This is a genomic window from Cryomorpha ignava, from assembly GCF_010686655.1.
In the GTDB taxonomy this organism is placed as follows: Bacteria; Bacteroidota; Bacteroidia; order Flavobacteriales_D; family Cryomorphaceae; genus Cryomorpha; species Cryomorpha ignava.
The window spans coordinates 1-52,054 of record NZ_JAAGVY010000036.1; the positions used below are offsets into that span (position 1 = coordinate 1).

The window sequence follows — 52,054 nt, forward strand, 5'->3', positions numbered from 1 at the left end:
TCAATGGCTAGACTCAAATATTGTAGCTCTTGGGGGAATTAAGCCTAAAACATTATTGGATAGTTCCTTCGGAATCTCAATTCTAAATCAGGAATTAATAAGAATCGAACACGGCGTATTAGCATGATTGTTTATCGCCTTAGCAAGAAGAAACACAAGAATGAACTTTCCGGTAAAGGTGCTGAAATGAGTGGCGGCAGATGGAATTCCGTAGGAAATGCCGTTATTTATACCGCCGAAAGCAGAGCGCTTTGTACTACTGAAATTGCTGTCCATACGCCACTTGGAATTGTTCCGAAAGATTATTTTTTAATTTCTATTGAAATCCCTGAAAACATAAAAATTAAACAATGTGAACTTAATAGTCTGCCAAAAAATTGGAGAACTTTCCCACATATTCAAAGCACAAAAAAAGTCGGAGATGAATTTCTGAAGCAAAATGACTTTTTAGTTCTTAAAGTGCCATCAGCGATCATTCAAGATGAATTTAATTACCTCATTAATCCGGGTCATAAAGATTTTATGAAAATTAAGATCAAAAGTGTAGAACCTTTCACATTTGAAAAGCGATTGTTTGGCAGATAGAAACACAAGGTGGTGCTAAAGTTTCACAAGATCGCTGCCGTTAAGTTGCAGGCTTGATTCGTCCACTCTTTGCTTAGCAGCAAAGCTTCCGGACATGCCGTTGGTTTCAATTTGGTTAGGTTAATTCTCCTGCAAAAGAGCCAAGATAATTTTCATGAATGCATCTCTTAATCCAAACCATCAATCGATGACCTAACCGCAGACTTATTCCTCTTAAACTCTGTTGGTGTCATACCTGTTTCCTTCTTGAATTGCGTCGAAAGATGCGCCACACTGCTATATTCCATTTCATATGCAATTTCAGATAAGTTATGCTCGTCATAAAAAAGCAATTCCTTTACCCGCTCAATTTTTTGGCGCATCGCAAATTTCTCAATCGTAATGCCTTCTACGGATGAAAACAATCGGCTAAGACTGGAATAGTCTTGGTGTAAATTATCGGCTAAAAATGTCGAAAGATTTACCTTTAGCTTTTCTTTTTTGTGATGAATTTGGTTGATTATTAACCCTTTAATTTGGGAAATTGTTTTTGACCGGTCTGATTCAAGCAATTCAAATCCAAGAATATTGAGTTTGTCGGCTAGCATTTTTCGTTTTGCATCAGGCAAGTCGGTTTTTAATTCAACTTCGCCGAGTTTTATGGAGTTGTAAGGAATATCAATTTCTTGCAACACAGATTCAACCGCCGCTATACACCGCGGACAAACCATGTTTTTAATGTGAATGCTTTTATCGGATTCCAAGGATTTACTTTTGTTTTCGAATTTAAGCAAAGATAAGACAAAGGATAATGGAGCATTCTCTTGTTCTTACCATATTCCCAATCCGGCTAATACCTATTAAACCAAAGCCTTAGCCTTACAAACAAAAAGGTTTTTAAGGATGAGTTTTCTCCAAAATGCATTCTTGTTTTCCTAAATTTGATTGAAATCAACAGCCAATCATCCACCAAAATACAACCTATGACCTATTCAAAAAAACTTCAAACCGCAAGCTTTAGGCTATTCACATCACCCATGATGTTCCTTATTTTAATAAGCCTTCCGGGCTTCGTTCAGGCACAGTGGAACTATCTGAACTCTCCTGTAACTTATGATTCTTATATGGAAGTGGTAAACCGTGATACTGTTGTATACTCATACGGCAACACGGGTAAGATTTATCGCACTGTAAATGGCGGCGAAACCTGGTCAGATTTCCAAATGGGATTGGAATATTCCTGGATTTTCGATTTCGATTTTCCCACAAATCAAGTTGGTTATGGATGTGGAGGAACATATTTCGGGAATTTTACCGACGTGATAATTAAGACAGAAAATGCTGGCGAAACTTGGGATACGCTCTCTACAAATAGTTTTGGGGTTTATACCTTTGACTATATTGACTTTTTAAATGTTGATACCGGTTTTGTGGCCTCCACATATATACTTTTAAGAACCGAAGATGGGGGTGCGAATTTTACAACATTGGTAATAAATGGTCAAAGCGTAATTCAAATTAGAGATATTTATTTAACATCTTCAGGAGTGCTTTTTGCATCTTGTACTGAGCAGATTTCTCCAAATAATCACCATATTTCAATTTACCGTTCAAGCGACTTTGGTGAAACCTGGCAAGAAGTCTATGCAGACGATATGGAAGATGCCGATAATTTCAACAACCGCTTTGTAGCGACTATGCACTTTCCAAGTCCGCAAACAGGCTATGCTACAGGTGGTAATGGCTTGCTCTTAAAAACTACGGATGCCGGACTTACCTGGTCGCAAAGTTTTATTAGTCCGTTTACTAATTTATCTACACTTTATTTCACTTCCGTGGATATAGGATACACCAACAATGCCGGTGGAATACACAAAACTACAGATGGCGGCAACACCTGGGTAGCCCAGAATATGAATGTACCTGCAATTGTGAAGGATATCCAATTTGCAACTGAAAATACTGGGTACGCTTTAACAGACCAAAAGATTTATAAAACAAGCAATGGGGGAGACGTATTGACTGTTGAAAATCCGAAACCCTCTGATGGTATATCTGTTTTCCCTAATCCGGCCCGCGATTTGGTTTCTGTTAAAAACGAAAATGGAGATTTAATAAGTGTAAAAATAATTGATGTAGCAGGCAGAATCGTGAAAACAATCAATCAAAATTTTGAGAATATAAATATTTCAGAAATCGCTTTAGGCAATTATTTCCTTCGAATAGAATCTAATGAAGGCGTAGTTTCGAGAAAACTGGTCGTTAAATAAAACCATTTCTCAAAACCGCAACTTTTCCGGTTGGAACTAAATCTATTTCAAAAACGGATTGTGTTTTTTCTCGTAGCCAATTGTCGTTTGATCCATATGTCCCGGATAGACCACGGTATTTTCGGGCAGCTCAAAAAGCTGTGTTCTGATAGAATTCAATAAAGTATCCATATCTCCACCCGGCAAATCGGTGCGGCCTATGCTCTGGCGAAAGAGCACATCACCCACAATCAGCTGACCCGCCTCGGCGTGATAAAGCGCAATGTGGCCGGGGCTGTGACCTGGCACAAAAAGTATTTTGAAAACTTCCTTGCCCAATTTAATTTCTTCGTCTTTCAGTATTGTTGGTTTTGGAGAGGGCGTATAATCCAGCCCATACATTTCTGCCACGCGGCTCACAGCTTCGAGCATTGGCTCTTCAGCAGAATGAATAACAGGAGTGAGACTGTATTTTTCTGAAACATATTTATTTCCAAAAACATGATCGATATGGCAATGTGTATTGACCAATAGCACAGGCTTTAAATTCTTTTTGGTGATAAAATCACTCAACTTGTCTTCTTCCACTTTGTCGTAGCATCCCGGATCAATAATCATGCACTCGCCGCTATCGGTATAAACGATATACGTGTTTTCCTGAAAAGGATTAAATGTAAAAGATTGAATATGAATCATAAAATCTGTTTTTTACGGATAGGGTAAATGCTTCCGCAAATGTTATATTGATGTATATATTTAATTTGGGCGCAAGATAAAATAAACACCGCCCATTTTGGTTATATTTACATCTTCTTCTGATGCAAAAATTTACGCACTACATCTGTCTTTTCATTTTGCTGCTCGTCGGAAGCACTACTTTGCACGCTCAGTTTTATCAGGGTTCGCAAAATGAATTTGGCAAAAACAGGGTGCAATACCGCGAATTTTTGTGGCAACAATACCGCTTTAAAGAATACGATACTTATTTTTATGAAGGCGGGCAGCAATTGGCGGCTTTTGCCAGTAAGGTGGCCAAAAAGAATATTCTGGAGCTCGAAGATGTGTTTGATTATACAATCAGCGATAAAATTCAGTTTGTCGTTTACAATACACACGCCGATTTTAAGCAGAGCAACATCGGTATTACCGGCGATGAGCAGTACAATATAGGTGGTGCTACCCGGATAGTTGGCTCAAAGGTATTCGTCTATTTTGAAGGCGATTATGTAAAATTTGAACAGCAAATTAAAGACGGTATAGCGCGGGTTTTAGTAGGAACTATTCTCTATGGCGGCAATTGGCGCGATGTAATAAAAAGTTCCACATTGCTCAATCTTCCTGATTGGTATATCGAAGGGCTTATAATATACGCTTCCGGAAATCTTGATCGCGATGCCGAGAGCCTAATTCGCGACGGTGTAATGGGCGGCAGGTATGAAAAATTTAATCGTCTTCAGGGGCGCGAATCACATATAGCCGGCTACGCATTGTGGAAGTATGTGGCAGATACCTATGGTGAAAATATTATCCCAAACATTCTCTACATGTCTCGGGTGAGCCGAAATGTAGAAAGCGGGTTTTTATTTGTTCTAGGAAAATCGCTCGATACCATTACAAAAGAATTTATAGCCTATTACAAAGGGGAGTACACTGTAGCAGAGCTCTCAAAGCAGCAAATAAAACTTACAGAATTACCCATTAAAACCAAGAAAAAGCGGGTTTATACCCAATTTGAAATTAGTCCGGATGGGCGATATGCCGCCTACGTAAGCAATGTCTTAGGCCAATACCGTATTTATCTTTACGATATTACAAAAGGCAAACGCAAGAAAATTCTCAAAGCAGAGCATAAGCTTGAAAGAATTGTAGATTACAGCTTTCCCGTTATCGCCTGGCATCCCTCTGGTGGCGCGTTTGCGTACATCACCGAAAAGCGAGGCAAACTTGTTCTCAATTCTTATAATATTGACGATAAGAAAACTACCAAAAGAGAGATTTTTCAGCTTGATAAAGTCCTCTCAATGGAGTACAGTCCGAATGGACAGCAAATTGTTTTTTCGGGAGTGGACAATGGCCAAACCGATATTTACCTCTACTACAATATTGGAAATAGACAGGAGCGATTAACCAATGATTTTTATGGAGATTTTGATCCCAGTTTTTCTCTTGATGGAAATAGAATCATTTTCACTTCAAATCGTCCCGACGATACCCTGCGAACTGGAATGGTTCCAAACGTAATACGAGAGAATCGCGATGTATTTGCATTCGATCTCAAATCGCGGTCGCCTTATTTGGAAAGAATTACTGATACGCCCAATATTATTGAACAGGAACCGTATCAGTACGATAGTATCCGCTACACTTTCAGAGGCGATTTTGAAGGGGTAATGAACCGATATGTAGCTACTTACGATAGTACGATAAGCCGTATTGACACCACAATTCACTATAGGTTTTTTACTTCGGCAGCGCCATTGAGCAATTATCAGCACAATCTGCTCAATTATTCCGTCCATCCCAAAAATGGCCGCTATGCTTCTATGGCTTATAAAAATGGGAAGTATCATTTTTATACCGGATTGTTTAAAAATGATGTCCTTGATGGAGTAGCACGAATAGAAGATACAGATGAGAATGTTGAAATCGGGCAACGAGAAACCGGTAAAGATATTGATGATGGAATTGAAACTGTAATTCCGATAAAGATTTACGAAGACGACCCGGATTCAGCGGACGTGGACAATCCGGAAGTAATAGATATTTACAATTACCAATTTGAAGGTGAGCAAAACTTTGATTTTGAGCGCGAAACGATTACAATAACCGAGGTAGAACCTGACAACCCGAAATACCTGCCCAAAAAAGAAGGGGTGTCGCGACTCGATTCACTCATACTACCCGGCGCACGTAATTACAATATTAATTTCACGACCGATTACGTCCTTACTCAGCTCGACAATACGTTTATGACCGATTTTTATCAAAACCTTTCGGGAGCAGAGAATCTCAATCCCGGATTAAGCGGATTGATGAAGTTTGGCACGAGCGACCTCTTTGAAGATTATAAAATTGTAGGTGGATTTAGAATAGCCGGAAGTTTTGATAACAATACATTCATGCTCTCGGGCGAAGATCTCAGTAAGCGTCTTGATAAGCGTGTCCAGGCCTTCCGCCAGTCACAACGCTATTTCGGATCTTTTACCGTAAATCAGGTTGTAACTTATTCGGGTGCTTTTCGAGCTAGCTGGCCAATAAATGAAGTATTCAGTCTTCGCGGTTCTGCTATTTTTAGAAATGACCGCATTATTCCACAGGCTACAGACCAGGTTTCAGCTGGGCGAGAAATCACATCTCAAAATTATGCCGGGTTTAAAGCCGAAGTAGTATTTGACAATGCCCTGAATCTAGGCCTTAATCTACGTCAGGGAATCCGCGCAAAGGCATGGGGCGAATATTATAAAGACCCACTTGATTTTGAAAGAGACTTCATGACTTTCGGGGTCGATTTACGCCACTATACAAAGATTCACCGCAACTTGATTTGGGCCAACAGGCTCGGAGCAAGTTCATCTATTGGAAAAGAACGGCTTGTGTTTTTTCTCGGTGGGGTAGATAATTGGCTGATTCCAAAACAGGATAATAGCCTTCCTTTAGATCCAGACCAGAATTACAGATTCCAGACTCAGGGTAGCCCAATGCGTGGATTCTTTACCAACTCCAGAAATGGAAATACTTTTGCCGTACTCAATTCAGAGCTTCGCTGGCCGGTGTTTAGTTACTTTTTTAGCAAGCCGCTCAAAAGCGATTTCCTTGAGAATTTCCAGGTTATTGGTTTCGGAGATGTTGGCTCGGCATGGACAGGTCTGACTCCATACTCTGATGAAAACAGCTTTAATACCACTACCATTGAATCAGGTAACCTGACTATTGAAGTTCAAAATAACAGAGACCCTATCGTTTATGGTTACGGTTTTGGGCTTAGAAGCAGGGTGCTGGGGTATTTCGTAAGAGTAGATTGGGCATGGGGTGTAGACGATGGCGTTATTCTCGATTCTGTGTTTTATCTATCTTTAGCCTTAGATTTTTAAAATGGAGATTGATTTTTCCATACCATTTAGTTTTATTTCAATAGAGCTTTTCACCGGTTCTAATAAATTCTTTTAATCGTTTTGATTCGTCCCATTGATATTCTCTCAAAAGCCGCTTCGGCACGCGAAGCGCTGGTTAAAGACCGGCGACACTTGCATGCAAATCCCGAATTGTCGTTTCACGAAGTAGAAACTGCTAAATACATTGCCGGAAGGCTGCGCGAAATGGGTATCCCTTTTCAGGAAAATGTAGGCGGATACGGCATTGTGGCGCACGTGGGAAACGATGGCGGAAAGCTCGTTGCCTTGCGGGGAGACATGGATGCTCTGCCTATTACAGAAGAGAATGAAATAGATTATGCTTCTAAAAATCAAGGTGTAATGCACGCTTGTGGGCACGATGTACACACAACATGTTTGCTGGGCGCCGCTGAAATATTAAAATCGATGGAGGCTGATTTGAATGGAAAGGTCCGCCTGCTTTTTCAGCCTGCCGAAGAGCGATTGCCCGGTGGTGCTTCTCTGATGATTGCCGATGGCGCTTTAAAAAATCCAAATGTGGAATTGATTTTTGGCCAGCACGTTTTTCCAGATATGGAAGTCGGTCAGGTGGGCTTCCGCCAGGGAATGTACATGGCTTCTGCCGATGAGATTTATATTACCGTAAAGGGAAAAGGTGGCCATGCTGCGCTTCCTCACACCTGCATTGATCCTGTTTTGGTAACAGCTCAATTGCTCACCGCTTTACAGCAAATGGTGAGCCGCCGCGCCCAACCTGATATGCCTACGGTACTCTCTTTTGGAAAAGTTATTGCCAATGGCGCCACCAACGTTATTCCCGATAAGGTAATGATAGAAGGTACCATGCGCACGCTGAATGAAGATTGGCGACAGAAACTGCACGGACTCATCACCGAATTGGTTCACGGCCTGTGCAAATCTATGGGTGCCGAGGTAGATCTGGAAATCAGAAAGGGGTATCCCTGCCTGGTAAACGATCCCGACCTAACGGCGTGGTCGAAGCAAAAAGCTATTGACCTTCTGGGTGAGGAAAATGTGCACGACTTGCCATTGCGCATGACAGCCGAAGATTTTGCTTACTTCGCACAAGAAGTGCCGGCTTGTTTTTATCGGCTTGGTACAAGCAATACTGCAAAAAAGATAGGAGCACCGCTTCATACTAGCCGGTTTAATATTGACGAAGACGCTCTTGAAATTGGAGCTTCGCTTATGGCAACGCTGGCGGCTAAGGCTTTAGAGGAGTATTAATTGTATTTATTTCGCATAGATCTAGTCCGTTTTACGATCGTTTGGTAAACCAAATATTTTATTGATGGCTTCTGTTCGCGACTGTACATGAAGTTTTTCGTATAAATTGTGAACATGAGTTCGCACAGTTTCCTCGCTTATAAAAAGCTGTGCAGCAATTTCTTTGTATCGAAAACCCCGGCTAAGAAGTTGTAATATTTCTTTTTCGCGGCTGGTGAGTGTTGACAGAGTGGCAGAAGCTACGTCTGCCTTATTTTGTGCTGATCGAAAGTTGATAACCAGCTTGCGCGCTATGGCAGGTGAAATGGGTGAGCCACCCCGAAAAACATCTTTTACAGATTCTGCAATTTCATCGGTCGCTTTGTTTTTCAGAATATACCCTACTGCCCCCGCTTTAAGGCTATCGAATAAGCGATCGTCATCTTCAAAAACTGTACACATGTTAAATATTAATTCCGGATATTTCAGTTTCATTTCCCGCACACACTCAATACCCGATGTGCCGGGGAGATGAATATCCATTACCACTACCGCACAAGGCGCGCTCTCATACGCAATCATAAACTCTTCGGCTGAACTATATACTCCCACCAGTTCTAATTCAGGATCAGACCTAAGGCTTGAAGCCAAAAGCTGCTGGAAATCGGGATCGTCTTCAACCAGGCTGACTTTAATCATTATAAATAGTTGTATTAGCTAAAAGTAAAGCTAATTAGCATTTCTTTATCTCCCACTTTCGTGGTATTTTTGGTGCAGTTGGCCACTTATCGTTATGTGAGTTCCATGTGTATGTGTTGAAATAATGGTGTACTGCATACCCGATGTTTCTGCACGCTTTCGCATATTCTGCATTCCGTTTCCGCAACATTCTTTTTTCGTGTTAAATCCTACGCCGTTATCAATCCATTCTACTGATAGCAGCCCACCTGGCGAACAATCAAAGCGAATAATTATTTGTGATGCAGCAGCGTGTTTTACAACATTATTGAGTCCTTCTTTATAAATCATTAGCAAGTTCCGGCGCATATCTGGGTCTATCATATACTCTGGCAGCTGTTCAGGACATTCAAAACGAACCCTGATATCTTCCGATTCGAAAAAATCGTAGGCAAAAGTGCGGAACCAGGCTGCCATTTGCGGCAAGCGATCGTAATCAGAATTAACTGTCCAAACCACTTCCGACAAGCCAGATAATGCTTTTTCAGATAATTTCTGTAGCTTTAAAAGATGAGTAGGAACTTTGTGTCCCACCAGCTTTTCTTGTTGCAGCAACATGCGCATCTTTGATAAGTCTGAGCCTACGTCGTCGTGAATATCACGCGAGATACGCTTGCGCAGATTGTTCATTTCGTTTTGCTGCTCCAGAATAGCCAGCTTTTTCTGGTACCGGCTAGCTGCTCTTTGGTAAATCCACGTTCCGAATAATAATGCAAAACCCAAGATGATGGCGGTAATAAACCACCAGGTACGATAAAAAGGTGGGGCAATGTTAAAGCTTATAAAATATTGCTTACTACCTCGTGAGTCATTTTGATTTGAGGTGTACGTATAAAGTTCAAAATCGCCAGGTGGCAGGGCTGTATAACGAATTCTATTTTGGGTATCTAAGGCTATCCACCCCGTATCCTGGCCGGTAAGTTTACAAGCTAACCTGATTTTTTCGGGATGTGTCCACTCCAAAACATCCCACTCAAAAACAAAGTTTTGTTGCGTACTCATCAACGGGACATTGAGTTCGTTCAGGTCGATTTCTTTATCGTTTATCCACGTTTTCTTAAGTATAACATTGGCCTTCGGCAGATCGTTAGAAATGCTTTCAGGAGTGAAGATATGAAGCCCATTTACTCCGCCAAATACCATCCGGCTGCCAGATAGGTGAGTAAAGCAGCCGCTATTAAATTCATTGGTTCGAAGTCCATCAGATTGTGTGTAGGTTGAAATATTATCTGTAAGTATATCTAGAGAAAACAACCCTCGGTTTGTGCTCCCCCAAAGTCGGTCTCCATCGCTAAGCACACCATAAACAGTATTATTCGGTAAGCCCTGATTAATCGTATATTGCTTGAGAATATTGAAGCTTTTTGAATCAATATTCAATAGCCCATTACTGGTGCTCACCCATACTCCCTTCTCTTCCGAGATGTACAAACTCCTAATTTCGTATTCGGCAATTTGGTTTCCGCCTTCGGCTATTTCAATCATACTGTTGTCAAACACGGTAATGCCACTTGTAGTGGCCGTCCAAAGCTCGTTTTGAGTCGGAAAAGCATGTATGAAATTTCCGGGTTTAATCAATCGGGCACCACTATCAGAATCGGGACAAAATGCGTATAATCCCTGCGATGTGGATACTATAAGGTTGTTTGCAATTCTCGAAAGTTGGCGAGCGTTGTGATTGAGTATTCTTTTGGTATTTGAGGGGTGAAAAAGCTCTGAGCCTGTCAGCATCCATACACCTGTTTCGCTGCTCAAAAAGAGGGTATCTTCTTTCCATAAAAGAAGAGCGGTAATATCATTTCCCAATGCATCGGGATATTTTATTGGTGTGATTTTCTCTTTATTTAAATCGATATTAAACAAACCACTAAGATATGTGCCAAGCAATATTTCATTTGAATTCAACGCGGCGACACTTCTAATGAATGAATTTGAAAGTCCCGGTAAATACGGATCTTCTTTTGTTATCCATTGAAATTTGCATTCGGGAAAAATACTTACCGCACCCGTTCCTTCTACACCGAGCCATACCAAGCCGTCATCGGTTTGCGAAATAGTAGAAATGGTTCTGAGATCAATGGCGTCTCTTCCATTTATGCTTATTTCGCGCACAAATGGTTCGAGAAGTGCCCCTGATCGATTGAGCCGGCAGAGTCCTTTGCCCAAGAGGCTTACCCATATTTGATCTTTATTTACAAATCCAAATGTCGATATTCTACCATCGAAGGAAAAGATTTTTCGCCATTTCCCATTTTCAGTATTGAGACTGTACAGCGAAGAATCTGAGGCTATGTAAATTTCATTTAGAAGTGAGGGGCCAATTTGGGAAAAATTTTTAAATTCTTCGAAGTCGGGTAGGGGAATGAAACTAGCATCTCCGTTTTCGAGATTTAGTTTCAATAAACGACCATCCAGAGTGGCTGTCCACAGAAAATTTTGAACAATAAGGAAAAAATGACTGTCGGCATGGAAAAGCTCTTTAAATAGATATTGACGGGAAATTTTTCCTGTAGCAGGATCAAGCAAGAATAAACCTAGATTCTGTTTCATTGCCACAATCTGTCCGTTGTAGAATCCTGCTGGGACAATATTACCTTTGGGCAATTCGCTCCCCTTGTATTTCCGCGTAACCTTCCTTTCATCAAAGGAATAAACATTGAGGCCTCTGTCAGTGCCAATCCAAATATTTCCATTTGGATCTTCAATCATGCCGCGAATAGCATTGTCATAAAGTCCAGTTTCGTTATTAAAATCTCGCTTAAAAACCTGAACGGATCTTGGTGTTAACTGATTGAGACCATCTCCGGTTCCAACCCATATGTATTCGTTTTTGTCTTTGAGGATGTGGTAAACTGATGATTGAGATAGCCCATCGTTAGTTGAGTATACCCTAATTGGGTACCTCTGTAGCCCTTGAGAAAAGGAAAAAGTGACCAGAGAGCTAAACAGGACAATGATTGCCCAGGTAATCGTCTTTCTTGAAGCCACCGGATTGCTGCAGTTTTTTTTGCGCTATACAAATAAAGTGAATTTTTTAATGTTTGTCAACAATATATATTACTTCATCGTATTCCACCGGCTTGGCTTATTGATTTTGCTATTGAAGGTGATTCATTGTACTTGAGGGCATGGTATGAGAGCCATGGGTAGAGATGGAGTGGCGATCAAGAAAGTAGCGGCGTAAATCACTACATCGCTTGAAGGATCTCAAATAAAAATTCCCGGAGCGACTCTTCGAATTGCTCCGGGAATATGGGTTCCAACAATATCAATAATAAATCCGAATATCAATAATCTGTTGTTGTGCGTCGAACATTTCCTTTTAAATAACGGTAAATAAGAAGCTTTCTAATAGTCATAAGAGAACTTCTTATTTATCCGAAATCTGTCTAATAATGTTAAAGTTTAGCCTGTCCTACCCAGAGGTTTTTGTATTTCAAATCTCGACCAATATAGGTTATACACCGCTTTTCCTTATTGTAGATGCCTGTAAATTTTTGATTCAGAAAATACTTACCGCCGCCTAGTTGATGTAGTGAGGTCATCTCGGCATCTTTCAAATTGATGGCTACTATGCGTGGAAAATATTGAGGATAAAAGGTAGGTACTCCGTTATATGCATCTGCAAAAGAGTCGTATCCCTTTATGCCTTTTGCATCAAGCACTTCCCAATATATGGTTCCATTTTCGCCCGGATAGAAGTTTTGCGGAACCTTGAATATTTCACTTTTCTTATCTTCCGATGAACGGCCGAGTCCATATTGTGCTCTTAGGTTGCCTTGCTTATCAAGATGAAAACAAATGAGATCATAATATACCTTTCCAATGGCCTCCATACCGACCAGCTGTCCGGCTACAAAATATTCTTCATCGGGTGTAACATGAAATTTGGTAACATTAAACTTTTTTCCTTTGTAAACAGATGCTCCCTTATCTCCTTTTACGGTTTTGAATTTCTCTTTGAAAGCCTTGGTCGGCGTGGTGGAAGCCATTGCCAATTCATTGCCTGTAAACTTCAGCAAGTGTAGGTTTTCCATTGTGGCCTCTGAAGACTTTTGCCATTTGAGGTCGACTTTATTCGCCCCGGCTCCGGTATTACCTGGATTAAAGATTGGCGCATATTCACTGAAAACATCTTCATAAGCCTTATTACTTTTGCTGGAACTACCGATGAAATAGACGTTTCCGGCATTTTCGGCCATATCGGTAACAATCATAGCAGAAGCGGGGCTTTTAAAAGATGACCGATATACTTCGTTGCCTGTCAGGTCGTACTGTAAATAAATATATTCGGCTATGTCTCCGGTACCTTCCCGGGGGGCGAAAATCATTATTACATTATCATTTTCATCATTTAATTGACCGGAATAAACCAACGAGTAATCTCCACCCAATCTTAATGGCAATGACTTTAGTTCTAACTTATCGTTAAACAGTAATATATAAAACGCTTGACTCTCAGCTTTGTCTTTTGTATCAGCTTTGGCCAATACTAAAAGGTCAGTATTTTTTGGATCTCTTGAATTGTAGGAGGCATAACCCATATATACTTTTCCGTCATCATTTTTGGGTTTAATGTCTTCTTTTGAGATGGTTTTTTTTACTTCATAGTATTGGTGGGCACGATCCCAAGTCATAAGTTGTACAATTTTGAAAATCTTGAGTTTCATACTCAATACATCAAAAGAGGTAGTACCGCCTACATAGGCGATGTACGAAGTTCTTTCATAATCCTCATAAGTACTTTTTGGCTCCTGAGCCTGCTGACTTCCGGTAAATTTCAAATCTTTATCAAAGCTGTAATCTTCGTAAGAAATGTCATCACTTTTCTTCTTCACCTTCATTTTATAGGTAACGCGAAGTGTGCCGGTCGGATCGATATCGATAGTATTGAGGAAACCTTTAGTCGCATCTGCGGAAAGAGGCTGAACGACTTCTTTTAATTCCTGACCCCGTAGTGTGCTGAATGCACTAATTAGGAACAGAATAGTCACGGAAATGATAAATTTTGTTTTCATGGTAGAATAGATTTATTAGTGTAGTTAAATTATAATCAAAAATGGAAAGTCCAGCTGGTTTTCGGCTATGCTTCATTCATTTTATCTAAAAATTTACAGTATTTCTTGTCTGTATTTGTAATTAGTACTTCATAAACTTTTGCGAAGCATAGCTTTTTTCAGACCAGGCTTTCAAAATATAAACACCTGATTTCAATATGGAAATATCTATCAGTGCCTGGGTTGTTGTAAGCTGAAGCTGTCCTAATGAATTATAGATTTCGATTTTAGAAAGCTGTTCTTTATTTATAATATGTAATTCATCCGCGGCCGGATTTGGATATATCTCAATTAATTGGTTGCTGTGAGATACAGGGATACTCATAGAAGTTGATGTGAGTTCCCACAGAACAAAACCATTACTGCTTCCCTGAAAAAGGGGCACGAGGGGATCCGATTTCCACCAGTTGATAGATGTATTGCCATTGTCATCTGTATTCATACGAATTACTTCAGTAGTAGTAGATGCGTTGGCAGTGAATGTGCCATATCCATCGTACATATTTATAATAGTTTTTATCTCTTGGTTTTCTTTTTGGTAGGTATCAGTATTAGATGAATTAAAAGAAAAAGGGAATGATAAAGAAGTTCTGTAATTTAAAAATGACACCGAGTTGGCAGTCCCTACATTATTAGCGACTTCTTCAAAAACGGATTCAGTAAGGTTAAAAAGACTGTAACTAACTGATGCATCAGATTGTGAAGTAAACTTCATGGCAAAATTGGCTTCGGGATAGGCTGCCGCATAGGGTGTTTCAGACATCTCGAGAAAATTTACCGATCCAATCAAAGTGGCTGTGGCGCCACTAATATCCCAAGTTATATCAGCTCCTGCTGTTGCCAGATTTGCTATATTTACATTGCTCATTGCGTATAAATTAAATGCTGAGCCTGTTTCTAAGTTATTGCTATTCACGACTGGCTGCGCAGCAAGGGAAGTTGCTATAATTAACGTTAAAAGAAAAAAGTAGATTTTTTTCATGGCATGAAAGGTTTAGGTTAAATGAATTTGTTTGAATAATTTGGATTGATTCTGAGTTATTGTTTAATGGATTTAAATCCAAAAATAGAATACTATTCAATGCCATAAAATCACCAATTAGTTGTAATTTTCTGAAAGCTGCCGTTGCAAATGACTAGGTTCAGCCATGCTTTAGTTTCTTAATCAGTGGCAATTATGGCGCAAGAAGTCAGCGGATATTCCGAATGAAGGAGTTCAAAACTATTTTTTACCACTATCTAATATGCCGTATAGATTTGGGTAAAGCACTCCGAAAAATGAGTGCTATTTATTTTCATTTCAAAGCGGCATTGCTTTGTTAGCTATTACCAAATGAATATTCTGTTTCGAATGAATGGTTAATGCCAAATCGCATTATCAAACAAAAAACCCGAAAACAAAAGTCTTCGGGTTTAAAATATTTAAGAATGTCGATAGGCTCAATTCGCCACTTCGCTCATAAACTTAACGCGCATCAGCCGCAGCTGGTCTTCTGTATAGTCACCATCAAACTCATCGTAAGCCTCTTGCAATTCTTCGCTCTCTGCTTCCATAAAGTAGGCGTAAATATCTTCCTGATCTTCCTCATCGAGAATATGATTGATGTAGTAGTCAATATTTACTCTGGTACCAGAACCTACAATGGCTTCAATTTCGCCGATTATTTCTTCAAGTTCCTTTCCTTTAGCCCGTGCGATATCATCAAGTGGAACTTTGCGGTCGATATTTTGAATAATATGAACTTTGAGGCCTGATTTATTTACAACAGATTTCACAACAAAATCTTGAGGGCGTTCTATTTCGTTTTCATCAACGTATTTTGAGATTAGTTCAAGAAAGGGTTTACCAAATTTGCTCGCCTTACCTGCGCCTACACCTACTATATGTGTAAGCTCTTCTTTGGTAATAGGATAATTTGTAGCCATTTCCTGAATAGACGGATCCTGAAAAATAACATAAGGCGGAAGACCTTTTTTCGCGCTTATATCTTTGCGAAGACTTATAAGCATTTTATAAAGCGCCTCATCTGATGATGCTCTTCCACCGTCTCGTCCACCTTCAAAAGCATCGTCCACATCGCTGTAGTCATTTTCTTTAATCAGCATAAATGAAACAGGGTTCTTTAGGAACTCATGCCCTTTTTCAGTAATGTGAAGGGTGCCGTAAGTTTCAATTTCTTTGTGCAGCAATCCACGTAAATTGGCTTGGCGAATAGCAGCATGCCAATACTTTTCATCTTCATCTTTTCCGGCACCAAATATTTCTAGCTCATCGTCACGATATGTTTTTACTTCGGCAGTTTCACTACCCGTTAGTACGTTTAAAATGTGGCGAGCCTTGTGCTTCTCCTTGGTTTCCTTAATGGTTTCCAATATGAGATGTATGGCATCCTTTCCTTCAAACTCTTCTTTGGGATATCTGCAATTGTCGCACATTCCGCCACAATCATCACTGTCAAACTCTTCACCAAAATAATGGAGAATGAATTTTCTGCGGCACATGCTGCTCTCTGCGTAAGAAACTATTTCCTGCAAAAGCTGCCTTCCGATTTCCATTTCAGAAATATGCTTTCCGTGAAGGAATTTCTCGAGTTTTTCAATGTCTTTATAGCTGTAGAAGGCCAGGCAATCGCCTTCTCCGCCATCGCGGCCACCGCGACCGGTTTCCTGATAATAACTCTCTATACTTTTTGGTATATCGTGATGAATTACAAATCGTACATCGGGCTTGTCTATTCCCATCCCAAAAGCAATGGTTGCAACAATTACATCTACATCTTCATTTAGAAATGCATCCTGATGATTGCTGCGCTGATTGGCGTCCATACCGGCGTGGTAGGGAAGCGCTTTAATGCCATTTACTTTAAGCGCTTCGGCAATTTCCTCAACTTTCTTTCTGCTAAGGCAGTACACAATTCCCGATTTTCCGGGTTTTGTTTTCACGAATTTAATGATTTCACGCGCCACATCTTTCTTTGGGCGTACTTCGTAATACAAATTGGGTCGGTTAAAAGATGCCTTAAACACCTTTTCATCGGTCATTCCCAAATTCTTACGAATGTCCTGCTGCACCTTTTCGGTAGCAGTTGCTGTAAGGGCGATTATCGGTGCGTATTTAATTTCTTCAATAATAGCGCGCAGTCTTCTGTACTCCGGTCTGAAATCGTGACCCCATTCAGAAATACAATGCGCCTCATCAACTGCAAAAAACGAAACATCGGCTTCTCTCAAAAAGTCAATATAGTCTTGCTTCGTAAGGCTTTCGGGTGCCATATAGAGCAGCTTGGTAATTCCGCTGTTTACATCGTCTTTTACCCGTTGAATTTCCGATTTATTGAGCGATGAATTTAAGAAATGCGCAACACCTTCGTGCTCGCTTACGCCGCGTATGGCATCTACCTGGTTCTTCATTAGTGCTATAAGTGGCGATACCACTATAGCTGTGCCAGATCTCATTAGAGCAGGCAGCTGATAGCAAAGAGACTTTCCGCCTCCGGTAGGCATAATTACGAAAGTGTGATGCCCCGCAAGAATACTCTCTATAATTAGCTCTTGCTCGCCTTTAAATTGGGTAAAACCGAAATACTTAACTAGTGCTTCTTTCGGTGAAATTGTATCAGTAATCATTGATTAAAAAATATGGTACTTAAGAAATATATATCAACAACTTAACTCTTGGTTAGCTTCTTTTTACACGATTAAGTTACTACAATAAAATGAAAATGCAACTCAATTAATTCTCTTTTCTTAGGGGGGAATTTTAAAAGACGATAAAAATACGAAATTTTCTTAATAAGGTTTACATCTTAACGCAACTCAAAGTACTGAATTGTTTTACTTTTGCAGCCATTAACAAATTAGGTCATATTTAAGAATGAGCAGTACCGATCAAATGTCTTTTTTGCAGCACCTCGAAGAGTTGCGATGGCGTGTAATTCGCTCTGCTATTGCTATTTTAGTTTTTGCATCAGCGGCATTTGTTTTCAAGGGAATCATATTCGATCAGATTATTCTGGCGCCAAAAAAAGCAGATTTTATTACCTATCGCGCAATGTGTGCTGTTTCGCAAAAAGTGGGTATGGCTGATGGTCTTTGCGTAACCGCCGATTTTGAACTGCAAAACATCAGTATGAGCGGACAATTTACCAGCCATATTGTGGTGTCCATTATTGCAGGAATTATCCTAGCGTTTCCTTATGTATTCTTCCAATTATGGTCATTTGTAAGACCCGGACTAAAAGATAAAGAGCAAAATACGGCGCGTGGTGTGGTGTTTTTTACTTCGCTTCTCTTCTTAAGTGGCGTTGCATTTGGATATTTTCTTATTGCACCTCTTTCAATACAGTTTTTAGGAGGGTATAAGGTAAGCGATCAGGTAGATAATATTATTACGCTAAACTCGTTTATTACAACCATTACATCAACCACGCTCGCCAGCGGAATAGTGTTTCAGTTGCCCATGGTTATTTACTTTCTGGCCAAGATTGGTTTGGTTACCCCACAGTCGCTTAAAGCATACAGAAAGCACGCCTTGGTAGGGGTTTTAATTCTGGCTGCAATTATTACTCCGCCCGACATTACCAGTCAGATTTTGGTAACTTTGCCCCTTGTTGTTTTGTATGAAATAAGCATACACATTGCCAGAATCGTTGTGAAAAAAGCTAAACGCAATGAGTTGAAATCTTATAATTCTTAATTTTCGTTCAATTTTCACAACCTCAAAGTGGTAGCTCAAATAAAATATTGCCTTTATGCCCAGATGCGGATGTTGCTACTGCTACTTTGCGTTTTGCCTGCTATGCTTGCCTACGGTCAAAAAACCAATGTGTCCGGAAAAATTTACGATGCAAAAACCAGAGAATCACTTCCCTTTGTAAACATAGCCTTTAAGGGAAGTAAAATAGGAACCACTTCTAATATTGAGGGTGAATACAGCATTGAAACCTATTATGCAGAAGACTCTCTCATGGCCAGCTTTGTGGGGTATAAACCACTGGCAAAAGCGGTTAAAAGAGACCAGAGTCAGGTAATTGATTTTTTTCTCGAGCCCGGATCATTTAGTCTGGAGGAAGTGGTGATTAGCGCCAAAGATTTTGAGAATCCCGCTCATATCATTCTTAAAAAAATCATTAAGAATAAACCGATAAATAATCGCGAAAAACTCGATTCATACCAGTATGAAGTTTACAATAAGATTGAGTTTGATCTGAATAATCTTTCAAAGAAATTTACGGAAAGAAAGGTGTTCAAAGACTTTGACTTTGTTTTTGATCGAATAGATTCCACTCTGGGAAAAGTAGCCCTTCCTTTTTTTATGACCGAAACGCTTTCGCATTATTATTATCAGCGGCAGCCAAAAGGGCGAAAAGAAATAATTCATGCCACGAAAATATCGGGTATTGAGAATGAGAGTATAACCCAGTTTCTCGGTCAAATGTATTTGGATGTCAATATCTATGATAATTCGCTGGGCATTTTTGGTAAGAATTTTATCAGTCCTATTTCAAATTATGGACTGGCTTTCTATCAGTATTATCTGGTAGATAGCATGTATATTGATAATAAATGGTGTTACAGGCTTGATTTTACCCCTAAAAATGAGAGTGAACTCGCCTTTAATGGTCACTTTTGGGTAAATGATACCACCTATGCCATTAAAGAAATAGATGCGCGGATTCTAAAAAGTGCCAACATCAATTTTATCACAGATCTACGCGTGCGCCATCAATACCAGGAAGTAGAGAAAGAAGTGTGGTTGCTCACTAAAGAAAATATACTGGCCGATTTTACAATTGTTGAAGGCGAAATGGGCTTCTACGGGAAAAAGCTTACCACCTACCGCGACTTTGTGATAAATGAGCCCAAAGACAATGCATTTTACGGAGGAGCTGAACACGTAATTTCTGAATCGCAGATTAATGAGAAGTCGGATGAATACTGGCGTGAGGCACGTCACGAAACCATTACCACTGACCAGCAGGCGATCTACGATATGGTGGATAGCTTAAAGACCAATCCGCGATTTATGACCTATATTGATGTCGTAAACTTTCTTATTCTTGGCTATAAAGTAGAAGGGCCGCTAGAAATAGGACCCGTATTTACTTTTTTAAGTTACAATGAGGTAGAAGGCTTTCGGCCAAAATTTGGTTTGCGTACCAGCAATGATTTTAGCACAAACTTGCTGCTGGAGGGATATGTAGCTTATGGAACGCGCGATAAGCGGTTTAAATACATGCTGGGAGGGCAGTATTTCCTTAGCAAGAAGCCCAGGCAAGTCGTGGGAGCCTATTATTCTGAAGATCTGGAGTTGATAGGGCAGGTGCCAAATTTATTTCCGCGCGACCACTGGATACAGTTCTTAACGTCAAGAAATCCACAAAACCGGCTGATTCTCAATAAGCAGGCACGCATTTTTACCGAAAGGGAGTGGTTTACTGGCTTCTCTACAAAGTTGGAGTTTAAGCGCAGAGATCTCGCAGCACGTGGCGACTGGAAATTTCAGAAAAATGAAGATATAAATGGCGAAGTGCAACCGGTAGATATTTCCTCAATTGTGACTTCAGAAGTGTCTGTAGGAGTGCGGTTTGCTTATCGCGAAAATTTCGTTGAAGGCGAGTTCGAGCGGGTGAGCCTTGGAAGTAACTGGCCTATTTTGTCTGTGAATGTCGATTTTGGTATTCCGGGTGTATTTGAAAGTGAATACAAGTATCAGAAACTTACCGCATCGGTTTACGATAAAATTCCACTTGGCCCTTTCGGTACTTTGCGCTATACACTTGAAGGTGGTAGAACCTGGCAGGCATTGCCATACCCATTGCAGTTTGTGCATGCCGGTAGCGAAAGTATTTTTCAGAATTCGAATGCTTTTAATACCATGAATTATTTTGAGTTTGTCAGTGATCAATACGTGGCTCTGCGCGCCGAACATCATTTCGATGGTCTCTTTTTCAATAAAATACCGCTTTTTCAAAAATTGAAGTGGCGCGAGCTTATTGGGGTAAACGCCATTTACGGAAGTTTTAGCGATAAAAACCTCGATCAAATGCTGCTGCCGCAATATACGTATGCATTTGATACGCGCCCATTCGCGGAAGCGTACGTGGGAATAGAAAATATTTTTAAATTCGTACGAATCGATGCCATTTGGCGATTGACATATTTAGATCACCCGCGAACACAGAACTTTGGCGTGCTTATTGGATTTGACATACAGTTCTAAAAAGGAATTATGATTTTAAAAACCGGTAGTCTAATTAAGAAGTACAAAAAGAGAACCGTTGTAAAAGGCGTTTCGGTGGAGGTAGCACACTTTTATATGATTGTGGGGCTGGTGCGACCCAATTCGGGAAGAATTTTTCTGGATAACGAAGATATTACGGATCGCGCAATGTACGAGCGTGCAAAGCTAGGCATCGGCTATCTGCCGCAAGAGGCGAGCGTATTTAGAAAGCTTAGTGTAGAAGATAATATCAAGGCCGTACTGGAAATGACAAAGCTCACTAAACAGGAGCAGCATATAAAGCTCGAATCGTTAATTGACGACCTTGGCCTAGACCATGTTCGCACAAATCGCGGCGATTTTCTATCTGGTGGTGAGCGCCGCCGAACTGAAATAGCACGCGCATTGGCTACAGACCCAAAATTTATTTTGCTCGATGAGCCCTTTGCCGGGGTAGATCCCATTGCTGTAGAAGATATCCAATCTATTGTTGCAGCTCTGAAAAACAAGAACATCGGGATTCTTATTACCGATCACAATGTACAGGAAACCCTTTCTATTACAGATCGTGCCTACTTGCTCTTTGAAGGAAATATACTTAAGTCAGGAACGGCCGAAGAGCTGGCCGCCGATGAGCAGGTGCGAAAAGTGTATCTCGGTAAAAACTTTGAATTGAGACGGAAGGTTTTTGATTGAAATTAGGCAACCAATTCCTTCAGACTAAAACTGTACTTCTCCATAATTTGATTGGCAAGCAATTTCTTGCACGCTTCATCAACTTTGGCTTCTGCTTCGCTTTTGTCCTTGGCTTTAACTTTTAGCGTAATGTGCTTTCCTATACGCACATTCGTAATTTCACTCAAACCCAGGTTTTTCATGCTTCCCGATACTGCTTTTCCTTGTGGATCGAGCAGGGCATCTAATGGCATAATGTCAATTTCGGCAGTAAATTCCATTCTATTTCTTTATAAAGTAATCGATTATTGAAAGAATAAAGTACAAAAGTAATATAATTGGCAATGCTTGCACTCCAAAAGCGATTAGTAATGCAAGGCTTCCAAGAATAAGGATAAAACGCAGCTCGTTTCCGGTCCATTTCAGCGACTTAAATTTCAGCGAGAAAAACCGGATTTCAGAAATCATTAGTATGGAAATAACTAAAGCAGCAATGTTTATAGAAATCTGCGATTCAGCGAAAGCCAAATACACGCTACCAAGACCAGAGCTTGTGTTGCTGTAGGCAAGAATAAGCGGAATGGAAAGCCAGAACAAGGCATTGCTCGGCGAGGCAAGACCTATAAAATCAGTAGTTTGCCTTTCGTCGATATTAAACTTGGCCAGCCGGTAAGCAGCGAAAGGCGCAATAATTATGGGAGTAAAGGCCCAAATTGAAAATGCAACGTCATTTGCAAAAGCACCGGCCAGATGCATGGCTATAAAAGCCGGTGCAAGACCAAAACTAATGAGATCGGCGAGTGAGTCAAGCTGTTTCCCCATTTCGCCCGACACGCCTAAGAGTCTGGCTGCCAAGCCATCAAAGAAGTCTAAAAAAGCACCCGCCAAAATTAGAATGGCTGCAAGGGGAAGGTTACCTTGCGTGACGAAATAAACCGATATAGCGCCGCAAAGCAAATTGCTAAGCGTGATGATATTAGGAATCTGATATTTTACTTTCATTTGCGCGAAATTAATGAATCCAAAAGCAATTTTTTTACGTTCAATTAGTTTTAGATCAGAATCGATCGCTAACTTCGAATTATGTTGAAGATTAAATCCCCTCCCGGTTTCGGGTTGATGCTTATATTTCTCATGGGGCTCACCACCCTTTCTCAAGCGCAAACGCGGAAATACAGCAATGAGTTTTTAAGCATTGGCGTAGGAGCCAGAGCTTTGGGCATGTCGGGTGCCAATGTGGCCAGTGTTACTGATGTTACTGCGGGTTTCTGGAATCCGGCAAACCTTGTAGATATTAAAGCCGATTTGGAAATAGCCGGAATGCACGCCGAATATTTTGCAGGCATAGCCCAATACGATTATGGCGCTATTGCAAAACCTATTGATTCTACCAGTGTGCTCGCACTTTCAGTTATTCGTTTTGGCGTTGACGGAATTCCAAATACCACCCAGCTGATTGATGCAGATGGAAATCTAAATTACGATAGAATATCAACCTTTTCGGCAGTTGACTACGGCTTTGTACTTAGCTATGCGAAAAAGCTTAAAGTGCCGGGCTTATCAGTGGGTGGTAATGTAAAAGTGGTGCACCGCTTTATTGGCGATTTTGCGAAAAGCTGGGGTTTTGGAATAGATCTGGCAGCAACTTATCGCCTTAAAAATTGGCGATTTTCGGCAATGGGGCGCGACCTCACTACTACTTATAATGCATGGACTTACTCGCTCGACGACGCTACAAAAGATGTATTTGTAGCAACAGGAAACGAGCTTCCTGAAAATGGACTCGAAATTACTCTTCCCAAAATAGTGCTTGGAGCAGCCTACAAGAAGGAGCTCAACAAATTTGCTCTTCTGGGCGAGGTTAATGCAGTGATTTCTACAGACGGCCAGCGCAACGTTTTGCTAAGCGCCGACCCCATAAGTGTGGAGCCGCTGATTGGTTTAGAAGCGAGTTACATAAATTTGATTTACCTTAGAGCTGGACTTGGAAATATGCAGCGGATAAAAACATTTAGAGGTACTGAAGAAATTTCCATCCAGCCCAATCTTGGCGTCGGGTTAAGGTTAGGAAATTTCCACCTCGATTATGCAATTACCAATATTGGAAATGTGTCGAATACTTTGTACTCGAATATTTTCTCGCTAAAATTCCAGGTGTTTAAAGCTCCCGGTTCGTGAAAAAAATAGGATTAATCCTTTGGTTCGCTCTTCTTACTGCAGTTTCCTTTGGTCAACCATTTGGAAATGAGTGGATTCAGTATGGCCAAAAACATTACCGCATTCCTATTTTCGAAGATGGAGTTTACCGCATTACCTACCAGAATTTTGTAGCTGCCGGTATTCCCGTTTCGCTGATTGACCCTCAAAATATACAAATGTTTGCCTTTGCGCAAGAAGTTCCCATTTTTGTGAGCGATGGGCAAGATGGCGTTTTTAATTCTGGCGACTATGTTGAATTTATCGGCGAGAAGAACGACGGGAGGAGAGAGGCGGGACTATACAATGCTCCGCAAGACCAGGGAAATCCCGATTACAGCCTCTTCAACGACACTGTGCGGTATTATCTCACCGTAACTCCCGGCGGCAATCACCTTAGGTTCTCAAATGCAAACGACCAGAATTTTGATGCATATGCGCCCGTACCTTATGTATGGAAACAGTCGAAACTTGTTTTCTCAAACCGGTATTTCGATCAGCCGCAGCTCCTCGATCAGCCGCCTTCAAATCAGCCAAATTTCAGACTTTCACTCAGTGAGTTTATTGCCGGCGAGGGCTGGTTGAGCAATCCCATTACACTCAGTAGCACTGCCTTTACGGCAAATGTTCCGACTGCTAATGCATACACCGGATCTGACGTTCCACCTGCCGAGGCCACAACCGTTGTGGTAGGAGTGAGCGATATGAGCGATACCGGAAACGACCATTTTATTCAGGTAAAGTATGGAGCCGAACAAGCCTTGGTGGTAAATTATCAGTACAATGGCTACCGCATAAATACATTTGATTTCAATATCCCAAATGCGTCCCTGGGCGCCACTCAAACCCCTATTTTGCACCAAGTGGTAAATGCACTAGGCATAACGCGCGACGACCAGGCCATTGCCAAAACCGAAATTACCTATCCACATAGCACCAATTTGGCGGAAGCCGATTTTTTCCGGTTTCAATACCGCTTAAATACCGCACAGAGTAAAACCCGGTTTGATTTCTCAAATATTTTGGGAGCTAATCCCCGTATTTATACGCTCGGCACCAACGCACAGCGGGTTGCCCTTTCGGCAAATGGAGCGAGCTATAGAGGCTTGATAGCCAATAATTTTGACTTGGAAAAATTTGATTGTCTTCTGGTGACGGATGCAACCGTGAAATCTATTTCGGGAATAGAAACTACCGGAAACAACGGGTTTTTTACCAATTTTGGTCAAACACAGATAGATTCGGCCTTCGTAATTATTACCCATAGTTCGCTGATGGTTCCTGCCCAGCAATACGCCAATTACAGGCAGCAAAAGTTTAACACCATTCTCGTAAATGTCGATGAACTTTACGACCAGTTTGGTTTCGGAGTTGAAAAAAGCGGAATGTCTATTCGCAATTTTGCTAATTATATTCTTCAAACCTGGTCTTCCACACCGCAGCACTTACTTCTTTTGGGGAAAGATATTCGTACAGCTTCTATCGGAAGTTTAGCAGGCACACGCCGAAGTCCGGTGCACTTTGCAAATAGCCTTGTTCCATCTCTCGGTTTTCCGCCTAGCGACAATTATTTAACCCAGGGTCTTGCCAATACCTTTCTGGAGCCCGCAATGCGCACGGGTCGTGTAAGTGCCAAGTCGCCCGAAGAGGTGGAATGGTATCTCGATAAACTGCAAACCTTTGAGTCGCAACCACCGGCTATATGGATGAAAAATGTAATGCATTTAGGGGGTGGTGGAAATATAGCAGAGCAAAACCGGTTTGCAAATCATCTTGCTTCTTATGAAACGGCAATCGAAGATTCGAGTTTTGGGGGAGTTGTGACAACATTTTTAAAGTCAGGTTCAGATCCTATTCAAATAAATGTAAGCGAAGAAGTGTCAAATCTTATTGAAAATGAAGGCGTTTCGCTTATGACGTTTTTCGCTCATGCCGGATCTGAAGGTTTTGACCAGTCTATAGACAATCCGCAGAATTTTGACTGGAATGGAAAGTATCCGTTTCTTTTAGGAAATGGCTGTTACAGCGGAGATTACCATAGTCCTGGAGCCGGAAGTACCAGTGAAAAGTATACCATTCTAAACCAACAGGGAGTCATTGGATTTCTGGCTTCTGTAGAGTTGGGGATTGAAGGCGATTTGCACGCATTCAGTTCAGCTTTTTACAAACATGTTTCAAAATTGAGCTACGCACAAACCATTGGAAGCCAGATTAGAAATTCACTTTCGGATGTAGCAGCACCTACAGTTTTGCGCCGCTACCTATGCTATGATATGGGCTTGCAAGGCGATCCTGGCGTGGTGCTCAATTCTTTTCCGTGGCCCGATTTTGAGATAACGGCACAAGATGTCTTTTTTACTCCACAAGAAATTACGGCCGATATTGACAGCTTTACAGTAAAAGTAGCTGTGAAAAACATTGGGCGAGCTACCAATCAACCATTCGCGGTAACGCTAGAACACCATACACCTGAAGGGATAGGCGACTCAGTGTATGTGTATCAAATGAATGGACTGTACAACCGCGATACAGCCAGTTTCAGGCTTCCGGTAGATTTGCAGTACGGCGTTGGCCTTCATCAATTTAATGTGTTTGTTGATTTACCCGAAAATGTCATTCGCGAACTAGATGGCTTTGAGCAAGTTAATAATCAAGTCATTGGCAAGGAGCTTTTTATATCCAATGGCGGTCTTATTCCGATTTACCCGTATCCCTTTGCAGTAATTCCGCAGAAAGATCCCGTTTTGCGTGCATCTACAGGAAATCCTCTGGCCGAAGAACGCACCTATCGCATTGAGATTGACACCACAGATTTGTTCAATAGCCCGCTTTTGCAAACTACCGAAATAGTAGAGACCGGAGGTGTAATAGAATGGCAACCCACGCTCAATTATCCCGATAGCATTGTCTATTTCTGGCGCTGCGCCGAGCTTACCGACACTGAAACACTTTGGCGTGAAAGCTCCTTTCAATACATTCCTGAAAAATTGGGCTGGGGACAAGCGCAGATATTCCAGTTTAAAAACAACAACTTTTTTCTCACGGAATTTAACCGAACCGAACGCAGGGTAGATTTTTACAGTGGAACTGTAAATCTGCGCAATCGGGTAATTGGAAACTCTTTTGCGCTTTCTAATAATATTGTACTCAATAATACCGAAGTTGAATATGGAGCCTGTGGAACCTCGCCGTCGGTGCATTTGGCAGTTTTCGACCCCATTACTTTCGAAGCCTGGGGCACAAATTACGATGGTGCAAACCCCGATCATAATTTTGGGAATGCCAACAATGGAGGCGCCTGCCGGGCAAGAGTTGAATATTACTTCATTTATCGACAAAGTTCTGCTACGCAAATGCAGGCTCTGGCTGATTTGTTGCTATCGGAAACCATTCCAGATGGCCATTATGTGGTTCTCTACACCATCAGGAATGTAAATTACGAGCTCTGGGACAATACACCCGATATTTATACCGCATTTCAATCGCTTGGAGCAACAATGATAGGTGCCGAATCTGCGCAAGACAGTGTGCCATTCTCGCTTATTCTCCGAAAGGGCGACCCGAGCTTTGTATATGAGCAATACGGCGACACGATTAATGAAGTGCTCTTAAACAGCGTGAATATTCCATCAAGCGGAAGCGAAGGCACGATGACGACTCAAAAAATTGGGCCGTCGAAAAATTGGAAAACAGCCAGCTGGAACACCTTTTCGCTAGACGCAAATGAAGGAGATAATTCACAGATTAAAATTATCGGTATCGATGCAAATGGCTTAGAAACAGATATTCCCGGTGGTGAATTCTCTGCCGATGATGATGAAATAGATCTCTCAAATCTGGTTTCTGCAGATCAATATCCTTATTTACGACTTTCGGCTCATCATGAAGATCCGCAGAATTTAACACCCCTGCAGATTAATCGCTGGCACGTACTTTACGATCAAGTGCCAGAAGCGGCCGTTGATCCGAATCATTTTTATGTTTTTCAAAATAAAGAATTACAGCAAGGTCAGGCAGGTTATATTGCTGTTGCTATTGCCAATGTAAGCGATCACGATATGGATTCACTTCTAGTTAATTACTGGATTGAAGACGGTGATAGAAACCAGGTTGAAATTCCGTATCCGCGGCAAGATTCGCTTCGGAAAGGAGAGGTTTTAATCGACACCGTTTACTTCGACACCCGAAATCTTACTGGTAATAATACGCTTTGGGTTGAGGTTAATCCGCGAGGCGATAGCGGTTTATACGATCAGCCGGAGCAATCGCATTTTAATAATTTGCTTCAGATTCCATTTTCGGTAAGCCGCGACAATCAGAATCCGCTGCTGGATGTCACTTTCGATGGAATTCATATTATTAATGGTGAGATTGTATCGCCAAGTCCTGAGGTTTTGATTGTACTAAAAGACGAAAATCCATTTCTTATCATGGACGAACCATCTGATACAGCTCTGTTTAAAGTGTTTATTTCTTCGCCTGGCGGGCAGTTGGTTCAGCAGTATTTTAATTCGTCGACAGACAATATTCTGGAGTTTATTCCTGCGATAAATTCAAAAAATCGCGCTAAAATATTCTACCGACCCAAACTTAAAGACGATGGCAAGTACAGTCTTTTGATTCAGGCAACAGATAAATCGGGAAATCAATCGGCAAATATTGACTACCAGATAGAATTTGAGGTCGTAAATGAATCTACAATTTCTGAAGTGCTCAATTATCCAAATCCTTTTTCGACCAGTACCCAGTTTGTTTTTACCCTTACGGGAACGGAGGTTCCAGATGAATTCAAGATTCAAATCATGACTATAAGTGGTAAGATTGTGCGAGAGATTATGCAACAAGAATTTGGCCCAATCAGAATAGGTAGAAATTTTTCAGAATACCGCTGGGATGGCCGCGATGAATATGGCGACCGGCTCGCCAACGGAGTTTATTTGTACCGGGTTATTGCGCGACTCAATGGCGAGAATATTGATAAAAGAGAAAACGCCGCTTCACAGTATTTTACAAAATCGTGGGGCAAGATGGTCCTTTTTAAGTAGTCAGTAGTGATTCATTTCATTTCGCACTGGTTTTTATCTTTTTCAATAAAACTTTTCCGTTTAATAGCCGTAACCTTTTAGAATTAAAATCACTTTTTAAAATTATTATCATTTTCTTCTGTGATTAAAATTTTCAATATTGCAGATTAAATTATCTTAGTCCAAAATTTCCCTTTTGCATCAAGGAATAGTCATCATACCTACCTACAAAGAGAAAGGTAATATTAAGCAGATTATCGAAGCGGTACTCGCGCAACCTGTTGACCTGCATATACTTGTTGTGGACGACAACTCGCCCGATGGTACAGCAGATATCGTGCGCGAGCTTCAAAAAACATATTCTGAATCGCTTCATTTACTCAATCGCAAAAAGAAGGAAGGGCTTGGAACGGCTTATATCGCCGGATTTAAATGGTGTTTAGAACGCGAATACACTTATATTTTTGAAATGGATGCCGATTTTTCTCACAATCCCACTGATTTGCCCCGACTCCTGCAAGCTTGTTTAGACGGAGCGGATATGAGTATTGGTTCGCGCTATGTAAAAGGTGGTGAGGTTTCCAATTGGGATTATACCCGCATTTTAATTTCTTATTTCGCTTCGCTCTATGTGCGGTCTATTTTGTGGATTGGAATTAAAGATGCTACAGCGGGTTTTGTGTGTTATCACAGAAAAGTACTGGAAGCCATTAATCTCGATAAAATCGAATTTATAGGATATGCTTTCCAAATTGAAATGAAGTACAACGCCATTCTCGAAGGCTTTAAACTTGTAGAAGTGCCTATTACCTTTATCGACCGCCAGGTGGGCCAAAGCAAAATGAGCATGAAAATCTTTACCGAAGCCTTTTTTGGCGTTGTGAAGATGCGGTTTTGATTACCTATTTAAATTCTAGCTCAAAATCTTGAATGAGAATTCCACTAATTAAATTTATCAAGGTTTTCTTTATTAGCGTTGGCTTTTATTTAAGTTATCTTTATTAAGAAATGGCGTTAATTAAAATTTTGACTGTTTTCTTTATTAAGGGTTTACACTAATTAAAGATTTATGCCAAAATTTAAATAAGAGTTTATAAATCTTAATTAGATTTTTAATTCAGGTTTGTTGGTGGTTTAATCGCCTTTCAATAAGGATGATTTTTTTTTTTCAAAACGGGTGATACCAACACGGTCTTTAATTTACTGAATGGGTTTATCTTTTAAATAGATATTTTTTGCTAAAAAATTACTATATTTCAGGATCCAAAATAATCCATTCATGAATCTAACCAGAAGCCTAGCCTCACTATCCGTTTTTAGCGTAGTCATTTTTGTGGCAGTATCCTGTTCAAAAACAGAAGATTTGCCGGAACCGGCGCGCTACTCACTCGAAAATATTGAGCAACTTGAATTGGGAAGAGTATTATTTTACGAAAAAGCACTTTCAATTAATAATGCCGTTTCTTGCGGTTCGTGCCATAAACAGGTTAATGCTTTTGCAGATAATACTGCCTTTAGTACTGGCTTTGAAAGTGGAAAAACGACAAGAAATACACCTCCAATCCAAAATCTGAATTCCGGTTTTTTTGAAGGAGATGAATTTTCGGGACAAGCACTCTTTTGGGATGGTCGTACTCGAAATCTAAACGAACTAGTAATTGCGCCTACTCAAAACCACATAGAAATGGGTATGCGCTCTGCCGATGATCTGGTTTCGAGGTTACGAGGCAAACCATATTATGCCACTCTGTTTCAAAATCGTTTTGGATCGGAAGAAATTACCATCGAAAAGGTTTCAATTGCACTTACGTCTTTTATTAGACAGTTCGAGTCTATCAATTCTAAATTTGATATGAGTTTCTTTTTTAATTCATTAGATGACCTAAGTGTTTTGGAAAGTCAAGGTTTTCAGCTTTTTACAGGGAAATATAATTGTATGAGTTGCCATGACGTATTATCTAATAGTGGTTATAGCGAGCCGACCGGCGAAGAGTTTGTAAATATTGGACTAAATGTAGATTATGCTGATAAAGGCCGCGCAGCTGTTACAGGCAATGAAGCGGATAACGGTAAATTTCGAATTCCAAATTTGAGAAATATAGCGCTCACCGCACCATATATGCATGATGGTCGTTTTAGCACTCTTGAAGAAGTAATAGGTCATTACAGCGAAGATCTCCAGCCAAATATCAATCTCGATTCACGGTTGCGCGAATCGACAGGTGAACCATTGAAAATGAATATTTCTGAATCAGAAACCGTGGCTCTCGTTGCATTTCTCAATACGCTTACTGATCAAAACTTACCTCATGACAAACGCTTATCAGATCCGTTTATTAAATAAAATTGATAGTGAATAAGAAATTTATAATCCTATTTGTTGCAGTTGTTTTTAGCTCGGTTTACAATACAGATGTATTTGGTCAGGATCTGGAAGATTCCAAAGAAAAGAGATTCGATCATTTCGTTGGCTTACAAGGAAATTTACTCATCCGCGAGTTCTTCAACTTTGGTGAAGAAAATAACGAAATAGACAATCCATATTTACTTACTTATACCATGCGTTCAACAAAATCGGGGTATGCGCTTAATGCGGGTTTCGGTTACAATTCTACTAACCGGGAAAATGATGACGGAGTGAGGATAAGTCAACAAATAGTTGATATTCGCTTTGGCCCTGGCTATCAGTTCAAGACTGGCAAATTTGAGTTTGGTGTGGGTGTAGATGTTATTTACCGAGGCCGATCTATTGATACCTTTTCACGACAGGTAGTGGAGTTTAGCAATGCAGTAGATTCAACAGTGGCTACCACACGATCAGCAATTCAGGGTTTTGGAGGTGGAATTCAAGCCACTGGCAGGTTTTATTTGTCAGACAGATTTCTAATTGGTACTGAAGCAAGTTTCAACTATATTTCGGGAAACGAAAAATTCAACTCGGAAAATATTAATTATGTTGTTTTTCAGGGTGTTACTACTACCACTTATCAAGTTGAAAATGAAAAGGCTGATGTTGAGTCATGGCAGTTTAAATTGCCTGTGGTCATTTATTTAATAGTTAAATTTTAGAAATGAATACCACTCGTATATTGATAGTTTTATTCACCTTAGTAATTATCTCTGCTTGCGAGCGCGAAGGTTGTACTGATAAAGATGCCTTAAATTTTGATATTAGCGCTGATAACGATGACGGCTCTTGTATACATTGCCCGGCTGGAAGTGGTGCTTCAATTCTTCTCGATTACGGTATTGTTAAGGAGATGCGTCCTAATTCAGATTATTTGGATATGGATATTTTAGATATTGAAATTGAGCAGGTTGGTGTGAATATTTCAGATATTGCAAATTGCAATTCCATTGAGCAGTCGTGTATGTTACAAATTACTTTTAAGAATGTTAGCGGTGTTACCTTACAAAATTTTCAGGTTTACATATCGGCTTCCAACTCTCAAATTGCTATCGAGAATAATTTTTATCTCAATACTCTGAATCCAAATACTCAGGCACAACAAAACATTTTTGTTGGTGGTGGAGGAGGAATGCAAGAATGTATTCCTATTACAGAATATGGGAATTTAAATTTTTATATTTCAGGCGGTTATTATCAGTAGGGTTTCACTTCCGTTAAAGCGCTTCGGGCAAATCTAAGCGTACTCAATCCAATTGTCCTCATGCTTATTGATTCTTACTTCAATTTATTTGGAGCTGTCAAAGTTGTATCAATATTATTTTCAAGAATCATTTAGCTAACTTTGTCTACCAGAAATCACACCAATGGCAAAATATCTCATAAAAGGAGCGAAAATTGTAAACGAAGGCACCCAAAAAATTGCCGATGTATTAATTACTGATGGATTAATTCAAAAAATCGCCTCTGAAATCGAAGCGCCCGCGCATTGTGAAATAATTCATGCCGAAGGACTTCATCTTTTGCCTGGCTTAATTGACGATCAGGTACACTTCAGAGAACCGGGTTTCACGCACAAAGGTGATATTGAAACCGAGAGCAGAGCTGCCGTGGCCGGCGGAGTGACCAGCTTTATGGAAATGCCAAATACGGTTCCCAATACGCTTACCCAGGAACTGCTCGAAGAGAAATACCAGCGCGCCGCGGAAGTGAGTCGGGCCAATTATTCTTTTTTTATGGGAGCTTCCAATGATAATCTCGATGAGGTTGTGAAAACTGATCCCAAGCGAGTTTGCGGAGTTAAAGTTTTTATGGGTTCTTCTACAGGTAATATGTTGGTTGATAATCAAACAGCTCTTGAAAACTTATTTAAGGAGAGTCCGACAATAGTGGCTTCCCATTGTGAAGATGAGCAAACCATAAGAGAAAATATTGCGCATTACAAAAGTCGCTACGGCGAGGACGTTCCTATGTGGGCGCATCCGCTTATCCGTTCGGCAGAAGCTTGCTACCGCAGCTCTTCGCGCGCCATAGAGCTTGCCACAAAATTTAATGCCCGCCTGCATATCCTTCATATTTCTACCGAAAGGGAAACCATGCTTTGTTCAAATGATATTCCACTCGAAGAAAAGCGGATTACAGCCGAAGCCTGCACCCATCACCTTTGGTTTACCGATGCGGATTATGAAACAAAGGGCAGCCTGATAAAATGGAATCCGGCGGTAAAAACCTACGAAGATCGAAATGCCATTCGCGCAGCAGTAAATTCAAATAGAATTGATGTCATAGCGACAGATCACGCTCCGCATACTCTTGAAGAGAAGCAAAATTCCTATTTTAAAGCTCCTTCAGGCGGACCGCTAGTACAACACACCTTGCCGGCATTGTTAGATTTATACCACACCGGAGTTTTTACACTCGAGAAGATCGTTGAGAAAACCAGCCACAGCGTGGCCCGTCTTTTCGAAATTGAAAACCGTGGTTTTATTCGCGAAGGTTTTGCTGCCGATCTCGTTTTGGTCGACCTCGATTCTCGCAACGAAGTATTGAAGTCAAATCTTTTATACAAATGCGGCTGGAGTCCTTTTGAAGGCCATACGTTTAAATCGGCAGTTAAGTACACTTTCGTGAATGGTGAAGTAGCATTTAAAAACGGCGCAGTAATTGATTCCATCCGCGGTAAGCGATTAAGTTTCAAACGATGATAAAAAACATTTTTTTTCTTTTTTTTGCGGTTCTCCTCGTGAGCTGCGGTGGCGATAAGGAAGTTGAAATACCCGAAGGTTTGATTGATTCAAACACATTTACAGCTATTATGATAGATGTGCAGCTTACAGAAGGTATGAACACCCAAAAAAATTATGTGCGCAATAATTCATCTAACGATCAGGCAGGCGCCGATCCTTATACTCCAATATTTAAAAAACATGGTGTAAACGCCGAAGAATTTAGACGCACCTATGATTTTTATAGCCGTAATCCACGGAAGATGGAGATGATTTACGAGCAGGTTTTAGATAGTTTAAATAAGCTGGATGTAGAAATTAAGCAGAAATACACCCAGGATGAGCGCGCTAAAAACGATAGTACAAGAGCGGCTAATCAAAAAAGGAGCGATAGTATAAGAGGGATTCCCCGACCGGGACGAAATTAATTTTTAGGGTTTCTGATATTTTTGAATTGCTAAAGGTGTTTTCTCTTGATGCGCTTCTTGCAGTTTCGCGGGTTACTTTTGGCTTGCCGCCTGTAATTGCTGCCCAGCCTTTAGCGCCTATCCACGCCAGTGAAAGCATCCAAGGGCTTAATTTAATTTTTGGTTTTGAGTTTCCGAATATTCCAGCTGCTGTATCGAGCAGGGTTTTAAAGTTTAGATTTTCAGCATTTAAGAGATATCGCTTGTTTTGTATCTCACTATCCATAAGCGATATACATGCTTGACTTACATCGCGAACATCAACATATCCGGCAATTCCCTCAGGGTAAAATGCGACGCCTTTTCGCAATAGCGACATAAGCATACCGCTGCTTTGATGCGATTTGGCGGGGCCTAAAATAATGCTGGGATTCACAATTACTGCAGGCAAACCTTCTGCTGTCCCACGCCAGACTTCGCGCTCAGCCATAAATTTGCTCAGGCCGTAAATCGAGTTGTTGTCATCGCGATTCCAGTAATCATTCTCGTCGGTAAGGCTACCCGCTTTCGCTCTTCCCAAAGCAGAAACAGAGCTTATATGGCAAATCTTTAAAACTCCCGCTTCAATTGCAAGGTTCACCACATTTTCGGTTCCTTCGGCATTTACTTCCAGCAATTTTTCACGGTAGCTCGAATCGTACGAAACTAGCGCTGCTGAATGGTAGCAATATTTGATATCTTTAAATGCTGCCTCTAAAGATTCGATGTCGGTTATGTCGCCATCACACCATTCAATTTTATTGTAATAGGTTTCACCATTTTTTGAATCGTAAAATTGAAAAACCCGTTTTACAAATTCTGTATCGCTGTCTTTCCGCTTTAGCGCACGCACTTGCTTCCCCAATTTTATAAGGTCGAATAATAATCGTGTACCTACAATTCCTGTGCTGCCTGTTACCAGAATCATGGTGCAAAAGTAAGGTATAATTATGTACGTATTCGCTCGAAATTAGCGTTCTTGACTCATCTTTTTGCTAAATTAGCAGATTCTAAGTGTGAAAATGACAATATGAAAACGAGCCGTTTTTATCAATCGCCAATTTTCATGCTTTTATAGATTAAAACCAATGTTTAAGACATCATGCTTCCAGCTTAATCAAATCTGCTTATGACCTCCGAAACCGTAATCTCCCACAGTATTTTTTCTGATTTTGATATTTCCCTTTTCAAATCAGGCAAGCATTTTAAGCTCTATGAAAAAATGGGCAATACCCAATTGGAAATAGATGGACAAGCGGGAACCTATTTTGCAGTTTGGGCTCCAAACGCACTGGAATTGTCTGTAATGGGGTCTTTTAACCAATGGAACCGGCAGAGTCACAAGTTGAGCGCGCGCTGGGATGGTTCGGGAATCTGGGAAGGTTTTATTCCTGGAGTTCAGGTAGGAGCAGTGTACAAGTACGCTATAAAAATGCGAAAAGGTGGATATATCGAAAAAGGCGATCCGTATGCAGAGCAATGGCAGATTCCACCAGAAACAGCATCGGTAGTATCAGAGTTTGACTACAAGTGGAGCGATAAAAAATGGATGAGTAGCCGAAAGGAAAAAAATGCGCTCGACGCACCTATTTCGGTTTACGAAGTACATACAGGCTCATGGAAACGCAAAGGCGAAGATGGAAACAGATCGCTCTCGTACCGCGAGCTTGCTGCCGACCTTGTGCCTTATGTAAAAGAAATGGGCTTTACCCATGTAGAGCTTATGCCTGTAATGGAACATCCGTTTTTTGGATCGTGGGGATATCAGATTACCGGCTATTTTGCACCGAGCAGTCGCTATGGAAGTCAGGAAGATTTTGCCTTTTTGGTGAATGAATTTCACAAAAATGGAATTGGCGTTTTTCTTGATTGGGTGCCAAGTCATTTTCCCGGTGATGTACACGGGCTCTTCCATTTTGATGGCACCTCCCTCTATGAACACAGCGATTACAGGCTTGGATACCACCCTGATTGGAATAGCTATATTTTTAACTACGGACGAAATGAAGTGCGCGCTTTTTTAATTAGCAATGCCTTGTACTGGCTTGAGCGTTATCATATTGACGGAATACGCGTTGATGCCGTGGCTTCAATGCTTTACCTCGATTATAGCCGCAAAGAAGGCCAATGGATTCCCAATAAATACGGCGGTCGTGAAAATCTGGATGCCATATCGCTCTTGCGAGAAATGAATCAGGCGATTTATAAAGAATTTCCCGATGTACAATGCATTGCCGAAGAAAGTACCTCGTGGCCCATGGTTTCAAAACCGGTTAGTGTCGGTGGACTCGGCTTTGGAATGAAGTGGATGATGGGCTGGATGAATGATATGCTTGCATTTTTTAAACGCGAGCCCATTTACCGCCGCTTTCATCAAAACGAAATTACATTTAGCCTGGTATATGCTTTTAGCGAAAACTTTATGCTTCCGCTTTCGCACGATGAGGTGGTACACGGAAAAGGCTCTATTTTGAGCCGGATGCCGGGTGATAACTGGCAGAAATTTGCCAACGTGCGCACACTATATTCATGGATGTTTTTTCACCCGGGAGCGAAACTGCTCTTTATGGGAAATGAGTTTGCCCAAAAATCTGAATGGATGCACGACCACAGTCTTTCGTGGAACGAGCTCAACAACGAATCGCATAAAGGGATTTCTGAATTGGTGAAAAGCCTGAATAAACTCTACAAAAATGAACCTGCACTGTATGAACTTAGTTTCGATTATAAAGGGTTTGAATGGATAGATTACGGAGATTCAAAAAACTCGATAATAGCCTTTTACCGAAAGGGAAAAGATGATAATTCACTGCTTGTAATTGGCAATTTTGGGGTGAAAGCACACGATGTTTATGAACTTGGCGTTGATGAAGAAGGCAAGTTTAAAGAGGTATTTAATAGCGATGAAAAGCAGTTTGGAGGAAGCGGGTTTGTGAACGGAGCGCTGCTTGAAACGGTAAACTTCGCAAAACACAGCAGAGACAATACCCTTTCGCTGCGTATCCCGCCGATGGGTTTTGCCGTATTAAAGCATCAGAAAACAATATAGTAAAAAGACGACGGAGAAAGTAGTATGAAGAAATATATTTGTGTCCATGGGCACTTCTATCAGCCACCCAGAGAGAATGCGTGGCTGGAAAAGATTGAATATCAGGAGTCAGCTACGCCATATCACGATTGGAATGAGCGAATTACTCAAGAGTGCTACGGCCCGAATGCGGTATCTCGAATATTAAATGATGAGCGACGAATAGTAGATATCGTAAATAACTATGCGCGGATGAGTTACAACTTCGGTTCTACGCTACTAAGCTGGCTTGAAGTACATCGTCCTAAAACGTATCAGCGAATTATCGACTCGGATAAAGAGAGTATGACCCATTTTGGAGGTCATGGATCTGCAATGGCGCAGGTATACAACCACATTATTATGCCTTTGGCAAATCGCCGCGATAAAGAAACCCAGGTTATTTGGGGCTTGCGCGATTTTGAAAAACGATTTGACAGAAAAGCTGAAGGAATGTGGCTGGCTGAAACTGCCGTAGATACCGAAACCCTTGAAGTACTGGCAGAGCAGGGGTTAAAATTTACCGTTTTAGCACCGCGACAGGCTAAACAATACCGCCTTATCGGCGAAAGCGAGTGGACAGAAGGAATAGATTCGAAGATGCCTTATTTGTGCAAGTTGCCATCTGGAAAACAGATTAATCTATTCTTTTATGATGGTGATAGATCGCAGGCGGTGGCCTTTAAAGGATTGCTGAAAGACGGAAAAGAATTTGCTGCTTATCTCTACGCAGCTTTTGATAGCCGAACAGAAAATCAATTGGTGCATATCGCGACAGATGGCGAGAGCTATGGCCACCACCACCGAAACGGCGACATGGCTCTGGCCTATTGCATGCGCTTTATTGAGTCAAATGATCTGGCTACAATTACCAATTACTCTCAGTATTTAGAGCTGGAACCACCTAAATACGAAGTAGTGATTCACGAAAATTCATCGTGGAGCTGTGTGCACGGTGTCGAGCGCTGGCGTGCCGATTGCGGCTGTAGCTCTGGGGGGAAGCCAGGCTGGAATCAGCAATGGCGTGTTCCCTTACGCGAAAGTCTGGACTGGCTGCGCGATGAACTCGCAAAGCTCTATGAAGAAAGCATGGGAGCATATCACAAAGACCCGTGGAAATTGCGCAATGAATACATTGAAATTATACTTGATCGCAAGAAAGAAAGAGTTGATAATTTCCTGAAAAATAATTTTGCAGAACTCGTTCCGCGCGAGCGAACCCACGTGATGAGGCTGCTCGAAATGCAGCGTCACGAGTTGCTAATGTACACCTCGTGCGGATGGTTTTTTGACGAAATATCGGGAATTGAAACGATTCAGATTCTTCAATATGCTTCGCGTGCCATACAGCTTGGCGAAGGTGAAAGCGATTATGAGCTGGAAGGTAAATTTGAGGAAATGCTCAGCGTGGCAAAATCAAATATTCCAGAGCTTGGATCGGGTAAGGACGTGTATATTAAAAAAGTGAAACCTTCAAAACTTTCGCTTACGCAAATAGGAATGCACTATGCAGTTTCATCGCTTTTTGCAGAAGATCCCGATGAAATTTCGGTTTTTAATTATTCGTGTAAGTCAACAGATTTTAGAAGAATTGTACAGGGCACACAGCGGCTTGCCGTTGGCCGAACCCACGTAAACTCACGAGTTACCCTTAGCAATAAAGATTTTAGCTTTGTGGTGCTTTATATGGGCCAGCATCACTTGGTGGGAATAGCTTTTGAGCAAATTCCTGTTGATGAATTTAAGGAGTTTACCGATAATGTAATCATTGCATTTCAGGAGTCTAATCTCTCTGAAGTATTTGATTTGTTTAAGAGATATCCGGAAAACCGCAGCTTTTCATTTTTTGATATGTTTAAAGATGAGCAAATAAAAATGCTCAACCATATTCTTGATAGCAGCCTTGACTTAGCCTCTTCATCTTATAAAAAAATCAATGATCGCAATTACAATTTACTGAATGTAATGAAGTCAACACACCTTCACCTTCCGCCTATGCTTGTGCGAAATTTGGAGTTGGTGGTCAATAACGAATTGCGAAGCCTGTTTACAGATTGTATCGATAAGGTTGATATTTCTGGGTTGAAAAGGGTTGTCGGCGAGATAAAAAAATGGGATTTTAAAATGGATCATGCCGAGCTGAATTTTCTCTGTGCCCAAACGCTTGACGATATGCTTTCGCGATTAGGCACTCTAACAAATGGAAATGCCGACAAAGCGCGAGAATTACTAAAAAATACCCAAGAAGCATTAGAGCTACTGGCCAAGGTTGGTATTAAGCCCGATTTAAACGAAATTCAGGATGTTATCTTTACACATCTAGTAGATCTCGATCCTGAAATTCCGGTTGACATTAAAGAACAGCTCAAAAGTTTTGGAGCCTATATCAATTTCGATGTGGATTTAATTTTAAATAGAAAACAGCCTGCTTCTGTATAGATTTTAGAACCCAATTTGCGGTATAAAAAAATCCGCCGGGCATGTGCCAGGCGGATTTTTATCAAAGGGGTAGTAGTAAGATTAAAGACTTACCACAGAGTTTTCTTCAAAGGTCATTTTATTGGGTACGTAAGCATCAGCTTCCCAATCATTTGCCCATTTTTTACCATCTATCAGGTAACGGAACTCATAGTTTTGACCTTTTGCAAGATCAACAGTAGTTTTAAATTCGCCGCTTTTCGTTTTCTTCATTTTGATAGGCGATTCACTCCATTTGCTGAAGTCTCCTACCAATTCTACGTTCTTAGCGTCGGTTGCTGCTTCAGCTGTTAGAGTGAAGGTTACTTTACAAACCGGTTTCGATTTTAGAAACTGTTTTTTAATCATGACTTTATTGTTCTAGTAATTTGGGCGCAAAAGTACTGTAAATGTTTTGTTTAACAATAAAATACAAGCAGAAATTTTGCAAATTTCGCTGATTGCTTGAACGAAGGAGCTGAAGATGATGAAATCGTATTGATGTAAATGGCATCTAAACTTTCTCTGCAAATACTATCTTTGCGCCAAAATATACACCCATGAATTTGATTGAAGAGCTTGCATGGCGCGGTCTTATACAAGATATAACTCCCGAAACTGAAGAACAACTCAACAAAGAGCTTACCAGTGGTTACGTGGGTTTTGATCCTACTGCCGACTCGCTTCATATTGGAAATTTGGTGCCAATTATGCTCCTAACTCATCTTCAGCGCAGTGGCCATAAACCGTTTGCTCTTATTGGTGGTGCAACCGGTCGTGTGGGCGATCCTTCCGGAAAAACCCAAGAAAGACAACTTCTAACTACCGAAATTATTGAGCACAATCTTGCTTCACAGAAAAAGCAACTCGAGCAATTTCTCAAATTTGGCGATGGACCTACAGATGCCGAGATCGTAAATAACTACGAGTGGTTTAAGAAATTTACATTTTTAGATTTCATTCGCGATGTAGGTAAGCATATCACTATCAATTATATGATGAGCAAAGATTCGGTTAAGAACCGACTCGAAAGTGGTATGTCTTTTACAGAATTCTCCTACCAGCTTATTCAGGGATATGACTTTTACTATCTGAATAAAGAGAAAAACATCAAGTTGCAAATGGGTGGAAGCGACCAATGGGGAAACATTACAACCGGTATAGAACTTACACGCCGCATGGGTGGTGGCGATACTTTTGCAATAACCGCTCCGCTTGTTAAAAAAGCCGATGGAACCAAATTTGGAAAATCTGAAGGTGGAAATGTTTGGCTTGATGCCGAAAAAACCAGCCCTTACAAATTCTACCAGTTTTGGCTTAATGCTACGGATGAGGATATTGAAAATTTTATAAAAGTTTTCTCCCTGCTTTCGCGATCAGACATTGAAAAGCTTATAGCAGCACACGTTGAAGCTCCACATCTGCGCCTGTTGCAGCGTACACTTGCAGAGGAATTAACCCTCCGTATTCATGGAGCGCATGCGCTCGAAATGGCCATAGAAGCCAGCAGTATTCTCTTCGGTAATGCAACCGCCGAAAACTTAAAGAAACTTTCAGAGCGCGATTTTCTCGATGTTTTTCAAGGGGTAGAGCAGGTAGAAGTTGCGCGCTCGCTGATTGAAGCGGGAGTTGATATTGTTGAGATGCTATCAGAAATCTCCGGGTTTTTATCATCAAAAAGCGAAGCACGCCGTTCCCTAAAAGAGAATGCGATAAGCGTAAACAAAGATAAAGTTGGTGAAGATTATAAAGTATCTGCTTCAGATCTTATTAGCGATGCTTATATTCTACTTCAGCGCGGAAAGAAGAAGTATTTTGTTGTGAGAGCTGTTTAATTGGCAATAAGCAATAAGCAATTTGCAATTGGCAATGAGAATTTTGTTGGGATGGAATAATCTCTCGAAATCGGCAAGCTTTTGGCTTGGGGATGTATAGTCGGGCGTCTTGCCCGATTTTAGTGGGAGAACTTAAGTCATAACTGACTTTAATTCTTGACTGCTAAAAACTCATTCTTCATTTTCTTTAATCCGCTTTAGTTCTTGGATGTCTAGTAAATCTTTTGGTCTTCCGGCTTTTATTTTGCTTGTTATTAAATCGTTGTAAGAAAGCACGCGCCAGCGGAATAGAGAGTTTTCTTTAATTGTGATTCGCTCGGCTTCATCATAAGCTTCATCAAAGGTTTTATTAACTGAAAATTTGGTTATTAATTCAAGATTGAGATCTGCCGGGGAAAATTTAATTGAAATATTTTGCATTTCGTTTTTTACTGAATTTGGAAAGTCATCAATGTCGTATCCTAGCGCTTTGAATGTATTAATCAGTTTTTGAAGATTTTCAGGTTTTGTATCTATCCAAAAATCTACATCTGCCGAATGGCGCTGATATCCATGAAAATTTACTGCTCCTCCGCCAACCATGATCATTCTAACTTCGAATGCATTGGCTTGGGTAATAAAATCATCGATCATACCACTCCAAATCTTCATAAATCAGAAACTTTTATCTCGATCATAAAGTTGTTTTTCTTCTCGTTTTTGGCTTTCGTTGGAAAATCTTTCATTCTTTCTATCATTGCAAAAAATGAATAAACGCGCTCGGTTGGTGTAAGTGCCAAAAATGCCTTTTCCTGGTCTGCCTTGCTTTGTTCTTTTGTTTGAAATTTTATTTCCATTGATGACTAATTGGGTAAGGTGAAATTAAGAAATTATTCGCTATTTCACATGAAGTGTAGAGGTAAAGATTGTCCCTCGCAATCGCCAGGCTATTAGCTTGAGGATATATTGTTTGACGTATAACCCTGTTTTGGTTGAAGAACTTTACTTAAAAATTAATTTAAAAGTGAAAACAAAATATGATCTGGCGTAACGCCAGTTTAAGAATAGCCTAGCGGGACGCAAGCCTGTGCCCTCAACTTCAACTTCGGCACATTCGCCATTTAATTTATGCATAAAGTCTCATTGCTCATTGCCCATTGCAAATTGACCTAAATCATCAAATTACAACCCCGCATATCGCTGTAATCAAACCGACCCAAAACCTCCACTTTTCCATTTTCAAGCGCTCGTCCCAGATCTGAAGTGGCAATAAAACTGCAACTGTAAAGGTTTGCAAGGTCGATTACATTCAAGCCGCCGGTTTTTCCTATCGGTGCTGCGCCAAACGGATCATTGGTATCGCGAATTAACAGCTTCATCCAGTTTGGGCACTCAAATTCGCCATTCGCGGAAGCGTAAGCCTGAGAAAGCAACTCGGTCATACCATATTCAGAATGAATTGATGCCACACCAAAACCCGATTTGAGTATTTCGTGCAACTCATTGCGTGTGAGTTCTTTTCGGCGACCTTTCATGCCTCCGGTTTCCATAACTACAGTGTTCTTTAATTGCATTGTACCCTCTTCAACCAAGTCGAGAAGGGCAAAGCTTACACCAATGAGCAGGGTCTTTTTGTCGCTTTCGTTCTGCAGTATCTTGCGCAAGCTTGCAGTGTCGTCTAAGAAAAAGCCACTTTCGGGATGTTTGCTTTCTAAAATCAACTGATTGGCCATATAGACCAGCGATGAGCCAGATCGCTCGAGGTAATTTGGGAGCAAGGCCAGGATTCTATAATCTTCGGGATTTCCATAAAATTGCCTAAAAGCTTTTGAAAAAGATTCTTCGTAAATGACTGTGCTGAGCAAATGATGTTTTGATGTGGCCGCACCGGTTGTGCCACTGCTTTCAAATGTGAATTCTATTTTACCATTTCCCGAAACGATGCGATGGTTCTTAAAAAGCTCTATGGGTAAAAATGGAATTTGTTCTAAACGGCCAACATTGTTGGGGTTTGCACCCAAATAATCGCAAAATTGTTGGTAAACTGCATTGTTCTCGTACTGAAATGAAAATATTTCAAGCGTTAAGGCGTTGAATTCATCTCTGCTGCTGATTGAGAAAATGCGATTTTTTAATGCTTCAAGATTTAGCAAGTAGGGATGCGGTTAGATTATTTGTACTTTTACTACAAAGATAATGACACTTGACGACCTTGGGCAGTAGATATTTAATTTTAGCGTTTGTAACCGTGCTTTTTGCAGGGATTATTTCGTCGTGCGAGCGCAGTAAAGATTTTCCAGACGAGCCGGTAATTAATTCGCTTGAGTTTGATTCGGTAAATAAAGCGTTGATTATCAATTTTACAGATGGCGATGGTGATTTTGGAATTGACAGCGATGCTCCGCCATTTCAACAATATTTAGACGCTGACAGCACAATTCTAAATCCGTACTACTATAATTTGTGGCTTGATTATTACGAAAAACGCGATGGCGAATGGGAGCTGATAGAAACTCCGAGTACCTTCAATTTTCGGATTCCTGTACTCACGCCTGCCGGCCAAAATAAGCAGCTTGACGTAAAAGTTACTTACGATATGGACTTTGATTTGCCTTTGCCCACCGCGGAAAGCGATACCATTAAGTTTGGTGTTACACTGGTAGATAGAGCTAAAAATTCAAGCATTCCCAAAGAAACTTCTGCAATTGTACTTGCGGACTAATCGTTCCAACTTTTAGTTTGCGGAAGCGTGGCTTTGCGCTGTGAAGCGTGATATCCCGAATAAATTATCAGTACAGCCGAGCCAATTATTGCGGCGTATTGAAGCAATGGATAAACACCCCAATGACGCACCGCAATTGCGATTAATGCCCAGACAATAACCATCGAAAACTCGCGCATATTGCGTTTGAAGATCATAAAAAGACCTAGCAAAGTGGCCATACAAATCATGATTAATGCCCAAGTGCTTTCCTGAATTCCACCTGTCCAACCCATTTTTGCCAGCATAGCCGAAATATTGGCAATAGTAGCTACGGCAATCCAGCCGCTATAAAGGCAAATAGGCCACCAAATAAATACAATGATTTTGAGCGGGGCATCCCATTTTTCCATATTGGTGCTTACCACTACCGAGAGTAAAATGATGAGAAGCAAAATCATAATTACCACCGAGATACCGGTATATTCATTAAGCCAGGCATAAAGCCAGCTAATATTAAACAGGTTGGCAAAGAATATCCCCAAGCCGATTTGGGTGATTGGCGTTTGATCTTTTTCGGGTTTAAAGGAGCGCACAAGAAGAAAAATTGCTTGAACTAAAAGCGCGAGAAAGATGACTCCCCAAATCGCGAAAGCATAACCCGCCGGAGTAAAAAGATTATCATATTTATCGCTTAGCGAGCCCACGGTATTTCCATTTATTCCTTGCGCATTGAGATAATAATTGAAAAAAATAACTGCGACAACACCGATTAAATTGATGATTGAATATCCTTTTGAATTCATTTTTTCGTTGATTTTAGTTCATTTAAATCTTGCAACATGGTTGGGATTAATTCTGAAACCGTGGGATGCGTTTGTACAGAATCGCGTAGTGTTTTATAAGATGCTCCGGCATACATGGTGGCAAGAAATACGGCAATTATTTCATCACCGCCGGTACCAAGAACTGTTGCTCCTAATATCTTTTCGGATTTTTTGTCAATCACCACTTCCATAAAACCTTGAGTTTCGCCTTTTTCAATGGCTCTTGCTACGTGGCTCATTTCCATACGGCCATATAAAATGTCAATTCCTTGATTTAAAGCCTGATCGCGACTCAATCCCACCCTACCCATTGGCGGATCGATATAGAGCGCATAATTTGTATACCGATCACTTAATTTGCGGTTTCCACCATTCAAGTAGCTATTTACAATTTCAAAATCATTGTATGCGGTATGTGTAAATGCCCCTTTTCCATTGCAATCACCCACGGCAAAAATGTTTTTCACATTTGTTTCGCAGAACTCATTGACATGGATATGGTTGTGCCCATCGTGCTTAATTCCAGCGTTGTGCAGAGCCAATAGGTCGGCGTTGCTTTGCCTTCCCGTCGCCATAAGTATTGCGCTTCCGCGAATGCTGCGTTGCTCACCGGAACAATGAAGCTGAACCTCTACACCGTCTTCGCCGTAAGGCTTTCCGCCAATGCATTTAGCGCCAAGCTCAAGCTCAATTCCCTCATTTTCCAGTATGTTGGCAATGATTTTTGAGGTTTCCACATCTTCGCGACTAATGAGCCTGTCGTTCATTTCAACAATGGTGACCTTGCTGCCAAAGCGACTAAAAATCTGTGCAAACTCAAGGCCGATATAGCTTCCGCCAATGACAATAAGCTTTTCGGGAATTTCGTCAATTTCGAGGAGAGAAACATTTGTGTAAAATTTCACTTTTTCAAACCCTTCTACTATGCGTGGACGGGCACCCACGTTAATAAAAATCTGATCAGCTGATAGCTTTTGGCCATTTACTTCAACCGTTTTTGCATCGGCAAATTTGGCCGCACCACGAAACAAGTGAATCTGAGATTTTTCATCTACCATATTGATGAGCCCGGTACGCGACTTTTCTACGATTTTATTCTTTCGCGCCTTAATTGCTTTCAGATCAACTTTTACTTCGCTAACATTTACACCTAAATTTTTAGCATTTCTCGCAGCCCAGGCCGCTCGCGCCGACGCTACATATGTTTTTGTAGGTGTACATCCATTATTCACACATACACCGCCAAGTTTATCCTTCTCGATTAATGCCACTTTTTTTCCCGCTTTCGCGAAAGCTGAGGCGAGTGGGTTTCCGGCCTGACCGGAACCGATAATTATTGCTGCGAAATGTTGTGTTTCCATAAAAGGTTAAAATTGAAAAGTGTGGTATGGAAACGTAAAGGAGCGGTGGATTGTTGAGAAAGTAGATTTGGTTTTACAAACAGCGAGCGCATTTTCAAAAGCGTTATGATCAACAAAACCTGAAATTCCTTTCAATTGACCTCATATTAGTTACGAGAATTTCTTAACTTGTGCTAAAATCAATTCATGAAAAAGCTAACCGGTTTCCTCATCTTATTCTCACTCTTTTTTGTTCAAACAGGTTATTCTCAGTTTTGTAATGATCCAGAAGCTTGGAATTACTCACCAAGCGGAGATACCGATACGTCCTGCGTTTATCTTTTAGACTGTGGAGAAAATGAAGTAAACAGATTGTTTCAGTTGTTTCCAATGCCAAATCTACATGGTGCAAATATTTATATGGTTTCATTAAATGAACTTGATACGCTGGCGCACATGGTGGCTAACGTTCAACAGAATTTGCCATGGGACATAAATACAATGGTAGCTTGTATGCATGTCGATTCTTGTTATTACATTGATGTTTATCCCACTCAACCAGATAGCGGAGGAGTTCATTTTTCATGGCTTTATCCGGATACCTTGGCTTATCAAGGCGGCTATGGAGCAATTCCAGGGACCTCAAATCCGTATCGGCTTCTTGTAGGCGCTGAACAGAATACCTGTGGCGTAATTGGCTGCACAGACTCTACGGCTATAAATTATTCTCCGTCGGCAACTATAAATGCAGGCTGTGAATATTGCGAAGATAATGCTGTGTTTTTAACTCCGAATTTCGTCTTTAACAATCAATCTATTAGTTGGCAGATACAACAGAATGGCGAATCTGTTGCCGGCGATGTTTTAGGTACTTCTATGTATAATAATTTCGATTTAGCATGTCTGCCAGATGGTTGTTACGAGCTTGTGTTAGATGGTGATGCCTGGCTTTTTAGTACGATTACATTACACCTGAATAATGATACAATTCTAACCGCAGGACTTACTCACGATGGAGAAGTTAGAGTACCCTTTGGTATCAATTCAGAACCTTGTCTTGACTCAGCAGAAATATATGGCTGCACCAATCCCTTGGGGCAAAATTACAACCCCCAAGCTACTATTGACGATGGAACTTGCGATCTTCAGAATGAAGAATGTAATCTGGGTATAGAAATGTATCAGGATTCGATAACTGGTGCAATTCATTTCGATATTGATATTTACAGTACAGATTACCCCATTGATATTTTTTGGGATTTTGGCGACGGTAGCCCCATTAGCAGTGAGTGGTGGACGCAACATACATATGACAGTATTGGCACGTATCAGGTATGTGCAACCCTTTATGCACAACAGTTTTTTGAGCAAGAACCATTGTGTTACGATGAAACTTGTATTACCATTACTCCAGATGATTTTGGTCTCAATGGCTCTGGTCTCATTATTTTTAATGGAGACGATACTGGGATTAAAACTATTTCAAACGTAAGTGAATTGAGTCTTTCTCCCAATCCGGTTAGAGACATTATTCGTTTGACATTGCCACAAAATCAATCGCTGAAAAAAATCAAAGTGTATAGCTTAGATGGAAGGCTCGTAATGGGTGTTCCTGATTTGCAAAGTAATAATCAGCAAGGAGAATTAAATGTTTCCCAACTCGCCAGCGGCTCATACATTTTACGTGCAGAAGGAACAGGTGGGAATTTATATTCAGGAAGGTTTGTGAAATTGTAGTGGGCGCATTTTATCGGTTAACTCCATCGAGTAGAGAAGATTAAAACAGGAAATTCTAATTGCTTGTTTCGTCGCAAACATCTTTTCCGGCGGTCATCTCATCTCTGCAGATATCTTGTATAGAAATCAGTTCGCTTAAAAAATGATCCAAATAAATATTTGATTATCAACGTTATGAGATCTCAAAGGCTTCCAAAATCTTTGGGGTCTGATCCTACAAATCTATTTAGTGAAATCAAAAAATGTCGACTTATAGTTTGGCTTATCGCTCAAAGTTACCACATAGGGATGAGAGTCCTTCGTTTAGTTCAAATTTGCTTAATTTCCTGTTGCTCTTTTGCCTTCACCACATGCTCTTTGCCTATTATTCCCTAAGGTCCTAAGATCGCTGCGCTATGTTGCAGGCGGCCAATTATATCCACCAATTGCTCTTGCCTATTGCAAATTTTGCAGCAGATTAAATCCTGATTCCAAAAATCCTTTGCGAATTGCTTATTGCCAATTGCCTATTAAATCTCCCCCGCCAAAGCTTCCGAAACATTAATAATATGATCGCCTGCTTTTTCGAGCGACGAGAACAAATCGCTGTAAACGGATCCGCTGCGCATATTGTAATTTCCACTTTCTATGCGACGGATGTATTCGTGCTTCAAATGATTGCGCATTTTGTTGAGTTTGCGCTCCAGGTCTTTCGCGTAATTGATATCTATCTCTTCAGATTCGTCTTTTTCCAAATTATTGAGCATATTGGCCAAAGCCTTGTTAATCAGATCAAACATTTCCAATAAATTAATGCGCTGGTCAGGTGTAAACCAAATTTTGGCTGCCGATTTTCGTTCAATAGTCGATGACATTTTATAAAATACATCTCCCAGGCTTTCCAGATTGTTACTAATGCTCAATATGGCTCGTACCCTTTCAGAAGCCAGATTACTTAACTCCATTCGCGATAAGCGGGCGCAGTAATTGGCTATTTCAACTTCCATCTTATCCGTAATTTTCTCATACTTTTGAATGCGTTTGTGCATATCATCCTGCACATCAGAATCTGTTTCGGTAAGTAGCTTTCGCACAAAACTGCACATGCGCATAGTTATGTCGCCAAATTTTACTAATTCGTTCTTGGCTTCTACCAGCGATATCTCCGAAATTTGAATAGCTGTATCAATATACTCCAGCCTGAAAGTCTCGTCATCACGCCCGCGGGAGCGAACCGTTTTGGTAGCAAGTTTTACCAATTGGGGCACAAACCATATGAGCAGTAGCACGTTAGTGAGATTAAAAACGGAGTGAAAAGCAGCTAGTCCGATAGTCGCTGCTTGATGTCCCGCATCTGTATTGCTGTAAGGATCGGCGGCTAAGAACTTACCGATAAGGGGCAGCACATATGGAATTAAAAACACCATCCACAGGGCGCCAATAATATTGAAAAGAGTGTGAATTCGTGCACTGCGCTTAGCGTGAACATTGCCTACCAGAGCCGCTACTTCGGCGGTAGCCGTTGTTCCAATGTTTTCACCCAGAACCATAGCAGCAGCAGCTTCAAAAGGAATTACACCTGTGGCACAAAAAGCCATTGTTAGCGTAATTGCTGTTGACGAACTTTGTACAATTAGCGTAATAATTATTCCTAAAATCACAAACATGATCACCCCTAAAACGGGAATATTTGCGTAGGAAATAATAAGCTGAACGAACCCCGAGTTTTCGCTAAAAGTGGGCACCGTTTCTTTCAGAAATCCCAATCCCATAAAAAGTAATGCAAAGCCGGTGAGCGCTGTGCCCCACGATCTGAATTCGGTTTTGCGCATAAAGAGCAGGGGAGCGGCTACAGCCAATATGGCCAGTGCATAAACCGTAATATCTACTCTAAATCCGAGCAACGAGACAATCCATCCGGTTATGGTGGTTCCCATATTTGCCCCCATCATGATACCCGCCGATTGTGCTAGAGAAATAAGCCCGGCATTGACGAAACTTACCGTCATGACAGTTGTTGCACTCGACGATTGAAGAACGCCCGTGAGCAAAAATCCAGAAAGTACGCCGGTTACCCGGTTTTTGGTCATGGATTCCAAAATTTGCCTCAGCCGAATTCCGGCAGAGGCCTGAATACCTTCGGTCATGGTTTTCATTCCGAAAATAAAAAGGCTCAGGGCGCCAATCAAAAATAAAAACCGTGTGGCACCCCAGGGCATCTTTGTTTCAAACCGCTCGCGCGAGCTCCAGATATAATTTTCAGGGATTTTTTCCAAACCGGGATTTTTTAGATACCCCAACTGGTAAACATAAGAAGTAGATGGATTTAAGTCTTTTAGCTCCAGATGTCCCGCGGAATAGGGTGCAGGATCGGAGTATTTCCAGACCTCTCCTTTATTGGCGAGCACCACAGAACGGTTAAATCTGATCACAATTTCTTCAGGTGCTTCGGGCGAAGTGCAATCGACCATCCAGCTAATAATTACATTCTCTTCCTGAATAATCGGCCCGTGAAGTTTTACCACATCGGCAGCCGAGGCAGCGAGTGTAAAAAGCATCGCTAAAGCGATACCCGTGAAACGTAAGTAGAAATTTCTGAACGGCATAGACCTGACTTGCAAAGCTAAGGCCGGTGTATAATTTCCATCTTTCCGGCAGGTTAAGAAAATGTTAAGTGATGATTTACTTGGTTTGGCTTTTCGAGTTTTTGTAATATTTTGAAGGATTAAAGAAAGTTGGTGAGAAAAATGTAACTTCGAAAATAACTAAATGATAAAAATGGACTACATATTGGTGTTATTTAGAAAGTGGAAAGGACAAAGAATCTTTGGCTTTCTGCTATTAAGTATGTGTGCTTTATTTAGTAAAGCACAGCTTCCGACTTATACAATAGATAACAACGTTAACACGAATAGTGTATTTAAGAATTTCTTAGCGGTTACCGATTTTCATTTTCTTAACGATGGTAGAATATTGGTTGGTGGTGGTTTTGATAATGAATTCGCCCGCGATTTAGGAATGATAGATAGGTAACGGTGAGCTTGACAATAGTTGGGGAGGATTTGGACTTTACAATGTATTAGAAATCATTGCCCAAGACGACGGATATGTTTATCCAACCATTTATGGAATTTCCAAGTTACTGTTGAATGGCATACCCTGGCATGTCGCTTACAATGACTGGTTTTCCCAACGCTACTCTGGTAAGCGATTGTTGGAAAAGCCACTTTAAGTCAGGTGCTTGGCAACACCAAATTTGCTTGGCACATCTACTTAGAGAACTCAATTATTTTGACGATCAATACAAATCGCCGTGGGCAAAAAAATGTAAGAAGCTATTGGTAAGTGCCATAAAGATCAAAACCCAAATGGAATCAGGAGATTACCTAAACCACCACCCGCCACGATCATCGGTAGAATCTGACATGGACTTATTGCTTACCGAAGACATCGATGCAAAGCACAAAGAGGTCGTAACATTTAAAAAGC

40 protein-coding genes are annotated in these 52,054 nt (G+C 40.8%); 23 read left to right on the forward strand and 17 right to left on the reverse strand.

All coding sequences use genetic code 11. The annotated features are described in order from the left end of the window. On the forward strand, positions 1 to 127 hold a 127-nt coding region (locus G3O08_RS21915; protein ID WP_163286311.1), incomplete at its 5' end, for an antitoxin Xre/MbcA/ParS toxin-binding domain-containing protein. Further along, entirely contained in the window at positions 124 to 585 is a 462-nt protein-coding gene (locus tag G3O08_RS15565; RefSeq protein ID WP_163286312.1) for an RES family NAD+ phosphorylase, read from the forward strand. The genes G3O08_RS21915 and G3O08_RS15565, both read left to right, overlap by 4 nt. 167 nt (positions 586 to 752) lie before the next feature. Here G3O08_RS15565 and G3O08_RS15570 read toward each other — a convergent pair whose 3' ends face one another. Beyond that, positions 753 to 1,328 (reverse strand): helix-turn-helix domain-containing protein, encoded by a 576-nt coding sequence (locus G3O08_RS15570; protein ID WP_262888978.1) that lies wholly within the window; start codon positions 1,326 to 1,328, stop codon positions 753 to 755. Positions 1,329 to 1,547: 219 nt separating this feature from the next. On the opposite strand from G3O08_RS15570, the gene G3O08_RS15575 reads away from it, so the two are divergent. After that, positions 1,548 to 2,834: a T9SS type A sorting domain-containing protein gene (locus tag G3O08_RS15575; RefSeq protein ID WP_163286313.1), complete on the forward strand. Its 1,287-nt coding sequence runs from the start codon at positions 1,548 to 1,550 to the stop codon at positions 2,832 to 2,834. A gap of 42 nt (positions 2,835 to 2,876) precedes the next feature. Here G3O08_RS15575 and G3O08_RS15580 read toward each other — a convergent pair whose 3' ends face one another. Continuing rightward, positions 2,877 to 3,509: an MBL fold metallo-hydrolase gene (locus G3O08_RS15580; RefSeq protein WP_163286314.1), complete on the reverse strand. Its 633-nt coding sequence runs from the start codon at positions 3,507 to 3,509 to the stop codon at positions 2,877 to 2,879. Positions 3,510 to 3,631: 122 nt separating this feature from the next. Here G3O08_RS15580 and G3O08_RS15585 point away from each other — a divergent pair, with 122 nt between their 5' ends. After that, entirely contained in the window at positions 3,632 to 6,904 is a 3,273-nt protein-coding gene (locus G3O08_RS15585; protein WP_163286315.1) for a BamA/TamA family outer membrane protein, read from the forward strand. Between the two features lie 81 nt (positions 6,905 to 6,985). Then, positions 6,986 to 8,173 carry a M20 metallopeptidase family protein gene (locus G3O08_RS15590; RefSeq protein ID WP_239541276.1) on the forward strand — a complete coding sequence of 396 codons (1,188 nt, stop codon included), beginning with the start codon at positions 6,986 to 6,988 and terminating at the stop codon, positions 8,171 to 8,173. 21 nt (positions 8,174 to 8,194) lie between these two features. On the opposite strand, the gene G3O08_RS15595 is transcribed toward G3O08_RS15590, so the two are convergent. The 5 genes from G3O08_RS15595 to recQ all read right to left on the reverse strand — a co-directional run bounded on the left by G3O08_RS15595 (position 8,195) and on the right by recQ (position 17,574). Continuing rightward, positions 8,195 to 8,851 carry a response regulator transcription factor gene (locus G3O08_RS15595; protein WP_204336901.1) on the reverse strand — a complete coding sequence of 219 codons (657 nt, stop codon included), beginning with the start codon at positions 8,849 to 8,851 and terminating at the stop codon, positions 8,195 to 8,197. 45 nt (positions 8,852 to 8,896) lie between these two features. Beyond that, positions 8,897 to 11,878 (reverse strand): sensor histidine kinase, encoded by a 2,982-nt coding sequence (locus tag G3O08_RS15600; protein WP_163286316.1) that lies wholly within the window; start codon positions 11,876 to 11,878, stop codon positions 8,897 to 8,899. A 410-nt stretch (positions 11,879 to 12,288) separates the two neighbouring features. Beyond that, on the reverse strand, positions 12,289 to 13,908 hold the full coding sequence (locus G3O08_RS15605; protein ID WP_163286317.1) for a hypothetical protein: 1,620 nt from the start codon (positions 13,906 to 13,908) through the stop codon (positions 12,289 to 12,291). Positions 13,909 to 14,029: 121 nt separating this feature from the next. Further along, the gene (locus G3O08_RS15610; protein ID WP_163286318.1) at positions 14,030 to 14,929 is read right to left on the reverse strand and encodes a T9SS type A sorting domain-containing protein; all 900 of its coding nucleotides are present in this window, start codon (positions 14,927 to 14,929) and stop codon (positions 14,030 to 14,032) included. Positions 14,930 to 15,387: 458 nt separating this feature from the next. Continuing rightward, the gene (recQ, locus tag G3O08_RS15615; protein WP_163286319.1) at positions 15,388 to 17,574 is read right to left on the reverse strand and encodes a DNA helicase RecQ; all 2,187 of its coding nucleotides are present in this window, start codon (positions 17,572 to 17,574) and stop codon (positions 15,388 to 15,390) included. Between the two features lie 247 nt (positions 17,575 to 17,821). Between recQ and tatC the strand changes: the two genes are divergently transcribed. The 3 genes from tatC to lptB all read left to right on the forward strand — a co-directional run bounded on the left by tatC (position 17,822) and on the right by lptB (position 21,865). Continuing rightward, on the forward strand, positions 17,822 to 18,643 hold the full coding sequence (gene tatC / locus G3O08_RS15620; protein ID WP_163286320.1) for a twin-arginine translocase subunit TatC: 822 nt from the start codon (positions 17,822 to 17,824) through the stop codon (positions 18,641 to 18,643). Between the two features lie 69 nt (positions 18,644 to 18,712). Continuing rightward, positions 18,713 to 21,169 carry a DUF5686 and carboxypeptidase-like regulatory domain-containing protein gene (locus tag G3O08_RS15625; protein ID WP_163286321.1) on the forward strand — a complete coding sequence of 819 codons (2,457 nt, stop codon included), beginning with the start codon at positions 18,713 to 18,715 and terminating at the stop codon, positions 21,167 to 21,169. Between the two features lie 9 nt (positions 21,170 to 21,178). After that, entirely contained in the window at positions 21,179 to 21,865 is a 687-nt protein-coding gene (lptB, locus tag G3O08_RS15630) for an LPS export ABC transporter ATP-binding protein (protein ID WP_163286322.1), read from the forward strand. A gap of 2 nt (positions 21,866 to 21,867) precedes the next feature. Here lptB and purS read toward each other — a convergent pair whose 3' ends face one another. Both purS and pssA read right to left on the reverse strand, forming a co-directional pair. Continuing rightward, positions 21,868 to 22,125, reverse strand: a complete 258-nt coding sequence (gene purS, locus G3O08_RS15635) for a phosphoribosylformylglycinamidine synthase subunit PurS (protein ID WP_163286323.1) — start codon at positions 22,123 to 22,125, stop codon at positions 21,868 to 21,870. A gap of 1 nt (position 22,126) precedes the next feature. Further along, entirely contained in the window at positions 22,127 to 22,846 is a 720-nt protein-coding gene (gene pssA / locus G3O08_RS15640; protein WP_163286324.1) for a CDP-diacylglycerol--serine O-phosphatidyltransferase, read from the reverse strand. Between the two features lie 81 nt (positions 22,847 to 22,927). Here pssA and G3O08_RS15645 point away from each other — a divergent pair, with 81 nt between their 5' ends. The 8 genes from G3O08_RS15645 to G3O08_RS15680 all read left to right on the forward strand — a co-directional run bounded on the left by G3O08_RS15645 (position 22,928) and on the right by G3O08_RS15680 (position 34,625). Continuing rightward, positions 22,928 to 24,022: a putative type IX sorting system protein PorV2 gene (locus G3O08_RS15645; RefSeq protein ID WP_239541278.1), complete on the forward strand. Its 1,095-nt coding sequence runs from the start codon at positions 22,928 to 22,930 to the stop codon at positions 24,020 to 24,022. After that, positions 24,019 to 29,085 carry a putative type IX secretion system sortase PorU2 gene (porU2, locus tag G3O08_RS15650; protein WP_163286325.1) on the forward strand — a complete coding sequence of 1,689 codons (5,067 nt, stop codon included), beginning with the start codon at positions 24,019 to 24,021 and terminating at the stop codon, positions 29,083 to 29,085. Before G3O08_RS15645 ends, porU2 begins: the two co-directional genes overlap by 4 nt. A 175-nt stretch (positions 29,086 to 29,260) precedes the next feature. After that, the gene (locus G3O08_RS15655; protein WP_163286326.1) at positions 29,261 to 29,962 is read left to right on the forward strand and encodes a polyprenol monophosphomannose synthase; all 702 of its coding nucleotides are present in this window, start codon (positions 29,261 to 29,263) and stop codon (positions 29,960 to 29,962) included. 381 nt (positions 29,963 to 30,343) lie between these two features. Beyond that, complete coding sequence (locus G3O08_RS15660; protein WP_163286327.1) at positions 30,344 to 31,408, forward strand: cytochrome-c peroxidase; 1,065 nt, start codon at positions 30,344 to 30,346, stop codon at positions 31,406 to 31,408. A gap of 8 nt (positions 31,409 to 31,416) precedes the next feature. After that, on the forward strand, positions 31,417 to 32,133 hold the full coding sequence (locus G3O08_RS15665; RefSeq protein ID WP_163286328.1) for a hypothetical protein: 717 nt from the start codon (positions 31,417 to 31,419) through the stop codon (positions 32,131 to 32,133). Between the two features lie 2 nt (positions 32,134 to 32,135). Then, positions 32,136 to 32,675 carry a hypothetical protein gene (locus tag G3O08_RS15670; RefSeq protein WP_163286329.1) on the forward strand — a complete coding sequence of 180 codons (540 nt, stop codon included), beginning with the start codon at positions 32,136 to 32,138 and terminating at the stop codon, positions 32,673 to 32,675. A 163-nt stretch (positions 32,676 to 32,838) separates the two neighbouring features. Further along, positions 32,839 to 34,176, forward strand: a complete 1,338-nt coding sequence (locus tag G3O08_RS15675) for a dihydroorotase (RefSeq protein WP_163286330.1) — start codon at positions 32,839 to 32,841, stop codon at positions 34,174 to 34,176. Beyond that, positions 34,173 to 34,625, forward strand: coding sequence for a DUF4296 domain-containing protein (locus tag G3O08_RS15680; RefSeq protein ID WP_163286331.1), 453 nt, complete (start codon positions 34,173 to 34,175; stop codon positions 34,623 to 34,625). The genes G3O08_RS15675 and G3O08_RS15680 overlap by 4 nt, the downstream gene beginning before the upstream one ends. On the opposite strand, the gene G3O08_RS15685 is transcribed toward G3O08_RS15680, so the two are convergent. Beyond that, positions 34,570 to 35,571, reverse strand: coding sequence for an NAD-dependent epimerase/dehydratase family protein (locus G3O08_RS15685; protein ID WP_163286332.1), 1,002 nt, complete (start codon positions 35,569 to 35,571; stop codon positions 34,570 to 34,572). The genes G3O08_RS15680 and G3O08_RS15685 overlap by 56 nt on opposite strands. Positions 35,572 to 35,772: 201 nt before the next feature. Between G3O08_RS15685 and glgB the strand changes: the two genes are divergently transcribed. Together glgB and G3O08_RS15695 are read left to right on the forward strand one after the other, a co-directional pair. After that, positions 35,773 to 37,692 (forward strand): 1,4-alpha-glucan branching protein GlgB, encoded by a 1,920-nt coding sequence (glgB, locus tag G3O08_RS15690; RefSeq protein ID WP_163286333.1) that lies wholly within the window; start codon positions 35,773 to 35,775, stop codon positions 37,690 to 37,692. 24 nt (positions 37,693 to 37,716) lie between these two features. Then, entirely contained in the window at positions 37,717 to 40,149 is a 2,433-nt protein-coding gene (locus tag G3O08_RS15695) for a DUF3536 domain-containing protein (protein WP_163286334.1), read from the forward strand. An 81-nt stretch (positions 40,150 to 40,230) separates the two neighbouring features. Here G3O08_RS15695 and G3O08_RS15700 read toward each other — a convergent pair whose 3' ends face one another. Continuing rightward, the gene (locus tag G3O08_RS15700) at positions 40,231 to 40,536 is read right to left on the reverse strand and encodes an isoamylase early set domain-containing protein (protein ID WP_163286335.1); all 306 of its coding nucleotides are present in this window, start codon (positions 40,534 to 40,536) and stop codon (positions 40,231 to 40,233) included. A 191-nt stretch (positions 40,537 to 40,727) separates the two neighbouring features. Here G3O08_RS15700 and tyrS point away from each other — a divergent pair, with 191 nt between their 5' ends. Beyond that, positions 40,728 to 42,002, forward strand: a complete 1,275-nt coding sequence (gene tyrS, locus G3O08_RS15705; RefSeq protein WP_163286336.1) for a tyrosine--tRNA ligase — start codon at positions 40,728 to 40,730, stop codon at positions 42,000 to 42,002. Positions 42,003 to 42,173: 171 nt separating this feature from the next. On the opposite strand, the gene G3O08_RS15710 is transcribed toward tyrS, so the two are convergent. The 3 genes from G3O08_RS15710 to G3O08_RS15720 all read right to left on the reverse strand — a co-directional run bounded on the left by G3O08_RS15710 (position 42,174) and on the right by G3O08_RS15720 (position 44,134). Continuing rightward, a complete protein-coding gene (locus G3O08_RS15710) occupies positions 42,174 to 42,653 on the reverse strand; it encodes a nucleotidyl transferase AbiEii/AbiGii toxin family protein (protein WP_163286337.1) in 480 nt (159 codons plus the stop codon). Further along, entirely contained in the window at positions 42,650 to 42,838 is a 189-nt protein-coding gene (locus G3O08_RS15715; protein WP_163286338.1) for a hypothetical protein, read from the reverse strand. The genes G3O08_RS15710 and G3O08_RS15715 overlap by 4 nt, the downstream gene beginning before the upstream one ends. A 312-nt stretch (positions 42,839 to 43,150) precedes the next feature. Next, complete coding sequence (locus G3O08_RS15720; protein ID WP_163286339.1) at positions 43,151 to 44,134, reverse strand: LuxE/PaaK family acyltransferase; 984 nt, start codon at positions 44,132 to 44,134, stop codon at positions 43,151 to 43,153. A gap of 59 nt (positions 44,135 to 44,193) precedes the next feature. Here G3O08_RS15720 and G3O08_RS15725 point away from each other — a divergent pair, with 59 nt between their 5' ends. Further along, the gene (locus G3O08_RS15725) at positions 44,194 to 44,703 is read left to right on the forward strand and encodes a hypothetical protein (RefSeq protein ID WP_163286340.1); all 510 of its coding nucleotides are present in this window, start codon (positions 44,194 to 44,196) and stop codon (positions 44,701 to 44,703) included. On the opposite strand, the gene G3O08_RS15730 is transcribed toward G3O08_RS15725, so the two are convergent. Together G3O08_RS15730 and G3O08_RS15735 are read right to left on the reverse strand one after the other, a co-directional pair. After that, positions 44,700 to 45,488 (reverse strand): tryptophan-rich sensory protein, encoded by a 789-nt coding sequence (locus tag G3O08_RS15730; protein WP_163286341.1) that lies wholly within the window; start codon positions 45,486 to 45,488, stop codon positions 44,700 to 44,702. The two genes, G3O08_RS15725 and G3O08_RS15730, sit on opposite strands and share 4 nt — an antisense overlap. Continuing rightward, a complete protein-coding gene (locus G3O08_RS15735) occupies positions 45,485 to 46,870 on the reverse strand; it encodes a mercuric reductase (protein WP_163286342.1) in 1,386 nt (461 codons plus the stop codon). Before G3O08_RS15735 ends, G3O08_RS15730 begins: the two co-directional genes overlap by 4 nt. A 186-nt stretch (positions 46,871 to 47,056) precedes the next feature. On the opposite strand from G3O08_RS15735, the gene G3O08_RS15740 reads away from it, so the two are divergent. Next, a complete protein-coding gene (locus tag G3O08_RS15740) occupies positions 47,057 to 48,586 on the forward strand; it encodes a T9SS type A sorting domain-containing protein (RefSeq protein ID WP_163286343.1) in 1,530 nt (509 codons plus the stop codon). 509 nt (positions 48,587 to 49,095) lie between these two features. On the opposite strand, the gene G3O08_RS15745 is transcribed toward G3O08_RS15740, so the two are convergent. Further along, complete coding sequence (locus G3O08_RS15745) at positions 49,096 to 51,171, reverse strand: Na/Pi symporter (protein ID WP_239541279.1); 2,076 nt, start codon at positions 51,169 to 51,171, stop codon at positions 49,096 to 49,098. 172 nt (positions 51,172 to 51,343) lie between these two features. Here G3O08_RS15745 and G3O08_RS15750 point away from each other — a divergent pair, with 172 nt between their 5' ends. Further along, the gene (locus tag G3O08_RS15750) at positions 51,344 to 51,598 is read left to right on the forward strand and encodes a hypothetical protein (protein ID WP_163286344.1); all 255 of its coding nucleotides are present in this window, start codon (positions 51,344 to 51,346) and stop codon (positions 51,596 to 51,598) included. 116 nt (positions 51,599 to 51,714) lie between these two features. Continuing rightward, positions 51,715 to 52,054: IS66 family transposase (locus G3O08_RS15755; protein WP_163286345.1), on the forward strand; the 340-nt coding region annotated here is incomplete at its 3' end.

Bases quoted from the DNA above. Each gene is read 5' to 3' on its own strand.
- G3O08_RS15680 (WP_163286331.1), top strand. From the start codon at position 34,173: ATGATAAAAAACATTTTTTTTCTTTTTTTTGCGGTTCTCCTCGTGAGC.
- G3O08_RS15715 (WP_163286338.1), bottom strand. From the start codon at position 42,838: ATGGAAATAAAATTTCAAACAAAAGAACAAAGCAAGGCAGACCAGGAA.
- G3O08_RS15580 (WP_163286314.1), bottom strand. From the start codon at position 3,509: ATGATTCATATTCAATCTTTTACATTTAATCCTTTTCAGGAAAACACG.
- tatC (WP_163286320.1), top strand. From the start codon at position 17,822: ATGAGCAGTACCGATCAAATGTCTTTTTTGCAGCACCTCGAAGAGTTG.
- G3O08_RS15710 (WP_163286337.1), bottom strand. From the start codon at position 42,653: ATGAAGATTTGGAGTGGTATGATCGATGATTTTATTACCCAAGCCAAT.
- G3O08_RS15625 (WP_163286321.1), top strand. From the start codon at position 18,713: ATGTTGCTACTGCTACTTTGCGTTTTGCCTGCTATGCTTGCCTACGGT.
- G3O08_RS15675 (WP_163286330.1), top strand. From the start codon at position 32,839: ATGGCAAAATATCTCATAAAAGGAGCGAAAATTGTAAACGAAGGCACC.
- G3O08_RS15735 (WP_163286342.1), bottom strand. From the start codon at position 46,870: ATGGAAACACAACATTTCGCAGCAATAATTATCGGTTCCGGTCAGGCC.
- G3O08_RS15700 (WP_163286335.1), bottom strand. From the start codon at position 40,536: ATGATTAAAAAACAGTTTCTAAAATCGAAACCGGTTTGTAAAGTAACC.
- G3O08_RS15685 (WP_163286332.1), bottom strand. From the start codon at position 35,571: ATGATTCTGGTAACAGGCAGCACAGGAATTGTAGGTACACGATTATTA.
- lptB (WP_163286322.1), top strand. From the start codon at position 21,179: ATGATTTTAAAAACCGGTAGTCTAATTAAGAAGTACAAAAAGAGAACC.
- G3O08_RS15610 (WP_163286318.1), bottom strand. From the start codon at position 14,929: ATGAAAAAAATCTACTTTTTTCTTTTAACGTTAATTATAGCAACTTCC.
- G3O08_RS15745 (WP_239541279.1), bottom strand. From the start codon at position 51,171: ATGCCGTTCAGAAATTTCTACTTACGTTTCACGGGTATCGCTTTAGCG.
- G3O08_RS15595 (WP_204336901.1), bottom strand. From the start codon at position 8,851: ATGATTAAAGTCAGCCTGGTTGAAGACGATCCCGATTTCCAGCAGCTT.
- G3O08_RS15645 (WP_239541278.1), top strand. From the start codon at position 22,928: ATGTTGAAGATTAAATCCCCTCCCGGTTTCGGGTTGATGCTTATATTT.
- G3O08_RS15565 (WP_163286312.1), top strand. From the start codon at position 124: ATGATTGTTTATCGCCTTAGCAAGAAGAAACACAAGAATGAACTTTCC.
- G3O08_RS15730 (WP_163286341.1), bottom strand. From the start codon at position 45,488: ATGAATTCAAAAGGATATTCAATCATCAATTTAATCGGTGTTGTCGCA.
- G3O08_RS15740 (WP_163286343.1), top strand. From the start codon at position 47,057: ATGAAAAAGCTAACCGGTTTCCTCATCTTATTCTCACTCTTTTTTGTT.
- glgB (WP_163286333.1), top strand. From the start codon at position 35,773: ATGACCTCCGAAACCGTAATCTCCCACAGTATTTTTTCTGATTTTGAT.
- recQ (WP_163286319.1), bottom strand. From the start codon at position 17,574: ATGATTACTGATACAATTTCACCGAAAGAAGCACTAGTTAAGTATTTC.
- G3O08_RS15695 (WP_163286334.1), top strand. From the start codon at position 37,717: ATGAAGAAATATATTTGTGTCCATGGGCACTTCTATCAGCCACCCAGA.
- G3O08_RS15585 (WP_163286315.1), top strand. From the start codon at position 3,632: ATGCAAAAATTTACGCACTACATCTGTCTTTTCATTTTGCTGCTCGTC.
- pssA (WP_163286324.1), bottom strand. From the start codon at position 22,846: ATGAAAGTAAAATATCAGATTCCTAATATCATCACGCTTAGCAATTTG.
- G3O08_RS15605 (WP_163286317.1), bottom strand. From the start codon at position 13,908: ATGAAAACAAAATTTATCATTTCCGTGACTATTCTGTTCCTAATTAGT.
- G3O08_RS15750 (WP_163286344.1), top strand. From the start codon at position 51,344: ATGGACTACATATTGGTGTTATTTAGAAAGTGGAAAGGACAAAGAATC.
- tyrS (WP_163286336.1), top strand. From the start codon at position 40,728: ATGAATTTGATTGAAGAGCTTGCATGGCGCGGTCTTATACAAGATATA.
- G3O08_RS15575 (WP_163286313.1), top strand. From the start codon at position 1,548: ATGACCTATTCAAAAAAACTTCAAACCGCAAGCTTTAGGCTATTCACA.
- G3O08_RS15660 (WP_163286327.1), top strand. From the start codon at position 30,344: ATGAATCTAACCAGAAGCCTAGCCTCACTATCCGTTTTTAGCGTAGTC.
- purS (WP_163286323.1), bottom strand. From the start codon at position 22,125: ATGGAATTTACTGCCGAAATTGACATTATGCCATTAGATGCCCTGCTC.
- G3O08_RS15670 (WP_163286329.1), top strand. From the start codon at position 32,136: ATGAATACCACTCGTATATTGATAGTTTTATTCACCTTAGTAATTATC.